The 55,116-nt window shown below is 69.6% G+C and carries 53 protein-coding genes and 3 tRNA genes; 42 read left to right on the forward strand and 14 right to left on the reverse strand.

Features of this window, described 5'->3' with window-relative positions:
* Window positions 1-257: 257 nt before the first annotated feature.
* The 12 genes from WC555_RS06595 to WC555_RS06650 all read left to right on the forward strand — a co-directional run bounded on the left by WC555_RS06595 (window position 258) and on the right by WC555_RS06650 (window position 7,373).
* The gene (locus tag WC555_RS06595) at window positions 258-680 is read left to right on the forward strand and encodes a hypothetical protein (RefSeq protein ID WP_373252312.1); all 423 of its coding nucleotides are present in this window, start codon (window positions 258-260) and stop codon (window positions 678-680) included.
* A gap of 52 nt (window positions 681-732) precedes the next feature.
* A complete protein-coding gene (gene glpX / locus WC555_RS06600) occupies window positions 733-1,689 on the forward strand; it encodes a class II fructose-bisphosphatase (RefSeq protein ID WP_373252313.1) in 957 nt (318 codons plus the stop codon).
* Entirely contained in the window at window positions 1,689-3,503 is a 1,815-nt protein-coding gene (gene recJ, locus WC555_RS06605) for a single-stranded-DNA-specific exonuclease RecJ (protein WP_373252315.1), read from the forward strand. Before glpX ends, recJ begins: the two co-directional genes overlap by 1 nt.
* 74 nt (window positions 3,504-3,577) lie before the next feature.
* Window positions 3,578-3,652, forward strand: a tRNA-Glu gene (locus tag WC555_RS06610).
* 114 nt (window positions 3,653-3,766) lie between these two features.
* Window positions 3,767-4,186 carry a response regulator gene (locus WC555_RS06615; protein ID WP_373252317.1) on the forward strand — a complete coding sequence of 140 codons (420 nt, stop codon included), beginning with the start codon at window positions 3,767-3,769 and terminating at the stop codon, window positions 4,184-4,186.
* Window positions 4,187-4,295: 109 nt separating this feature from the next.
* Window positions 4,296-4,865, forward strand: coding sequence for a cold-shock protein (locus tag WC555_RS06620; RefSeq protein ID WP_373252319.1), 570 nt, complete (start codon window positions 4,296-4,298; stop codon window positions 4,863-4,865).
* 30 nt (window positions 4,866-4,895) lie between these two features.
* Window positions 4,896-5,366: a DUF192 domain-containing protein gene (locus WC555_RS06625; protein ID WP_373252320.1), complete on the forward strand. Its 471-nt coding sequence runs from the start codon at window positions 4,896-4,898 to the stop codon at window positions 5,364-5,366.
* Window positions 5,367-5,416: 50 nt separating this feature from the next.
* A tRNA-Pro gene (locus tag WC555_RS06630) sits at window positions 5,417-5,493 on the forward strand.
* Between the two features lie 91 nt (window positions 5,494-5,584).
* Window positions 5,585-5,890, forward strand: a complete 306-nt coding sequence (locus WC555_RS06635) for an ETC complex I subunit (protein ID WP_373252322.1) — start codon at window positions 5,585-5,587, stop codon at window positions 5,888-5,890.
* A gap of 82 nt (window positions 5,891-5,972) precedes the next feature.
* A tRNA-Arg gene (locus WC555_RS06640) sits at window positions 5,973-6,049 on the forward strand.
* 52 nt (window positions 6,050-6,101) lie between these two features.
* Window positions 6,102-6,875: an exodeoxyribonuclease III gene (locus WC555_RS06645; RefSeq protein ID WP_373252324.1), complete on the forward strand. Its 774-nt coding sequence runs from the start codon at window positions 6,102-6,104 to the stop codon at window positions 6,873-6,875.
* A gap of 30 nt (window positions 6,876-6,905) precedes the next feature.
* Window positions 6,906-7,373, forward strand: coding sequence for a hypothetical protein (locus tag WC555_RS06650; RefSeq protein WP_373252325.1), 468 nt, complete (start codon window positions 6,906-6,908; stop codon window positions 7,371-7,373).
* Here the strand turns inward: WC555_RS06650 and metC are convergent.
* Window positions 7,363-8,535, reverse strand: coding sequence for a cystathionine beta-lyase (gene metC / locus WC555_RS06655; RefSeq protein ID WP_373252327.1), 1,173 nt, complete (start codon window positions 8,533-8,535; stop codon window positions 7,363-7,365). The two genes, WC555_RS06650 and metC, sit on opposite strands and share 11 nt — an antisense overlap.
* An 88-nt stretch (window positions 8,536-8,623) precedes the next feature.
* On the opposite strand from metC, the gene WC555_RS06660 reads away from it, so the two are divergent.
* Window positions 8,624-9,739, forward strand: a complete 1,116-nt coding sequence (locus tag WC555_RS06660; RefSeq protein WP_373252329.1) for an amino acid ABC transporter substrate-binding protein — start codon at window positions 8,624-8,626, stop codon at window positions 9,737-9,739.
* A gap of 28 nt (window positions 9,740-9,767) precedes the next feature.
* Entirely contained in the window at window positions 9,768-11,078 is a 1,311-nt protein-coding gene (locus WC555_RS06665) for a dicarboxylate/amino acid:cation symporter (protein ID WP_373252331.1), read from the forward strand.
* Between the two features lie 9 nt (window positions 11,079-11,087).
* Here WC555_RS06665 and WC555_RS06670 read toward each other — a convergent pair whose 3' ends face one another.
* Genes WC555_RS06670 through WC555_RS06680 form a run of 3 tightly spaced genes read right to left on the reverse strand, consistent with a single transcriptional unit; the run spans window position 11,088 to window position 14,673 of the window.
* On the reverse strand, window positions 11,088-11,936 hold the full coding sequence (locus WC555_RS06670) for a sulfurtransferase (protein ID WP_373252333.1): 849 nt from the start codon (window positions 11,934-11,936) through the stop codon (window positions 11,088-11,090).
* A 19-nt stretch (window positions 11,937-11,955) separates the two neighbouring features.
* The gene (locus WC555_RS06675) at window positions 11,956-13,176 is read right to left on the reverse strand and encodes a class I SAM-dependent methyltransferase (protein ID WP_373252335.1); all 1,221 of its coding nucleotides are present in this window, start codon (window positions 13,174-13,176) and stop codon (window positions 11,956-11,958) included.
* 33 nt (window positions 13,177-13,209) lie between these two features.
* Window positions 13,210-14,673 carry a deoxyribodipyrimidine photo-lyase gene (locus WC555_RS06680; RefSeq protein WP_373252337.1) on the reverse strand — a complete coding sequence of 488 codons (1,464 nt, stop codon included), beginning with the start codon at window positions 14,671-14,673 and terminating at the stop codon, window positions 13,210-13,212.
* A gap of 111 nt (window positions 14,674-14,784) precedes the next feature.
* On the opposite strand from WC555_RS06680, the gene kdsA reads away from it, so the two are divergent.
* From kdsA to WC555_RS06700, 4 genes are read left to right on the forward strand one after another with little or no spacing between them, the layout of a single operon-like run.
* Window positions 14,785-15,648: a 3-deoxy-8-phosphooctulonate synthase gene (kdsA, locus tag WC555_RS06685; RefSeq protein ID WP_373252339.1), complete on the forward strand. Its 864-nt coding sequence runs from the start codon at window positions 14,785-14,787 to the stop codon at window positions 15,646-15,648.
* 18 nt (window positions 15,649-15,666) lie between these two features.
* Entirely contained in the window at window positions 15,667-17,121 is a 1,455-nt protein-coding gene (gene rfaE2 / locus WC555_RS06690) for a D-glycero-beta-D-manno-heptose 1-phosphate adenylyltransferase (protein WP_373252341.1), read from the forward strand.
* Window positions 17,118-18,119 (forward strand): ADP-glyceromanno-heptose 6-epimerase, encoded by a 1,002-nt coding sequence (rfaD, locus tag WC555_RS06695; RefSeq protein WP_373252343.1) that lies wholly within the window; start codon window positions 17,118-17,120, stop codon window positions 18,117-18,119. The genes rfaE2 and rfaD overlap by 4 nt, the downstream gene beginning before the upstream one ends.
* Window positions 18,116-19,222: a DUF3089 domain-containing protein gene (locus WC555_RS06700; protein WP_373252345.1), complete on the forward strand. Its 1,107-nt coding sequence runs from the start codon at window positions 18,116-18,118 to the stop codon at window positions 19,220-19,222. The genes rfaD and WC555_RS06700 overlap by 4 nt, the downstream gene beginning before the upstream one ends.
* Here WC555_RS06700 and recG read toward each other — a convergent pair.
* Window positions 19,219-21,306 (reverse strand): ATP-dependent DNA helicase RecG, encoded by a 2,088-nt coding sequence (gene recG, locus WC555_RS06705; RefSeq protein ID WP_373252346.1) that lies wholly within the window; start codon window positions 21,304-21,306, stop codon window positions 19,219-19,221. The genes WC555_RS06700 and recG overlap by 4 nt on opposite strands.
* Window positions 21,307-21,389: 83 nt before the next feature.
* Here recG and WC555_RS06710 point away from each other — a divergent pair, with 83 nt between their 5' ends.
* Together WC555_RS06710 and mfd are read left to right on the forward strand one after the other, a co-directional pair.
* Window positions 21,390-21,710, forward strand: coding sequence for a succinate dehydrogenase assembly factor 2 (locus WC555_RS06710; protein WP_373252348.1), 321 nt, complete (start codon window positions 21,390-21,392; stop codon window positions 21,708-21,710).
* On the forward strand, window positions 21,710-25,177 hold the full coding sequence (gene mfd / locus WC555_RS06715; RefSeq protein WP_373252350.1) for a transcription-repair coupling factor: 3,468 nt from the start codon (window positions 21,710-21,712) through the stop codon (window positions 25,175-25,177). The genes WC555_RS06710 and mfd overlap by 1 nt, the downstream gene beginning before the upstream one ends.
* On the opposite strand, the gene WC555_RS06720 is transcribed toward mfd, so the two are convergent.
* From WC555_RS06720 to WC555_RS06730, 3 genes are read right to left on the reverse strand one after another with little or no spacing between them, the layout of a single operon-like run.
* Window positions 25,174-25,920 (reverse strand): SRPBCC domain-containing protein, encoded by a 747-nt coding sequence (locus tag WC555_RS06720; RefSeq protein ID WP_373252351.1) that lies wholly within the window; start codon window positions 25,918-25,920, stop codon window positions 25,174-25,176. The genes mfd and WC555_RS06720 overlap by 4 nt on opposite strands.
* Before the next feature lie 5 nt (window positions 25,921-25,925).
* Window positions 25,926-26,522 carry an ArsR/SmtB family transcription factor gene (locus WC555_RS06725; RefSeq protein WP_373252353.1) on the reverse strand — a complete coding sequence of 199 codons (597 nt, stop codon included), beginning with the start codon at window positions 26,520-26,522 and terminating at the stop codon, window positions 25,926-25,928.
* A 42-nt stretch (window positions 26,523-26,564) separates the two neighbouring features.
* On the reverse strand, window positions 26,565-27,878 hold the full coding sequence (locus tag WC555_RS06730; protein ID WP_373252355.1) for a diguanylate cyclase domain-containing protein: 1,314 nt from the start codon (window positions 27,876-27,878) through the stop codon (window positions 26,565-26,567).
* A 217-nt stretch (window positions 27,879-28,095) separates the two neighbouring features.
* On the opposite strand from WC555_RS06730, the gene WC555_RS06735 reads away from it, so the two are divergent.
* Window positions 28,096-29,004 (forward strand): YihY/virulence factor BrkB family protein, encoded by a 909-nt coding sequence (locus WC555_RS06735; RefSeq protein ID WP_373252418.1) that lies wholly within the window; start codon window positions 28,096-28,098, stop codon window positions 29,002-29,004.
* Here the strand turns inward: WC555_RS06735 and WC555_RS06740 are convergent.
* Both WC555_RS06740 and WC555_RS06745 read right to left on the reverse strand, forming a co-directional pair.
* Window positions 28,967-29,197: a sulfurtransferase TusA family protein gene (locus WC555_RS06740; protein WP_373252357.1), complete on the reverse strand. Its 231-nt coding sequence runs from the start codon at window positions 29,195-29,197 to the stop codon at window positions 28,967-28,969. The two genes, WC555_RS06735 and WC555_RS06740, sit on opposite strands and share 38 nt — an antisense overlap.
* Window positions 29,194-29,685 (reverse strand): CinA family protein, encoded by a 492-nt coding sequence (locus WC555_RS06745; protein ID WP_373252359.1) that lies wholly within the window; start codon window positions 29,683-29,685, stop codon window positions 29,194-29,196. The genes WC555_RS06740 and WC555_RS06745 overlap by 4 nt, the downstream gene beginning before the upstream one ends.
* An 83-nt stretch (window positions 29,686-29,768) precedes the next feature.
* Here WC555_RS06745 and WC555_RS06750 point away from each other — a divergent pair, with 83 nt between their 5' ends.
* Window positions 29,769-32,081 carry a fused MFS/spermidine synthase gene (locus WC555_RS06750; RefSeq protein WP_373252361.1) on the forward strand — a complete coding sequence of 771 codons (2,313 nt, stop codon included), beginning with the start codon at window positions 29,769-29,771 and terminating at the stop codon, window positions 32,079-32,081.
* On the opposite strand, the gene WC555_RS06755 is transcribed toward WC555_RS06750, so the two are convergent.
* Window positions 32,078-33,229 carry a bifunctional 2-C-methyl-D-erythritol 4-phosphate cytidylyltransferase/2-C-methyl-D-erythritol 2,4-cyclodiphosphate synthase gene (locus WC555_RS06755; protein ID WP_373252363.1) on the reverse strand — a complete coding sequence of 384 codons (1,152 nt, stop codon included), beginning with the start codon at window positions 33,227-33,229 and terminating at the stop codon, window positions 32,078-32,080. The genes WC555_RS06750 and WC555_RS06755 overlap by 4 nt on opposite strands.
* A 63-nt stretch (window positions 33,230-33,292) precedes the next feature.
* On the opposite strand from WC555_RS06755, the gene dusB reads away from it, so the two are divergent.
* The 7 genes from dusB to WC555_RS06790 all read left to right on the forward strand — a co-directional run bounded on the left by dusB (window position 33,293) and on the right by WC555_RS06790 (window position 41,873).
* Window positions 33,293-34,345 carry a tRNA dihydrouridine synthase DusB gene (gene dusB, locus WC555_RS06760; RefSeq protein WP_373252365.1) on the forward strand — a complete coding sequence of 351 codons (1,053 nt, stop codon included), beginning with the start codon at window positions 33,293-33,295 and terminating at the stop codon, window positions 34,343-34,345.
* A complete protein-coding gene (locus WC555_RS06765; RefSeq protein WP_373252367.1) occupies window positions 34,342-36,639 on the forward strand; it encodes an ATP-binding protein in 2,298 nt (765 codons plus the stop codon). The genes dusB and WC555_RS06765 overlap by 4 nt, the downstream gene beginning before the upstream one ends.
* 9 nt (window positions 36,640-36,648) lie before the next feature.
* Complete coding sequence (locus tag WC555_RS06770) at window positions 36,649-38,064, forward strand: sigma-54-dependent transcriptional regulator (protein ID WP_373252368.1); 1,416 nt, start codon at window positions 36,649-36,651, stop codon at window positions 38,062-38,064.
* The gene (locus tag WC555_RS06775) at window positions 38,061-38,924 is read left to right on the forward strand and encodes a D-amino-acid transaminase (RefSeq protein WP_373252370.1); all 864 of its coding nucleotides are present in this window, start codon (window positions 38,061-38,063) and stop codon (window positions 38,922-38,924) included. Before WC555_RS06770 ends, WC555_RS06775 begins: the two co-directional genes overlap by 4 nt.
* Window positions 38,925-39,032: 108 nt before the next feature.
* On the forward strand, window positions 39,033-39,278 hold the full coding sequence (gene hfq / locus WC555_RS06780; RefSeq protein WP_055830158.1) for an RNA chaperone Hfq: 246 nt from the start codon (window positions 39,033-39,035) through the stop codon (window positions 39,276-39,278).
* A gap of 174 nt (window positions 39,279-39,452) precedes the next feature.
* The gene (gene hflX, locus WC555_RS06785; protein WP_373252419.1) at window positions 39,453-40,775 is read left to right on the forward strand and encodes a GTPase HflX; all 1,323 of its coding nucleotides are present in this window, start codon (window positions 39,453-39,455) and stop codon (window positions 40,773-40,775) included.
* 96 nt (window positions 40,776-40,871) lie between these two features.
* On the forward strand, window positions 40,872-41,873 hold the full coding sequence (locus WC555_RS06790; RefSeq protein WP_373252372.1) for a sensor histidine kinase: 1,002 nt from the start codon (window positions 40,872-40,874) through the stop codon (window positions 41,871-41,873).
* A gap of 74 nt (window positions 41,874-41,947) precedes the next feature.
* Here the strand turns inward: WC555_RS06790 and mazG are convergent, their stop codons facing one another.
* Together mazG and WC555_RS06800 are read right to left on the reverse strand one after the other, a co-directional pair.
* Window positions 41,948-42,733, reverse strand: coding sequence for a nucleoside triphosphate pyrophosphohydrolase (gene mazG / locus WC555_RS06795; protein WP_373252374.1), 786 nt, complete (start codon window positions 42,731-42,733; stop codon window positions 41,948-41,950).
* On the reverse strand, window positions 42,730-44,103 hold the full coding sequence (locus tag WC555_RS06800) for an MFS transporter (protein ID WP_373252376.1): 1,374 nt from the start codon (window positions 44,101-44,103) through the stop codon (window positions 42,730-42,732). The genes mazG and WC555_RS06800 overlap by 4 nt, the downstream gene beginning before the upstream one ends.
* Window positions 44,104-44,320: 217 nt before the next feature.
* On the opposite strand from WC555_RS06800, the gene WC555_RS06805 reads away from it, so the two are divergent.
* From WC555_RS06805 to ygiD, 4 genes are all read left to right on the forward strand, one after another.
* On the forward strand, window positions 44,321-45,202 hold the full coding sequence (locus tag WC555_RS06805; protein ID WP_373252378.1) for a D-alanyl-D-alanine carboxypeptidase family protein: 882 nt from the start codon (window positions 44,321-44,323) through the stop codon (window positions 45,200-45,202).
* Window positions 45,199-45,654 (forward strand): hypothetical protein, encoded by a 456-nt coding sequence (locus tag WC555_RS06810; protein WP_373252380.1) that lies wholly within the window; start codon window positions 45,199-45,201, stop codon window positions 45,652-45,654. The genes WC555_RS06805 and WC555_RS06810 overlap by 4 nt, the downstream gene beginning before the upstream one ends.
* A gap of 119 nt (window positions 45,655-45,773) precedes the next feature.
* Window positions 45,774-46,376, forward strand: a complete 603-nt coding sequence (gene wrbA, locus WC555_RS06815) for an NAD(P)H:quinone oxidoreductase (protein WP_373252382.1) — start codon at window positions 45,774-45,776, stop codon at window positions 46,374-46,376.
* The gene (gene ygiD / locus WC555_RS06820; RefSeq protein WP_373252383.1) at window positions 46,376-47,137 is read left to right on the forward strand and encodes a 4,5-DOPA dioxygenase extradiol; all 762 of its coding nucleotides are present in this window, start codon (window positions 46,376-46,378) and stop codon (window positions 47,135-47,137) included. The genes wrbA and ygiD overlap by 1 nt, the downstream gene beginning before the upstream one ends.
* 37 nt (window positions 47,138-47,174) lie before the next feature.
* On the opposite strand, the gene WC555_RS06825 is transcribed toward ygiD, so the two are convergent.
* The gene (locus tag WC555_RS06825; protein WP_373252385.1) at window positions 47,175-48,734 is read right to left on the reverse strand and encodes an AMP-binding protein; all 1,560 of its coding nucleotides are present in this window, start codon (window positions 48,732-48,734) and stop codon (window positions 47,175-47,177) included.
* Between the two features lie 181 nt (window positions 48,735-48,915).
* Here WC555_RS06825 and lipA point away from each other — a divergent pair, with 181 nt between their 5' ends.
* From lipA to WC555_RS06870, 9 genes are all read left to right on the forward strand, one after another.
* Entirely contained in the window at window positions 48,916-49,878 is a 963-nt protein-coding gene (gene lipA, locus WC555_RS06830; RefSeq protein ID WP_373252387.1) for a lipoyl synthase, read from the forward strand.
* A gap of 115 nt (window positions 49,879-49,993) precedes the next feature.
* Entirely contained in the window at window positions 49,994-50,191 is a 198-nt protein-coding gene (locus tag WC555_RS06835) for a hypothetical protein (protein WP_373252389.1), read from the forward strand.
* On the forward strand, window positions 50,191-50,646 hold the full coding sequence (locus WC555_RS06840; protein WP_373252390.1) for a type II toxin-antitoxin system RatA family toxin: 456 nt from the start codon (window positions 50,191-50,193) through the stop codon (window positions 50,644-50,646). Before WC555_RS06835 ends, WC555_RS06840 begins: the two co-directional genes overlap by 1 nt.
* The gene (locus tag WC555_RS06845) at window positions 50,643-51,755 is read left to right on the forward strand and encodes an NAD(P)/FAD-dependent oxidoreductase (RefSeq protein ID WP_373252391.1); all 1,113 of its coding nucleotides are present in this window, start codon (window positions 50,643-50,645) and stop codon (window positions 51,753-51,755) included. Before WC555_RS06840 ends, WC555_RS06845 begins: the two co-directional genes overlap by 4 nt.
* Window positions 51,748-52,278 carry a GNAT family N-acetyltransferase gene (locus tag WC555_RS06850; RefSeq protein WP_373252393.1) on the forward strand — a complete coding sequence of 177 codons (531 nt, stop codon included), beginning with the start codon at window positions 51,748-51,750 and terminating at the stop codon, window positions 52,276-52,278. The genes WC555_RS06845 and WC555_RS06850 overlap by 8 nt, the downstream gene beginning before the upstream one ends.
* A 132-nt stretch (window positions 52,279-52,410) precedes the next feature.
* Window positions 52,411-52,593 carry a 50S ribosomal protein L32 gene (rpmF, locus tag WC555_RS06855; RefSeq protein ID WP_055830178.1) on the forward strand — a complete coding sequence of 61 codons (183 nt, stop codon included), beginning with the start codon at window positions 52,411-52,413 and terminating at the stop codon, window positions 52,591-52,593.
* 113 nt (window positions 52,594-52,706) lie between these two features.
* The gene (locus WC555_RS06860) at window positions 52,707-53,312 is read left to right on the forward strand and encodes a hypothetical protein (protein WP_373252395.1); all 606 of its coding nucleotides are present in this window, start codon (window positions 52,707-52,709) and stop codon (window positions 53,310-53,312) included.
* A gap of 71 nt (window positions 53,313-53,383) precedes the next feature.
* Window positions 53,384-54,664 carry a phosphopyruvate hydratase gene (gene eno, locus WC555_RS06865; RefSeq protein WP_373252396.1) on the forward strand — a complete coding sequence of 427 codons (1,281 nt, stop codon included), beginning with the start codon at window positions 53,384-53,386 and terminating at the stop codon, window positions 54,662-54,664.
* A 111-nt stretch (window positions 54,665-54,775) separates the two neighbouring features.
* Window positions 54,776-55,093, forward strand: coding sequence for a septum formation initiator family protein (locus tag WC555_RS06870; protein WP_373252421.1), 318 nt, complete (start codon window positions 54,776-54,778; stop codon window positions 55,091-55,093).
* Window positions 55,094-55,116: the final 23 nt, after the last annotated feature.

Genomic DNA, 55,116 nt, shown 5'->3' on the forward strand with positions numbered 1-55,116 from the left:
GGCTGTTCGGGCGGCGCGGCCTTGGCGGCGCGCGGCCGGGGCGGCTTGGCCGAGGTCGGGCGGCCGGACTTGCGCGGCGGACGGGGGGCGGTCGTCTCCGGAGCGGGGGCGGGCGGAGAAGTCGGACGCTTGGCCATGGGGAGGGCTCCGGAGGTCGTCGGGATCGGTCGCAAGGGTCGCGCGCGCCCTTCCGCCTGCCGCGATCATGGCATATGACCGCCCCTGATATGAACGCACCAATCCGGAAAATCGCAGCGATGACGGCGGCGGTCCTGCTGACGGGGGGGCTGACGGCCTGCGCCGGCGCCTTCAACGCCGAGACCGACGCCAGTTCGCCGGTGGCGCCGCGGGTTCAGGCGCTGGTCGATGCGAATCGCGAATACCCGCGCTGGGCCGACTTCCCCAGGGTGACCGAGCCCGTGCCGGAGCCCGTCGCGATCGCGGCCCAGGTCAATACGTTGCGGGTGACGGGCGGCGGTCTGGCGGGCGAGGTCTCGCGCATCGACTGGCAGGAGACGGGCGATCCCGCGGTCTTCGCGGCCGAGGTCCAGGCGCGGCTCAATGCGGTCACGGTCGCACCCGTGACGGCCGAGACCCAGGCCGAGATGGAAGAATTCATCCGGCGCACCCGCGAACGCGGTCGCGCCCCGCCGCCGGTGGATCGCCGCCCCGCCCAATAGAACAGTCGCCCGGACGGCAGAATCCGGGGATCATCGTCCAAGGAGAACGCCCATGGCCGCTTCGGCTCCCTATGCTTCCACGCTTGCCGCCGACGCCGCGCGGGTGACCGAGCTGGCCGCCATCGCCAGCTATGCCCAGATCGGCCGCGGCGACGAGAAGGCGGCGGACCAGCTGGCCGTCGACGCCATGCGCACGGCGCTGAACGCCCTGGATATCGACGGCAAGATCGTCATCGGCGAGGGCGAGCGCGACGAGGCGCCGATGCTGTACATCGGCGAGAAGGTCGGCACCGGGAAGGGCCCGGCCATCGACATCGCCCTCGATCCGCTGGAAGGCACGACCCTGACGGCCAAGGCCATGGCCAATGCGTTGTGCGTGCTGTCGATGTCGCCGGGCGGCGGCATGCTGCATGCGCCCGACACCTATATGGACAAGATCGCCATCGGCCCGGGCTTCGCCCCGGGAACGGTCGATCTGGACATGAAACCCCAGGACAATGTCCGCTCGCTGGCCTCGGCCAAGGGGGTGAGCCCGTCCGACATCACCGTCTGCGTCATGGACCGCCCGCGCCACGCCGAGTTGATCGCGGCCCTGCGCGAGGTCGGGGCCAAGGTGGTGCTGATCACCGACGGCGACGTGGCCGGCGTGATCCACACGGCCGAGCCCGAGACGGGCATCGACCTGTATCTGGGCTCGGGCGGGGCGCCGGAAGGCGTGCTGGCGGCCAGCGCGCTGAAATGCGTCGGCGGCCATTTCCAGGGGCGGCTGATCTTCCGCAACGACGACGAGCGGGAGCGGGCGCGCAAGACGGGCGTCACCGATTTCGACCGCAAATACGACCTGCACGAGCTGGTGTCGAAGGACGCCATCTTCGCCGCCACGGGCGTGACCAAGGGCGCCATGCTGGACGGGGTCAAGGTCGCCGGCGGCTTCGTCTCGACCCATACGCTGGTGATGGATTCCTCGACGCGGACGGTCCAGCGCATCCGCACCATCCGGCCCCTCTGATGGCCGACGGGGGCGCGGTCCCGGACTTCGGGTCCGCGTTCCTGGGCGTGTCCCGCTCGCTGTCCGGCCGGGCGTGGCGGCAGAGGCCCGCCGAGGCCGGGCTGATCCGCAGCCATATGCAGACCCTGGGTCTGGAGGAGCCGCTGGCCCGGGCGCTGGCGGCGCGGGGCGTGCGGGCCGACCAGGGCGCGGACTTCCTGCAGCCGACGCTGAAGGCGCTGTTCCCCGATCCGTCCAGTTTCATGGACATGGACGCGGCGGCCGAGGCGATTCTGGACGCCCTGCAGGCGCAGGTCCCCATCCATGTCTTCGCCGACTATGACGTCGACGGAGCGTCGAGCGCAGCCCTGCTGGTGCGCTGGTTCCGGGCCGTGGGGGCGGAGCTGCCCATCTATGTGCCGGACCGGATGACCGAGGGGTACGGCCCCAGCGCGCGGGCCTTCGACACGCTGAAGGCCTCGGGCGCCGAACTGGTCATCACCGTCGACTGCGGCGCGGCGGCCAATGAGGCGGTGGCCCATGCGGCGGCGATCGGACTGAAGGTCGTGGTCATCGACCATCACATGATGCGCGAGCATCCGCCGGTCTGCGCCGCCGTGGTCAATCCGAACCGGCCGGGCTGCAACTCGGGGCAGGGCAATCTGGCGGCGGCGGGGGTGGTGTTCGTCCTGCTGGCGGCGCTGAACCGCGAGGCGCGGCGGCGCGGCATGTTCGCCGATGTGAAGGAGCCGGACATCCGCCAGTGGCTGGATCTGGCGGCCATGGGGGCGATCTGCGACGTCACCGGCCTGACGGGTTTCAACCGGGCCCTGACCAGCCTCGGGCTGCGGCGGATGTCGGAGTGGAGCAATCCGGGCCTGCGGGCGCTGCTGGCGGCGGCCGGGGTCGAGCCGGGGCCGGCCAAGTCGAACCATGCGGGCTTCATCCTCGGGCCGCGGATCAATGCGGGCGGGCGGATCGGCAGGTCGGACCTCGGCGCGCGCCTGCTGTCGACGGACGATCCCGCCGAGGCGGCGGCGCTGGCGCAGGAGCTGGACGCCCTCAACATCGCCCGCCGCGAGGTCGAGCGGCAGGTGACGGATCAGGCCACGCGGATGGTCGAGGCGACCGGCGCCCATGCCGACGGCTCGGCCGTGGTGGTGATCGAGGGCGATGACTGGCATCCGGGCGTGGTCGGCATCGTGGCCGGGCGGCTGCGCGAGCGCTGGCGCAAGCCGGTGGTGGTGATCGGCGTCGATGCGGTCAACGGCGTGGGCAAGGGCTCGGGCCGGTCGCAGCCGGGCATGAACCTGGGCAAGGCCGTGCAGGCCGCCTGGGAGACCGGCGTGCTGATGGCCGGGGGCGGGCACGCCATGGCGGCCGGGCTGACGGTGCGGGCCGCCGACATCGGCCGGCTGCGGGACTTTCTCAATGAGCGAATGGCGGGCGAGCAGGCGGCGGCGGATGCGCTGGACCTGGTCGAGATCGACGCCCTGATCGATCCGGGCGCGGCGACGCGGGCCCTGTTCGAACAGTTCGAGCAGCTGGCGCCGTTCGGACCGGCCAATCCCGAGCCGTTGTTCGCCCTGGAGCATGTGGCGGTGCGTGACGCCGTGGCCATGAACGGCGGCCATGTCCGCTGCCGCCTGGTCGGGGCCGACGGGGCCTCGGTCAAGGCCATCGCCTGGCGCTGCGCCGACCTGCCGGGGGGGCAGTCGCTGCTGGCCGGGCAGGGCGGGCTGAGCGTGGTCGGGCGGCTGAAGGCCGACGACTGGAACGGCCGCAAGGGCGTGCAATTCGAGATCGAGGACGTGGCCGATCCGCGGATGGTGTGAAGGCGATGCAAATGGGCGGTGAAGGGGTTGCACGCCCCGGAATCGGCGGCTATATCGCCCGCTCTCCGCGCAGCGGTCCCTTCGTCTATCGGTTAGGACGTCAGGTTTTCAACCTGAAAAGAGGGGTTCGACTCCCCTAGGGACTGCCAGCGCGGAGCCTTCCCCTTTTTCGCTGTCGACCCGTCGCGGCGCCGGGCCTTTCATGGTCTGGTGCGTTGGAACGTCGCGTCCGGCGGTCGGGCGAGGGAAGCCGGTTGATCCAGATGTCCGAAAATCCGACCTCGACGCCGCCCCGCGATCCGCCTCCGGGCGGCGGACTCGAGGCCATATTGATGGTTGAGGATAACGCCGAGGTCCGGCTGATGGGCGCGACCCTGCTGGAGGAGGCCGGATTCGCGGTTCATCAGGCCGGCGACGCCGATGAGGCTTTGGCGCTGGTCCGGGAAGGCCTGGCGTTCGACCTGTTGTTCACCGACATCATCATGCCGGGCGAGATGGACGGGGTGGCCCTGGCCGCCGAGGTGCGCCGGCTGCGGCCCGGGACGCCGGTGCTGCTGACAACCGGCTGGGGCGATCGCGCCGAGAACCGGGACGGGCTGGAATTGATCGGCAAACCCTATCGCAGCCTGGACCTGACGCGGAAAATTCGCGCCGTTCTGGACCCGCCGGAAAGCCCGGTCTGACAGGGAAAAGGCAACTCCGGCGGGAAACCGGGGTTTTTTACTTTTCCGGCCTTCACAGAACCGTGTTAAATAAGCGCCGTCCGCAAGGGTCGCGGGCAGGGGGAAGGCTGTGTCTGACTACGAGGGCGTTGGGACGATTGCCGCCGCGGTGCGTATCGCGGGGCGGGTGAAGTGGTTCGATCCCGGCAAGGGATACGGCTTTATCGTGCCTGACGATCCCAGCCTGACCGACATGAAGGATGTGTTGCTGCACATCTCCAGCCTGCGCGACAGCGGGCGGGATACGGCGCCGGAAGGCGCGCCGATTACCTGCGACGCCGCCCGGCGCCCCAAGGGCTGGCAGGTCACCGAGGTGCATGACCTGGGCGAGGGCGATCCCGATCTGGCCCCGGCGCCCCGGCGCAGCGGCTATGAGGGCCTGAGGCAGCAGGAAGCGTCGCGGGTCGCCGAGGGCGCGTCCGGAGGCGCTCCGTTGGAGATGGCCGTCGTAAAATGGTTCAATCGCACCAAGGGCTACGGATTCGTGGTGCGCGAAGGCGCGCCGGGCGATATCTTCGTCCATGTCGAGACGTTGCGCCGCTGCGGCCTGGATGATCTCCTGCCCGGCGAAACGGTCGCGGTGCGGTTCGCCGAAGGCCCCAAGGGGCTGGTGGTCGCGGAAATCAGGCCGGGCGGATGATCCATCCGCCCCGATGAGGGTGGATGCGTGATGCTACGTCGTGGAATACTGGCCGTCCTGTCCACCGCCGTGTTGCTGGCCGCCTGCGCCGGCGCGGGGACGCCCAAGGACGCGAATGGCAATCCGCTGGAAGCCCTGACCATCACCACGGCCAGCGGCGAACACCGCTTCATGGTCGAGATCGCGGACGACGAGGCCGAGCGTCAGCGCGGACTGATGTTCCGCGATCCGCTGGCCGACGACCGCGGCATGCTGTTCCAGTTCCCCGACGTGGCCGAGCGCGGCTTCTGGATGCGCAATACGCCCAGTCCGCTGGACATCATCTATATCGACCCGCGCGGGCGGATCGTCTCGATCGCGAAGAACGCCACACCGCAGTCGGACACGGTCATTCCGTCGAACGGGCCGGCCAGCGGAGTGCTGGAACTGCGGGCCGGGCGGGCCGATGAGATCGGAGCCAGGGCCGGCGACAGGGTGCGCCACCCCTTCTTCGCAGAATAAGCAGACCGGGCGCGTTGCGGCGCGGCGTCGAGTGTGTCAAATCCCGCCGCCGGAGTGTAGCGCAGCCTGGTAGCGCATCTGGTTTGGGACCAGAGGGTCGGAGGTTCGAATCCTCTCACTCCGACCAATATTCTAGAGGCGCTATCGCTCGCGACGCGGTCGCTCGCTGCTTGAGCGCATTGTATGAGGCGTCGTCGCCTCGCCAGATGAGAACCGCCATGCTCGCCCGCATCTACCGCCCCGCCAAGACCGCGATGCAGTCGGGCAAGGCCAAGACGATGGACTGGCGGCTGGAGTTCGAACCGGCGTCGGCGAGGACGATCGATCCGCTGATGGGCTGGACCAGTTCGTCCGACATGAACGGCCAGGTGCGCCTGACCTTCGATACGGCCGAGGAGGCGGTGGCCTATGCCGAGCGGCACGGGATTCCGTTCAGACTGCACGAGCCGCAGGACCCGCCGGTGATCCTCAAGGCCTATGCCGACAATTTCGCCACCTATCGCAAGGTGCCGTGGACGCACTGAACCTTGTTGCGGCTACCGCGCTTCGCGCTACTTGAGCCGCGCTGTTGTTCGGCCACCACGCTTCGCGCTAGTGAGCCGTCGGGCGCCCATAGCTCAACCGGATAGAGCACCCGCCTTCTAAGCGGGATGTTGCAGGTTCGAGTCCTGCTGGGCGCGCCATCCCTGAGTCCGCCGAACCTGAACCGCGCCGTCGCCCGTGCATTGAGGGGCGATGCGGATCGCGACCTTCAACATCAACGGCGTCAATACGCGGCTGCCGAACCTGCTGGCGTGGCTGGATGAAACGCGGCCGGACGTGGCCTGTCTGCAGGAGCTGAAGGCGACCGACGCGCAGTTCCCCGCGGCGGCCATCCGCGACGCCGGCTATCACGCCGTGTGGAAGGGCGAGCCTCGCTGGAACGGGGTGGCGATCCTGTCGCGGGGCGGCGAGCCGATGGTGACGCGACGCGGCCTGCCCGGCGACGATGGCGACGACCAGAGCCGCTATATCGAGGCGGCGGTGGACGGCGTGCTGATCGGCTGCCTGTATCTGCCCAACGGCAATCCGCAGCCGGGACCGAAGTTCGACTACAAGCTGGCCTGGTTCGAGCGGCTGATCGCCCATGCGGAGGGTCTGCTGGCCAGCGGGGCGCCGACGGTGCTGGCGGGGGACTACAATGTCGTGCCGACCGAGGCGGACATCTACAACAGCCGCTCGTGGAAGAAGAACGCCCTGCTTCAGCCGGAGAGCCGCGCGGCCTGGGCGCGGCTGCTGGCGCAGGGCTGGACGGACGCGCTGCGGGAGCGGTTCCCGCACGATCCGCCCCCGTGGACCTTCTGGCAGTATTTTCGCCAGGCGTGGGAGCGGGACGCCGGGCTGCGGATCGACCACCTGCTGCTGAGCCCCTCCGTGGCCGGGCGGCTGAGCGACGCGGGGGTGGACCGGGAGGTGCGGGGGCAGGACCGGGCCAGCGACCATGCGCCGACCTGGATCGTGCTGGACTGAACCGCGGCGCAGCTTGACCGTTGAGAACGCATGGCGCGCGCACTGAAGGTCTTCTCATATTCCGACGGCTTCCATTCGTGGACCGTGGCGGCGACGTCGCGGGCCAGGGCCCTGGAAGCCTGGGGCGTCAAGCGGGACCTGTTCAAGGACGGTTCGGCGGTGGAGGCGGCGGAGGGCCCGGACCGGGAGGCCGCGCTGCAGGCGCCGGGCGAACTGATCGAACGGGGGCTTTCCGTCGACATCGGCAGGGTGGAGAAGACCCGGGTTCCGAAACCGCCGAAGCCGCGCGGGCCGAGCGCGAAGGATCAGGCGCGGGTCGAGGCGCTGGAGGGCGAGCTGGCGGAACTGGACGCGGCCCGGGCGGAGGAGACGCAGGCGCTGGAGGCGCGGCGGACCGGGCTGGAGCAAGAGGCGGCGGCGCTGGCGAAACGGCAGGCGAAGACGGCGGATGCGCTGCGGGCGAAGCTCAGGGCGGCCCGGGCGAAACTCAGCGGTTAGCGATCCGCCAGGCGGCGAGGCCGGCTTCGAGGTCGGCGATGAGATCGGCGGGCGCCTCGAGGCCGATATGGAGGCGCAACAGCTGGCCCGCCAGAACGGGGGGTGTGTCGCGGAAGGCGAGCTGGCCGGTCTCGTGGGTGATCAGGCTTTCGAACCCGCCCCAGGAATAGCCGAGGCCGAACAGTTCGAGCGCCGACATCAGGGCGTGGGCGGCGGCCTCGTCGCCCCCCTGCATGACGACCCCGAACAGGGAGGCGGCGCCGGTGTAGTCGCGGCGCCAGAGGTCGTGACCGACCGAGCCCGGCAGGGCGGGCCAGAGGATGCGCGCGACCTCGGGGCGGGCCTGGAGCCAGGTCGCCACGAGGGCGGCCGACCGGGCCTGTTCCTCGTAGCGCAGGGGCAGGGTGCGGGCGCCGCGCAGGGCCAGCCAGGCCTCGTCGGCGGAGACCCGCCAGCCGAGATCCTCGATCGTTTCGAAAACGGCGCGGCCGACCTGGGCGTCGGCGAGGGCGATGGAGCCCATCAGCAGGTCGGAATGGCCGCCGACGTATTTGGTCACGGCCTGGACGCTGACGTCGACGCCGTGCGCGAGCGGGCGGAAGGCGAGGCCCGCGGCCCAGGTGTTGTCCATGACGGTGCGGATTCCGCGGGCGCGGCAGGCGGCGGCGAGGGCGGGAACGTCCAGCATCTCGAAGGTCAGGGAGGCGGGCGACTCGATCAGCAGGACGCGGGTGCGGTCGCCCAGCCGGGCGAGGATGTCGTCGGTCGAGGCGTCCGGCGTGTGGAACACCGTGGTCACGCCGCGCGCCTTCATGTGCCGGGTCAGGAAGCGGCGACTGGGGCCGTAGAGGGCGTCGCTGGTCACGACCTCGTCGCCGGGGCGGAGCAGGGCGGTCAGGGGCACGGTGACGGCGGCGAGGCCGGAGGGGACGAGGAAGGCGGCCGCCGCATCCTCGAGCTCCGCGAGGGCGGCGCGCAGTTCGCGGGCCGCGCTCAGGTCCTCGATGCCGTAGACGGGGCCGAGCGCGCCATCGCGCATGGCCGCGGGTGTGTCGTTAAGCAGGGTGGAGGCCCGCTCGACCGGCGGGGCGACGCCGCGGCGGCCACGGCCGCGCCGGGTGGCGGAGGCGATCAGTCGGGTGCGGTCGCTGCGGTCGGACATGGGGGCCGTGGCAAGACTTGCGGTTCGGTCTGCAAAAGCCTCTAAAGCGAGGCGGGGCGCAAGGTCTGACAGACTTCGGCGAGGCGGCATGAAGGCAGGTGCGACGGGACGGTGGACGGCGGCCGCGACGATCGCGGCGGCGGCCCTGACGCTGGCCGCCTGCGGACGCGGCGAACGCGAAGCGGGCGGGAGCGCGGGCGATGCCGCCGGCTCGGAGACCGCCACCGCCGCGCCCGCCTTCGCCAGTCCGACCCTGGCCGCCATCAAGCGGCGCGGACGGCTGAACTGCGGCGTGCATGAGGGGCTGGTCGGCTTCGCCTATACGGACAACCGGGGACAGTGGCGGGGCTTCGACGCCGACTTCTGCCGCGCCCTGGCGGCGGCGGTTCTGGGGGATGCGAACGCCGTGCGCTTCGTGCCGCTCGTCAGCAGCCAGAGGTTCGAGGCGCTGCGCAGCGGACGGGTCGACGTGCTGTGGCGCTCGACCTCCTGGACCCTGTCGCGGGAAGCCAGGGAGGGCGTCCGTTTCGCCGGGATCAACTATTACGACGGTCAGGGCTTCCTGGTGCGGCGGTCGCTCGACCTGGCCAGCGCCACCGAGCTGAACGGCGCGCGCATCTGCGTACAGCGAGGCTCGACCTCGGAGCTGAACGTATCCGACTGGTTCCGGTCGCGCGGCCTGGAATATACGCCCGTCGTCACCGCCAATGAGGAGGCCGCCCGCGCGGCCTACGGGCGCGAGGACTGCGACGCCTTCAGCGCGGACATTTCGGCGTTGGCGGCGGCGCGCACCACCCTGTCGAACCCCGAACAGCACGCCATTCTGCCCGACGTCATCTCAAAGGAGCCGCTCGGGCCGGCGGTCAAGCGCGGCGACGAGGCGTGGACCTCCATCGTGCGCTGGACGCTGAACGCGGTGATCATGGCCGAGGAGGTGGGCGTGACGCAGGACAACGTCGATCAGCAGGCCGAGGATTCGCGCGATCCCCAGGTCCGGCGCCTGCTGGGCGTCGAGGGCGATTTCGGATCCATGATCGGTCTGCGCAAGGACTGGGCGAAGTCGGCGATCAAAGCCGAGGGAAACTATGGGGAAATCTTCGCCCGCAATGTCGGGGCGGATTCATCGCTCGACCTGACGCGCGGGCTTAACGCACAATGGAATGCAACGCCGGGCGGCCTGATCTACGCCCTGCCCATCAGATAACGACATCGGCCGCGAGCCGGGGGGACGCATGGAAACGACGAAAAAGGGCGGCGTGCCGCTCTATCTGTGGATGCTGCTTGGCTTTGCGGTCGGCCTGGGCGGCGGGCTGTATGTCAACCAGAACGATCTGGTGGTCTTGCCCTGGGTCATGGAAATCATCCAGGCGGTCGGTCAGATATTCCTTCGTCTGCTGTTCATGCTGGTCCTCCCGCTGCTGTTCGCGGCTCTGGCGGTCGGGGTGGCCGAGATGGGCGACCTGAAGTCCCTGGGCCGCGTCGGATTCAAGACGCTTCTGTTCACCGTCCTGGTGTCGGCGATCGCGGTCGGCATCGGCCTGGGCATGGTCAACTATTTCCGCCCCGGCGACGGGGTCGATCCGGTCCTGGCCCAGCAGCTGCTGGCCCAGGGCGCCGCGGGCGCGTCCGCGATCGTCGGCAATGCGCCGAAGAGCATAGAGGCGGGCCAGTTCTTCCTCGAAATGATCCCGTCCAACGTCTTCACCGCGGCGGCCGAGAACCAGATTCTGCCGGTGATGATCTTCGCCCTGATGTTCGGCATCGGCATGGTCATGGCCAGGAGCCCCGCCACCGACGCGCTCCAGAACGCCCTGCAAGGCCTTCTGGAAGTCATGATGAAGCTGATCAATCTGGTCATCAAACTGGCGCCCATCGCCATCGCGGCCCTGATGTTCAACCTGTCGGCCGTGTTCGGCTGGGAGCTGCTGGAGCGGCTGGGCGCCTATGTCGGCGTCGCCGTCGGGGCGATGGCGATCCACATGTTCATCGTCTATCCGCTGCTGGTCTGGATCTTCGGCGGCATGAACCCGCTGAAATTCGCCAACGGGGTGCGCGAGCCGTTCGTGGTGGCCTTCTCGACCGCCTCGTCCAACGCCACCCTGCCCATCGCCATCAAGGCGGCGGAAGAGAAGCTGAAGCTGCCGCGCCGCATCTCGCGCTTCGTGCTGACCGTCGGGGCCACCGCCAACCAGAACGGCACGGCCCTGTTCGAAGGGGTCACGGTGCTGTTCCTGGCCCAGTTCTTCGGGGTCGACCTGAACCTGCAGCAGCAGCTGGTGGTGATGCTGGTCTGCATCCTCGGCGGCATCGGCACGGCGGGCGTGCCGGCCGGGTCGCTGCCGGTCATCGCCCTGATCCTGACCATGGTCGGGGTGCCGGCCGAGGGCATCGGCCTGATCCTGGGCGTCGACCGCTTCCTCGATATGTGCCGGACCACGCTGAACGTCACCGGCGATCTGGTCGCCGCGACCGTGGTGTCGCGAGGAGAAGAAGACGTGCCCGCCGATGTGGCCGGACCGGAGCCGGTCGCGCCGCCGGCCTGACTGGTTCTTTCAGGGGGCGGTCACCGGGGTGTCGGACCGGCCGCCCCATTCGGCCCAGCTGCCGTCGTAAAGGCGCGACGGTCGGCCCAGAACGGCCAGGCCGAGGCTGAGGATGGCGGCGGTGACGCCAGAGCCGCATGTGGTGATCGCGGGGCGGTCCAGGTCGACGCCCGCGTCCCGGAAGGCCTGTTCCAGCGCCGGACCCTGTTTCATCGTGCCGTCGGCGTTCAGCAGGGCCGGGAAGGGCAGGTTCAGCGCGCCGGGCATATGACCGGACCGCAAGCCGGCGCGGGGTTCAGGCTCGCGGCCCTGGAAGCGGCCGGCGGAGCGGGCGTCGAGGACCTGATCTCCCGCCTCAAGCGCGGCGCGAACCTCGGCGAGGCCGGCGACGACCTGGGCGACGACCCGGGCGTCGAGGCGGGGCGAGAACACGGTCGGGATCGCGGCGGCGGGCGGCCCGCTCTCGACCGGACGGCCCTCGGCCAGCCATTTCGGCAGGCCGCCGTCCAGCACGCGGACATTGTCCGCCCCCATGACGCGGAACATCCACCAGGCGCGGGCGGACGAGCGGATGCCGACCGTGTCGTAGACGACGATGGTGTCCTGATCCGAAATCCCGAGGGCGCCCATGCGCGCGGCGAAGGCGGGCGCCGCGGGCAGCATGTGGGGCAGGGGGCTGTCCGGATCGGAACTGGCGTCGAGGTCGAAGAAAACCGCGCCCGGAAGGCGGGCCGCCTCGAAATCCGGCCGTGCGTCGCGTCCGTCCAGATGCCAGCTGGCGTCAAGGATCCGCAGACCGGGATCGCCCAGACGCGGGGCCAGCTCTGCGGTGGTAATCAGGGGCGAAAGAGCGGTCATGTCAGAGTCCGGCGCGCGATCAGCCGCGCGCGAGGACCAGCTGTATCACGTCGGTCCGGGCCGACCGGAAACCGGCCTCGCAATAGGCCAGATAGAAGCGCCACAGCCGCCGGAACCGCTCGTCGAAGCCGCCCATGCGGCGGATGTCGCCCCAGGCCGTCTGGAACCGTTCGTCCCAGAGTTTGAGGGTGTCGGCATAGTCCTGGCCGAAACGCTCCACGTTTCGCCAGTCCAGCCCGGCGCGGTCGATGACGGGCTTCAGCGCCTCTTCGGAGGGCAGCATGCCGCCCGGGAAGATGTATTTCTGAATGAAGTCGGTGCGCTTGTTGTAGCCGCTGAACAGGGCGTCATCGATGGTGATGATCTGAAGGCCGGCCTTGCCGCCGGGCTCGAGCACGTCGTGGATCTTGCCGAAATAGGCCGGCCAGTATTCCTGGCCCACCGCCTCGAACATCTCGATCGAGGCGACCCGGTCGAACCGGCCCTGGACGTCGCGATAGTCGATCAGCTGGATGTCGACCCGTTCGGTCAGGCCGGCGTTGAACATGCGCTGGCGGGCGAAGTCGAACTGCTCCTGCGAGATGGTGACGCCGGTCACCCGGGCGCCGATATCCTTCGCCGCGAACTCGGCGAAACCGCCCCAGCCGCAACCGATCTCCAGCACCGACTGACCGGACTGAAGGTCCATCAGTCGGGCGAGGGAAGCGTATTTCTCGCGCTGGGCGGCGTCCAGCGCCATGCCCGGCCGGGTGAACCGCGCCGACGAATAGGTCATCGAGGCGTCCAGCCAGGAGCCGTAGAAGGCGTTGCCCAGATCGTAGTGGGCGTGGATGTTCTTCCTCGACCCGGAGCGGCTGTTGCGGCGGCGCTTGTGCGACAGCCAGTTGACCGCGCGCATCAGCGGATTGCCGTCGGCCAGCCGCTGGATGTGGTCATAGTTGTGGGCGAAGGACTCCAGCAGGGCCGCCAGCTGCGGGCTTTCCCATTCGCCGGCCATATAGCCCTCGGCGAACCCGATATCGCCGGAGGCGAGCACGCGGCGGGCGAAGCGGTAATCCTTGATGTCGAAGACCGCGGTCGGGCCGGGGCGGGGGCCGTCCAGCTGATGAATTTCACCGTTGGGCAGAAGGACGGTCAGCCGGCCGAAGGTCCAGTTCGAGGCCAGCAGGCGAAGCAGGAGGGCGAACCCGCGCGGGGTGCGGGCGGCGGTCTGGATGCGCTCGGCGGTGACCGACGTCATGGGCGTGACTGTCCGACGGAGGACGGACGGGCGTCAATCCCCCTCGACGTCCCGGCCGGCGACAACGTGTTTGAGGGCGTCGAGCGCGCGGGCGCGAGCCTCTGCGTGGTCGACGAGGGGGCGGGGATAGTCGCGGCCGAGGCGCAGGCCGGCCGAGGCGAGGACCTCGGGCGGCGCGGTCCAGGGTGCATGGAGCCAGCGATCCGGCAGGCGGCCGAGTTCTGGAACCCAGCGGCGAACGTAACGGCCGTCTGCATCGAATTTCTGCCCCTGTATGACCGGATTGAAGATTCGGAAGTACGGTGAAGCATCGGCTCCGGATCCAGCGACCCACTGCCAATTCTGAACATTGGAGGCGAGGTCGGCGTCCACAAGGGTGTCGTGGAACCAGCGTTCGCCCTCGCGCCAGTCGATCAGCAGGTGTTTGATCAGGAAGGAGGCGACGATCATCCGCACCCGGTTGTGCATGAAACCGGTCGTCCAGAGCTCGCGCATGCCGGCGTCCACGACCGGATAGCCGGTGCGGCCGCGTTTCCAGGCCGAGAGGCCGGCGGGGTCCTCGCGCCAGGGCATGGCGTCATATTCGGGGCGGAAGGCCGCAGCCGTCATCTGCGGGAAGGCGTGCAGCAGGTGGGCGGAGAAGTCGCGCCAGCCGATTTCGGCGACGAACTTTTCCGCCTCTGCGGCGGGAACGCGGCCTTCGGCGACGGCGTCGCGGGCGGCGTGGAGGGCGCGCCAGGGGCTGATCTCGCCGAAATGCAGGTGGGGGGAGAGGCGGCTGGTGGCGGGCTCGGCGGGCCGGTCGCGGCCGACGGAGTAGGACTTCAGGCCCCTGGCGACGAAGGTCGACAGGGCGGCGTCGGCGCCGGCCTCGCCAGGCGTCCAGTCGAAGCCGCCGGACCAATCGGGCCGGGTCGGATGCAGGGCCCAGGCCTCGATGGCGTCGGAGGCCAGGCCGGCCGGCGTCGACAGGGCTTGCGGGCCGGCGGTGGGCGGCGGGGCCTCGGCCGCAGCGAGCAGGGCCTTCAGGAAGGGAGTGAAGACCTTGTAGGGCTGGCCCGCGCCGTTCAGGACGCCGCCGGGCGCGCGCAGCAGGGCGGCGTTCCAGCCCTTGCAGTCGACGCCTTCGGTCTGAAGGCCGTGGGCGATGTCGGCGTCGCGGGCGAAGGCGTCGGGCTCGAACAGCCGGTTCATGAACACGGCGCCGGCGCCGGTGTCCTCGATCAGGCGCCGCAGTTCGGCTTCGCTGTCGCCGCGGCGGAGGATCAGGCGCGAGCCGCGCTCCCGCAGCGACGCGTCGAGGGCGCGCAGCGACTTGTCGAGCCACCACAGGGACGCGGCGCCCATCGGCCGGACCGTGGAGCCCGGGTCGAGGATGTAGACGGGGATGACCGGTCGTCCGGTCGCGGCGGCATGGGTCAGGGCCGGATTGTCGGCCAGCCGCAGGTCCTGGCGGAACCACAGGATGACGGGTCGGTCTTCGGCCTCGGTGGTCATGCGTGCGGGCTCCGTGATAGCTTGCGAACCTCAACGTCCGACGCCACCTGATCGCCGCATGAGTGCGGCATCGACCGCGCGTCGCCAAGCCGCAAATCCGGGAAGCCTGTCTTGTCCAAGCCCAACGCCGTCATCGACATCACGCAAGGCCTGAAGCGCCCCGTCAGCATCGGCGGCGGTCAGCGGATCGTCTTCATCGCCGGGCCGTGCCAGCTGGAGAGCCGCCAGCACGCGCTGGAAATGGCCCATGCGCTGAAGGAGATCGGCGAGCGGCTGAACGTCGGCGTCATCTACAAGACCAGTTTCGACAAGGCGAACCGGACCTCGGCCAGCGCCGCGCGCGGCTTCGGCCTGGAGGGCTCGCTGCCGATCTTCGCCGAGATCCGCGAGGTCACGGGCCTGCCGGTGCTGACCGACGTGCACACGGAAGAGCATTGCCGCATCGCCGCCCAGGCCGTGGACGTGCTGCAGATCCCGGCCTTCCTCTGCCGCCAGACCGACCTGCTGCTGGCCGCCGCGGTGACGGGCAAGGTCATCAATATCAAGAAGGGCCAGTTCCTCGCGCCCTGGGACATGAAGAACGTCATCGCCAAGGTCGTCGGCGCGGGCAATCCCAACGTCATGGCCTGCGAGCGGGGCGCCAGCTTCGGCTACAACACCCTGGTCTCGGACATGAGGTCGCTGCCGATCCTGCGCGAGATCGGCTGTCCGGTGGTGTTCGACGCGACGCACAGCGTGCAGCAGCCGGGCGGGCAGGGGACGTCGTCGGGCGGGCAGCGCGAGTTCGTGCCGGTGCTGGCGCGGGCCGCCGTGGCCGTGGGCGTCGATGCGGTGTTCATGGAGACGCACCAGGACCCCAACAATGCGCCGTCGGACGGGCCCAACATGGTGCCTCTGGACCAGTTCGAGGCCCTCGCCGCCGACCTGATCGCCTATGACGACCTGACCAAGGCGCGGATGGCGAAAGCCGCCTGAATCCGATAGGCCAGACTCATGGCTGGACGGACGCTCGATCTCGGGGAACTGCAGGCGCTGCTCGAGCGGGTGCGCGGGCTGAAGATCGCCTGCGTCGGCGACCTGATGCTGGACCGCTATGTCTATGGCGAGGTCAGCCGGATTTCGCCCGAGGCGCCGATTCCGGTGCTGCGCATGGGCCGGACCGTCGCCATGCCGGGCGGCGTCGGCAATGTGGCCCGTAATGTCGCCGCCCTCGGGGGCGTGGCGCGGCTGGGCGCTGTGGCGGGACAGGACCCGGCCGGCGACGAGCTGGCCGCGCTGATTGCGGCGGAACCCGGCATCGAGGACGCGGTCGAGCGGCGCGCCGGCGTGGCCACCATCGTCAAGACGCGCTTCGTCGCGGCCGGCCAGCAGCTGCTGCGGCTCGACGAGGAGGCTTCGGCCTTGATGGGAGATGAAAGCGACGCCTTTACGGGTGCTTCCGTCTATCTGCTGTCGGATTACTCCAAGGGCGTGATCAGCGATCTGGTGATCGCCCAGGCCCTGTCCGCGGCGCAGAAGAGCGGCGCGCCGGTGGTCGTCGATCCCAAGGGCCGCGACTTCGCCCGCTACGGCGCGGTCGATCTGATCAAGCCGAACGCCAGCGAACTGGCCGCGGCCACGGGCCTGCCGGTCGAGACCGACGCCGAGGTCGAGGCGGCGCTGAAGGCTCTGTTGCACGCCACCACGGCCCGGGCGGTGGTGGTCACCCGGGCCGGCAAGGGCATGAGCCTGATGCGGCGCGGCGAGGCGGCGAAACATTTCCCCGGCCGGGCGCGCGAGGTGTTCGACGTCTCCGGCGCCGGCGACACCGGACTGGCGGCGCTGGGGCTGGCGCTGGGCGCGGGGGCGTCGCTGGAGACGGCGGTGGAGTTCGCCATCCTCGCCTCGGGCGTGGTGGTCGGCAAGGCGGGGACGGCGGTGGTCACCCCGGCCGAGCTGATCGACGCCGAGATGAGCCAGCACGCCGCCGGGGCCCACGCCAAGGTCATGCCGCTGGAGGAGCTGGCGCATGTCGTCGAGGGCTGGAAGCGGCAGGGGCTGAAGGTCGGCTTCACCAACGGCTGTTTCGACATCCTGCATCGCGGCCATGTCGCCTATCTGGCCCAGGCGCGGAGCTGGTGCGACCGGCTGGTGGTGGCGCTGAACACCGACGCTTCCGTGCGGCGGCTGAAGGGCGAGGGGCGGCCGATCAACGATCTGGACAGCCGGGCCGTGGTCATCGGCGGGCTGCAGTCGGTGGACCGGGTGACGGCCTTCGACGAGCCGACGCCGCTGGCCCTGATCGAACGGCTGCGGCCGGACGTGCTGATCAAGGGCGCGGACTACACCCGCGAGGGCGTGGTCGGGGGCGATCTGGTCGAGAGCTGGGGCGGCGAGGTCCGGCTGGCCACGTTCGAGGACGGCTATTCGACGACGAAGACGGTCGAGAAGATGAAGGGCGAACGATGATCCGGCGCATGATCGTGGTGACGGGCGGGGCCGGCTTCATCGGCTCGAACATCGTCGCGCGCCTGTGCGCCGAGGGCCGGCGCGACGTCGTCGTGGTCGACCGGCTGGAGACGGCCGATCTGGGCAAGTGGAAGAACCTGGCCAAACACGCCATCGCCGACTTCTGGTCGCCCGAGGAGATGTTCGACCAGCTGGAGCGGAACGCCGAGCGGATCGAGGCCGTGGTCCATATGGGCGCCATCTCATCGACGACAGAGCCGGACGCGGACCTGATCCTGCACACCAATTTCAGCCTGTCGCGGGATCTGTGGGCCTGGTGCGCCCTGCGCGACGCGCGGCTGATCTACGCCTCGTCGGCGGCGACCTACGGCGACGGCGGTCTGGGGTTCGAGGATCAGGACGATCTTCGCTCCCTGTCTGCGCTGAGGCCGCTAAATGCCTATGGCTATTCGAAATATCTGTTCGATCAATACGCCGCGCGGCAGGCTCAGATGCGGACGGCGCCGACACAGTGGGCGGGGCTGAAATTCTTCAACGTCTATGGGCCGAACGAATACCACAAGGGCGGGATGAAGTCGGTCGTGGCCCAGATCTGGCCCGAGGTTCAGGCCGATCTGCCGGTGGTGTTGTTCCGCTCGCACAATCCCGCCTACGCCGACGGCGGCCAGATGCGCGACTTCGTCTTCGTCGATGATGTGGTCGACATGGTCGAGTGGCTGCTGGAGACGCCCGAGGTTTCGGGCGTGTTCAACGCGGGCTCGGGCCGGGCGCGGTCGTTCCTCGATCTGGCCCACGCGACCTTCGCGGCGGCGGGCAAGACGCCCCGGATCGAATACATCGACACGCCCGAGAGCATTCGCGACAAATACCAGTATTTCACCGAGGCCCGGATGGAACGCGTGCGCGCCGCCGGCTTCGGCGGGCAGGCGACGCCGCTGGAAGAGGGCGTGCGCCGCTATGTGCAGGACTTCCTGGCCACGGTGGACCCGTATCGATGACCCGGCCGCGGCTGACCTTTCGCCAGTGGGTCGGCTGGACCGGCCTGACGATCATCCTGGTGCTGGCCGCCGCGGTGGCGGTCTGGCGCGGGGATATCCTGCGGGCGGGACTGGATCCGCAGGTGCCGTTCCAGACCTATACGCCGCCGCCCGCGCCGGACTACGGCGCGCCGGCGGCCTGGGCGTTGCGCGAGGCGCGGACGCCGGGGGCGGGACCGGCGGCGATCTTCTTCGTTCACTCGACGACCTATGACGGCGGGGCCGAATGGAACGGGCCCATCGGCGACCGTGACGCAGACGCGTATCTGAGCCGGGTGGTCCTGCCCAACTACGCCGGGCCGTTCGCGCGGGCCGGGGCGATCAGCGCGCCGCGCTACCGGCAGAGCAGCCTCTACACCCGCCTGACGCTGCGCGAGGATGCGCGCGAGGCGCGGGCCTTCGCCTGGGGAGACGCCGCGGCGGCGTTCGACATCTGGATCGCCAACCATCCGACCGGGCCGATCGTGCTGGCCGGGGTGGAACAGGGCGGAGACATCGTCGAACGACTGGTGCGCGAGCGCGTGGCCCCGGATCCGGTGCTGCGGCGGCGGCTGGTCGCGGCCTATCTGATCGATGTGGTGGCGGCGGCGGATGGCCTGTCGCCGCAGGTTCCAGCCTGCGGACGGCGCGATCAGGTCGGCTGCGTCGTCGGCTGGTCGCCGGTGGGCGAAGGCAATGACGGGGCCGCGCGGCGGCGGCTGCGGCGGGCGCTGGTCTGGGATGCAAGGGGACGGCTGGTCGATCTGGGCGGGCGGCCGGCCCTGTGCGTCAATCCGGTCACCGGCTCGACCGACACCGGCCCTGTGGCGGCGCGGTTCCACAAGGGGGCGACCAACGCCACCGGGCTGGAATGGGGCGCGCGACCGGCCCTGATGGCGCGCGAGATCGCCACCCGGTGCCGCAATGGACTGCTGCGTCACACGGAGCCGACGACGGAGTCCTTCCGCGAGACAGGCAGCTGGGCGGATCGAAGAAAATCCCGCCCTTACAATCTATTCTACGGCGATATTGAAGCTGATGTTCAGGCGCGGCTGACGGCCTGGCAGGCGCGTTCGCCGGCCTAGTCAATCCCCGGGCGGTCGTTGCGCCAGTCGAACAGGGCCTCCAGAACCTTGACCGCCTCGCCGCGCGGCGAAGTCAGGTCGGGATCGCGGCCCAACACCAGACGGGCGTCGTCGGCGGCGGTCAGCATCAGGGCGCGGTGCCGGATCGGGTCGGCGAAGCGGTAGGCGGGGAAGCCGCTCTGCTTCAGGCCCAGCGGATCGCCGCCGCCGCGCAGGCGGAAATCCTCCTCGGCGATCTCGAAGCCGTCCTCGGTGCGCCGAAGCGTTTCGAGGCGGAGACGCGCCGTTTCGCCGAGCCCGTCGTCGCCCCCGCCGTACAGCAGGATACAGGCGCTGGCCTTGGCGCCGCGACCGACGCGACCGCGCAACTGGTGCAGCTGGGCCAGGCCGAAGCGGTCGGCGTGCTCGATGACCATGATGGTGGCGTTGGGCACGTCGACGCCGACCTCGACCACGGTTGTGGCGACCAGCAGGGGGATGCGTCCGTCGGCGAAGTCGGCCATGACGGTCTCGCGCTCGGCCCCCGGCATCTGGCCGTGGGCGAGGCCGACCTCGACCTTGAGGATCCGCCGCAGGTCGGCGGCCCGGGCCTCGGCGGCGGCGAGGTCGGAGGCCTCGCTCTCGGCCACCAGGGGACAGATCCAGTAGGCCTGTGCGCCGCTGTCGATGGCGGCCTTCAGCCGTTTGGCCACTTCGCCGATGCGGGCCAGGGGCAGGACGGCGGTGGTGACGGGGGTCCGACCCGGCGGCTTCTCCATCAGGCGCGACACCTCCAGTTCGCCGTACTGGGTCAGTTCGAGGGTGCGGGGGATGGGCGTCGCGGACATGGTCAGCAGGTGGACGCCGCCGGTGCGGGGGTCGCCCTTGGCCTGGAGCCGCTGGCGCTCGTTGACGCCGAAGCGGTGCTGTTCGTCGATGACGGCGAGGGCCAGCCGGTCGAAGCGGACGGCGTCCTGGAACAGGGCGTGGGTGCCGATGGCCACCCGGGCCTCGCCGGAGGCCAGGGCGGCGAGGCGGGCGCGGCGCTCGGCGGGGGTGTCGCGGCCCGTGAGGAGGACGGCGCTGACGCCGGCGGCCTCCATCATCGGGGCGATGCGCTGATAGTGCTGGCGAGCGAGGATCTCGGTCGGGGCCATCAGGGCGGACTGGAAGCCGGAGGCGGCCGCGTCGGCCAGGGCGAGGGCGGCGACGGCGGTCTTGCCCGAGCCGACGTCGCCCTGCAGCAGCCGGCCCATCTGTTCGCCCGCGGCGAGGTCGCGGCGGATCTCGGCGATGGCCTGATGCTGGGCGCCGGTCAGCTGGAAGGGCAGGGACTGCAGCAGGCGGGCCGAGGCGTCGCCGGGATGGATCACCGGCGCGGGGGTGATCTGGCGGGCGCGGCGGCGGCGGGCCAGGGCCAGCTGGTGGGCGAACAGTTCGTCATAGGCCAGCCGCTGGCGGGCAGGCGCGTCGGGCTCCAGATCGGGCTCGGCCTCGGGCGCGTGCAGGCGTTCGAGGGCGGCGCGCCAGCCGGGCCAGCGGGTCTTCGCCAGCCAGGCCGGGTCCTGCCATTCGATCAGATCCGGCGCGTGCTGCAGGGCGACCTGGACCAGTTTGCGGATGACACGCGACGACAGGCCCTGGGTCGCCGGATAGACGGGCTCGATGGCGGCGATGTCGCCGGCCTGTTCAGGGGTGAAGATGTCGGGGTGGACGATCTGCACCTCGCTGTTGAACCGCTCGACCTTGCCCGAGACCAGCCGGGTCTGGCCGCGCGGCAGCAGGCGGTCGATGTGCTGGGCCGAGCCGCCGAACCAGATCAGGTGGACGAAGCCCGTGGCGTCGGTCGCCCGGACCTTGATCGGGGCCCCCGGTTTTGGCGGGACGATCAGGCGGTCGATGACGATCTCGAAGACGCCGACCTGACCCTCGACGGCGTCGGCGGCGGTCATGGGGCGGCGGACGATCAGGCCGGACGGAGACAGAAACAGGACGTCGCGCACCAGCGGGCCGGCCAGTTTCTGGACCAGCGGCAGCACCTTGGGCCCCACGCCCTTCAGGGTGGAGACCTCGGCGAACAGGGGAAAGAGAATCTCTGGCCGCATGCGGCGACAGCATAGCTGGCGAAACGGCGGGGGGAACGCTATCTGACCCGTCCTGTTTACTGACCGACCGGGCAAGGAAGCTTGTGGCCGATATTGATGCGCGTCCTGAAGAGGCTTCCGCCCGCGAGCGGCTGGGCCGGATCGTGTTCCGGGCCTGGCGGCGCGGTTTCCGCGAGGCCGATCTGGTGCTGGGTCCATTCGCGGATCGCGTCGGTCCAACCCTGACCGAAGGCGAACTGGACTCCCTGGAGGCTCTGCTGGCCGAAGACGACGATCACCGACTGTACGCCTGGATCATCGGCAGCGAGCCGACCCCGGCGGCGCACGACACCGCCGTGATGGGCAAGATCCGCGACTTCATGCGCGACCACGTCGCCGCCGCCGTGGCCGAGGGCGCCGGTTGATGGATGGCGCCATCCCCACGCGGGGCGATCAGGAGCTGGGCGGCGCGCCCGAGGGACTGGACGCGCTGACCGTCGCCGAACGGCTGAGGGGCGCGGGCGGCGTCGGCGTCTTCGTGGCGCGCGACTACGCCCGCATGGGTGAGTTCGTGCAGGCGTTCGGTTTTTTCGCCCAGGACATTGAGGTCATTGAGTTTCCGGCGTGGGATTGCCTGCCCTATGACCGGCTGAGTCCCTCGTCGTCGGTGTCGGCCGAGCGGATGGCGGCCCTGACCCGGCTGGCCCGGCTCCACCCGACCGAGACCCGTCCGACCCTGGTCGTGACCACCATCGGAGCGGCGATCCAGCGGACGCCGCCGCGCGAGGTGACCAGCGGGGCCGGCTTCCAGACCACGGTCGGCCTTGATCTCGATACGGCGGCGCTGGAGCGGTATTTCGCGGCCAACGGCTATATGCGCGCCTCGACGGTGTCGGAGCGTGGCGAGTTCGCGGTGCGCGGCGGGGTCATCGACGTCTATCCGCCCGGCTTCGAGGAGCCGGTGCGGCTGGACATGTTCGGCTCGGAGCTGGAGTCGATCCGCACCTTCGATCCGGCGACGCAGCGGTCGACCGGACAGAGGCGCGAGGTGTCGCTGGCGCCCGTATCCGAGGCGCTGCTCGACGCCGAGAGCATTTCGCGATTCCGCACGGGCTATCTGAGCCTGTTCGGCGCGGCGGGCGACGATCCGCTGTACGCGGCCATCAGCGAGGGCGCGCGGCGGCAGGGCATGGAGCACTGGCTGCCGTTGCTCTATGAGCGGCTGGAGACGCTGTTCGACTATCTGCCCGACGACGCGAAGGTGTTTCTGGACAACCAGGTCGAGGCCGCGCGGGCGGAGCGCTGGACCCTGACGCGCGACGCGTATGAGGCGCGTCGGGACGCGGCGATGAGCCGGAAGGCGGGGAGCGGCGGGTCGGCCTACCGCGCCCTGCCGCCCGAGCGGCTGTATCTGGACGAGACGGAGTGGAACACCGCCCTCGCCGGGCGCTGGGTGCGGCGGCTGTCACCCTTTCACGGACCGGGTGAAGACGCGGGCGGACGGCTGGGGCGCAGCTTCGCGGCCGAACGGGCGCAGGACAGCGTCAATCTGTTCGAGGCGGTGGCGCGCCACGCAGAGGCGGTCAAGGCGGCGGGCAAGCGGGTGCTGTTCGCCTCCTGGACCGAGGGCTCGTCCGAACGGCTGGCGGGCATGCTGGCCGATCACGGGCTGGAGCATGTCGTCCCCGTGCGCGACTGGACCGACGTCCAGAAGGCGCCGAAGGACCTCTATCTGCGCGGGGTTCTGCCGGTCGAGCACGGGTTCGAGACGGCGGACATCGCGGTCATATCCGAGACCGACATCCTCGGCGACCGGCTGGCGCGGCCGCGCAAGAAGCGGCGGGCGTCGAACTTCCTTGCCGAGGCCTCGGCCCTGACGACCGGCGATCTGGTGGTCCACCTGGATCACGGCATCGGCCGCTATGAGGGGCTGAAGACGCTGGAGATCCAGCAGGCGCCGCATGACTGTCTGGAGCTGGTCTACGCCGGCGACAGCAAGCTGTATCTGCCGGTCGAGAACATCGATCTGTTGACCCGCTATGGGTCGGACGCCGACGGGGCGCAACTGGACCGGCTGGGCGGGGCGGGCTGGCAGGCGCGCAAGGCCAAGGCCAAGGCCCGCCTGCGCGACATGGCCGAGGGGCTGATCGCCCTGGCCGCCAAGCGGTCGCTGCGCACCTCGGATCCCATCACGCCCCCGCACGGCCTGTTCGACGAGTTCTGCGCCCGCTTCCCCTATGAGGAGACGGACGACCAGCTGAACGCCATCGGCGACGTGCTGGAGGACCTCGGCAAGGGCACGCCGATGGATCGGTTGATCTGCGGCGACGTCGGCTTCGGCAAGACCGAGGTGGCCCTGCGGGCGGCCTTCGTGGTGGCGATGACGGGGCAGCAGGTGGCCATCGTCTGCCCCACCACCCTGCTGGCGCGGCAGCATTTCAAGACCTTCAGCGAGCGGTTCGCCGGCTGGCCGGTCACGGTGCGGCACCTGTCGCGGATGGTGACGGCCAAGGACGCCGCCGAGACGCGCGCGGGGCTGAAGGACGGATCGTTCGAGATCGTCGTCGGCACCCATGCGGTCTTGAGCGAACAGGTCGGATTCAAGGACCTGGGCCTTGTTATCGTTGATGAAGAGCAGCATTTCGGGGTCAAGCACAAGGAGAAGCTGAAGTCCCTGCGGGCCGATGTTCACCTGCTGACCCTGACGGCGACGCCGATCCCGCGCACCCTGCAGATGGCGCTGTCCGGCATCCGCGAGATGTCGATCATCGCCACCCCGCCGGTCGATCGCCTCGCGGTGCGGACCTATGTCACGCCGTGGGATGCGGTGCTGGTGCGCGAGGCCCTGCTGCGCGAGAAATACCGCGGCGGTCAGGCCTATTATGTCGTGCCGCGCCTGAGCGACCTGCCGGAGATCGAGAAATTCCTGCGCGAGCAGGTCCCCGAGATCAAATTCGTGGTCGGCCACGGCCAGATGTCGCCGACCCAGCTGGAAGACGTGATGAGCGCCTTCTACGACGGCAGCTACGACCTGCTGCTGTCGACGACGATCGTCGAGAGCGGGCTGGACGTGCCGACGGCCAACACCCTGATCGTGCACAAGGCCGACATGTTCGGCCTGGCCCAGCTGCACCAGATCCGCGGCCGGATCGGCCGGGCCAAGGCGCGGGCCTTCGCCTATCTGACCACCCCGCCGAACAAGCCGATGAGTCTGTCGTCAGAGCGGCGGCTGCAGGTGCTGCAGTCGCTGGACAATCTCGGCGCCGGCTTCCAGCTGGCCAGCCACGATCTCGACCAGCGCGGCGGCGGCAATCTGCTGGGCGACGAGCAGTCGGGCCACATCCGCGAGGTCGGGGTCGAGCTGTACCAGCAGATGCTGGAGGACGCCGTGTCGGAGCTGCGTCTGTCGGGCGAGGGCGGCGGGACGGTCGACCGCGGCTGGTCGCCGGCCATCAATGTCGGCGCGGCCGTGTTGATTCCAGAGGAATACGTCCCGGACCTGAACGTTCGTCTGAGCCTGTATCGCCGCCTGTCCGACGCCGAGAATTCGGAGACGCGCGAGGCGCTGGCCGCCGAACTGATCGACCGGTTCGGGCCTCTGCCGGACGAGGCGAAACAGTTGCTGCGGATCGTCGGCATCAAGGCCAACTGCAAGACGGCCTGTATCGAACGCATCGACATCGGGCCCAAGGGCGCGGTGCTGACGCTGCGCAACAACGCCTTCCCCAATCCGATGGGGCTGGTCGGGCTGATCCAGAAGAACCACGCCTTCTGGAAGCTGCGGCCCGACCAGAAGATCGTGGTCAAGGGCGAGTGGGACACGGCGGCCGAGCGGCTGAAGGTGGCCGAGCGCATCACCACCGATCTGGCGAGGGTGGCGGGCGCGGCCTAGCTCTCGTGCGGGGCGGCGTTCTCGAACCGCTCGTCCCACCACGCCTTCCAGCGGCCCTCCAGATCGGCGAAGGCGGCGTCGGACAGGCCGTAGGTGGTCAGGGTCAGCATGGTCGAGCCGCGGGGGCGCTTGTCCTCCTTCGGCGGACTGTCCAGCACCACCAGCAGGCCGTCGCCCCAGCCATCGACGGTGACGCCGATCTGGTGGCGGGCGACGAACCAGACCTGACCCGCCGCGTCCGCGTCGGGACCCAGCGGCATCGCATAGGGCTCTCCGGGCGCCGGGGCGGCGTCCAGGCCGAGCACGGACCGGCCCAAACCATCCGCGCGCGGCGGGCCCGAGAAGAAGAGGGTGCGGCGCGTCTGGCCAGGGTGGCGGGCGAAGGCGAAGGCCAGCTGCTGTGTGAAGGAAATCCAGCCCTCGATCATGCCGTCGAAGACGTCCGACCAGTCGCCGGCCGGGGCGGAGCGGACCACCCGGACGAGGCTTGTCCCGTCGCCCGTGGCCTCGACCTCGTAGCGGTCGTTGACGCCGACGAAGGTCACGGTCCGGCGCGCCTCATCCGCCTCGGCGTGGGTGACGAAGATGAAGTCGATCTCGTCCTTGAGGGTGTCGGCGTCCCAGCCGAACCAGTTCTTGATCTGCTGCGGATCGCGCAGGGCGGCCCAGACCGCGTCGGCGGGGGCGGGCACGGTGACCTCGACGAGGACATGGTCTTCCATGGGCTGAGACGCTTCGGTCATGGCGGTCAGTTCCTTGCTGCAGGGGGTTTGGGCGTCGCCGGCCAGGCGGCGGCGGTGAGGCGGTAGCGGCGGCCGGAAGGGGCCGCGTATTTGCGGGCCAGGGCCACGACGGCGGCGCTGACCTCTTCGGTGAAGGCGTCGAAATCGGCGGGGGCGGCGAAGGTGACGTCGGTCTCGACCGTCAGGGTCAGCAGGCGCGATCCTTCGGCGGCCGCGTCCTGACGCATGCGGGCGACGTCGCGGACGATGGTCGAGGCGGTCGAGATCAGATGGTCGGCGGCGTGGCGATCCTGGGCGTCGACCGCATCGGGGTCTGGCGGCGCCTGCATCAGGGCCGGGTCGAAGACATAGTTCTGCGCGGCGACGAACAGGCGTTCGGTGAAGCCGCGCTTTCGCCGTTCCTCAGCCAGCTGGATCAGGCCCGCGGCCTCAAGGGCGCGCAGGTGGTGGCCGATGTTCTGGCGCGGCAACCCCAGTTGCTCCGACAGGCCGGCGGCGGAGGCGGGCTCGGTCAGGGCGGCGAGGATGCGCCGGCGGATGGGCGCCAAGGCCAGAAGCGCGGTGTCGAGGTCGTCGAGCAGGGCTGATGGACGCGATGTCATGGCGCGAACCTGCATTAGACAAATCAGATTGTCAAATGAGCGTCAGGCGTGCGACCGCACATCCTTTGAGGCCCGTTCGAGGACGGCTGCGGGGGATTCCCCCGGCGCGATCTCGGCCACGCCGACCTCGAACTCGACCACGAAGGGCGAGCGGTCGGGGCCGGCGTCGAAGGCGGTGCAGCCGATCACGGCGGCGATCCGGTCGGCGGCGATCCGTCCGGAAGGGCCGCGGGTCGCGGGCAGGGCGAGGGCGAAGACGTCGGGCGACAGGCGGGCCGCCGTATCCTCGGTGCGGATCAGGCGCGAGACCATGGCGCCGATCTGGGGCAGGGCGCGGTCCAGCCAGCCGCCCTTGCGAGCCTCGGCGACCGCCTCGGTCTCCGACACGCGCAACACGGCGACCGAGAGAGGGCGGCGGCGCAGTCGGGCGCCCTCGGCCACGCGGGCCAGATGGCTGGCGAACAGCGGGGGGGTGAACAGGCCGGTGGCGGGATCTGTCAGACCCGAGCCGCGCGCGCTTTCCAGCGCCCTGCGGATGGCGACGTGGCGGCGGTGGGCGCGGGCGAGGGCGGCGATCCGCTCGGCGGTTTCGTCCTCCGGCGTGTCGGCGGCGGCGACATCGGCGAAGCCGCGATTGTAGAGTTCGGCCAGATTGATCTCGCCGGCGCCGCGCAGATAGAGCACCGCGGGGATGTGGTACAGGCGGGTGTTCCGCTTCATGCCCGAGGCGATCGAAAGCGCGGGCGCGTGATCCTCGGCCCCCCACAGCACGGCGGCGTCGAACGGCTTTTCGTGCAGGTAGTCGAAGGCGGTGTAGGGCGTCGGCGCGGCCACGACCTCGCAGCCGCGCTCGGTCAGGGCGTTGGACAGGGCGAGGAAATGCCGGTCGGGCTTGCCGGCCGCCAGCACCCGCAGCGGGGTGGCGTCGGTGTCTGTCAGGGGCAGGGGCTGGCCGCGCGCGGCGAAGGTGGCCTCGCGCAGGCTGACCTCTTCCTCGGCGATGGCGGAGCGGATGAGATTTTCCAGACGCAGGGCGGCCTGTGCGGCATGCGGCGGGTTGGACATGGCGATGTCGGCCACACCCGGCGGCCAGGCCGCGGTTTCGGCGCCGATGGCGAGGACGGGCAGGCGGCGGGGGAACACGGTCTGGCGCAGGGCTCCGACGCCCTCGGCCGAGTCGGGCAGGCGGGCGTCGAGGATCACGGCTTCCAGCGGCCAGTCGATCAGGGTTTGTATGGCGCCGGCCAGCGACCGGGCCGTGACCGTGCGCCAGCCGAGGGCGTCCAGCCCCTGACACAGCGGGCCGATCAGGTCGTCGTCAGGAGCGACGACCAGAATGCGTGGATCGGAACCCAAGGTCGATGTCTCCAGCCGCGCCAGCCCCCTGACGCGGTTTCAATGGCGGCGGACCATAGCGACGGTCGGCGGCTGTAGGCAACGGGTCGGGGGCCGCTATCCGCAGCGGCGCTTTCCCCCGGGCCGAATTGCGGTAGAAGTGCGGGCTTCAACGGTTGTGGGGACCGGCTTGCAAGCCAGATCGGATATTGAAGACGCCGCGCGCTGGGCCACGCCCATGCTGTGGGGGCGGCTGGCGGTCAAGGCGTTCACGCGCAGCTGGGGCCGCGACGTGATGCTGTACACGGGCGGGGTGTCGTTCTTCGCCCTGCTGGCGGTGTTTCCGGCCATCGCCATCCTGATCGGCTTCTACAAGGCGGTGCTGTCCATCGCCCAGGTCAGCGAACAGGCGGCGGCCCTGGCCGACGTCATGCCGACGGCGGCGCGGGCCATTTTCATGGCCGAGATCGAACGGCTGGCCAATGCGTCGGCCCGGACGGTGTCGGCCCAGAGCTTCTTCGCCGTGGTCATCGGCGGCTACGCCGCGCATCGCGGCTTCAAGGCCCTGCTGGCCGGCCTGAACCTGATCCACGACGAGACGGAGCCGCACGGCTTCTTCAAATTCAACCTGCTGGCCTTCTTCGTCGCCCTTGCGGCCTTCCTGCTCTTCACGGTGGTGTCGGGCGCGGTGGTGACCTCGCGATTGCTGGAGCACGCCGGTCCGGTCGCGGACGGGGCGCCGTCATCCGGCATCGCGCTGGACGGGCTGTGGCCGGCCCTGGGGCTCGCGATCGGCCTGACCATGCTCTACCGCTACGCCATGTCGCACCGGACCCCGGTGGCCTGGGCGCCGTCCATCGCCGGGGGACTGGTGGCGACGGTGATGTCGACCGTCTCGTCCTGGCTGTGCGCCATCTATGTCGAGCAGATCGCACCGTTGGGCGCCACCTACGGCTCGGTCGGCGCGGTGGTGGTGCTGCTGATCTGGCTGTCGTGGAACGTCAACGCCATCTTCTACGGCGGCGCCTTCGCCACGGAGATGGAGATCGCGGCGCGGTCGCTCGGCGCGCCCGAAATCGAACCGGACGAGGCCCTGCCCGAGAGCGTGGTCAATCTGTCGGAGCGGCGGGCGTCTCGACCACGATAGTCAGGACGCCGTCCGCCTCATCGACCGAAACGACGCGGCCGCCCAGACCGGTCATCAGATGCGGCACGTCGATGCGGGCCATGGGGTCCGTGGCCAGCAGGGTCAGGCGCGCCCCGGCGGGAGCCGCGCGCATCGCCTTCTGAAGCTTCAGGCTGGGGGTCGGGCAGCGATGGCCGCGGGCGTCGACGATCATGCGCCGATCCGGTCCAGCAGCAGGCGCAGGGCGACGCGGACGCTTTCCAGACGGATCCCCTCGCGGCCGAGGTCGCCGAAGCGATGTTCGGCATGGATCACCCCGGACGGGCCCGAGGCGGCGAAATGGACGAGGCCGACGGGCTTGGCGGCCGAGCCTCCGCCCGGGCCGGCGACGCCCGTGACCGCGACAGAGACCCGGGCCTCCGACCGGCGGACGGCGCCCTCGGCCATGGCGCGGGCGACGGGTTCCGAGACGGCTCCCTGGTCCTCGATCAGGTCGGCGGGAACCCCCAGCATCTCGCTCTTGGCGGCGTTGCTGTAGGTCACGAAGCCCCGGTCCAGCACGGCGGAGGAGCCCGCGATCGCCGTCAGGGCTCCCGCGACCAGGCCGCCGGTGCAGCTTTCGGCCGTCGCCACCCTGAGGCCGCGCGCGACGGCCGCGTCGACGACCTGCCGGGCCAGTATGACAATATCGTCGGGGAACATCGGGCGGGGCCTTCCGAAGGGACTGCGAGTCGGTCCAGGGTGGGCCAAAGCGCCCGGCTGCGGCGCCAGCATACGGGGCGGGCATGAGCGACACCACCGGGGGCCGGGACGTTGATGTGGGCGCGCCGGGAACGCCCGCCGACCGGCTGACGCCGCTGCTGTTCGCCCTGGCGATCTTCACCTCGGCCTCGCTGGTGTTCGTGGTCCAGCCGATGGTGACCAAGCTGGTCCTGCCCATGCTGGGCGGATCGCCGGCGGTTTGGAACACGGCGATGGTCTTCTTCCAGACCGCGCTGCTGGCCGGCTACGCCTACGCCCACGTGTTGCAGAAGGTCGGGTCGATCAAGACCCAGGTGGCGATCCATCTGGCCCTGCTGCTCGCCGCCGCCCTGTTCCTGCCGCTGCGCGTCAACGGCTGGCTGGGCGATCCCGATCCGTCGGCGCCGGTCCTCTGGCTGCTGGCGACCCTGGCCCTGTCGGTCGGCGCGCCGTTCGCGGTGCTGTCGGCCACGGCGCCGTTGTTGCAGGCCTGGTATGCGCGGGTCCGGGCCGGCCACGCCGACGGCAGGAATCCCTATGTGCTGTACGCCGCCTCGAACCTCGGCAGCTTCCTGGCCCTGCTGTCCTATCCGGTCCTGATCGAGCCGCTGGCGACCCTGTCGGGCCAACGGTGGGGCTGGAGCGGCGGCTATGTCGCCTTCATGCTGATGATCGTCGCCCTGGCCTTCGTGGTCTGGAGCCGACGGCTGGACCGCAGCGCGGAGCCGGCCCGGCTGGCGCCCAGCCCGCCGATGACGCTGCGCGAGAAGGTCATCCTGGTGCTGCTGGCGGCCGCGCCGTCCAGCCTGATGCTGGGGGTGACCTCGCACCTGTCGACGGACGTGGCGTCCGCGCCCTTCCTGTGGGTGGCCCCTCTGGCCCTGTATCTGCTGACCTTCGTCATCGCCTTCCAGAACAGGCCGTGGATTCCGCTGGGCGCCACCCTGCCGATACAGGCCGCCATCGGGGCGGTCTGCGTCCTGACGGTGGCCTTCCGCTCGTCCAACTGGAGCATGGCCTTCGCCATTCACCTGACCGCCTTCTTCTTCGCGGCCCTGATGTGCCACCAGCTGCTGGCGGCGCGGCGGCCGGCGCCGGACCGGCTGACGGAATTCTATCTGCTGATGTCGCTGGGCGGCGTGGTCGGCGGCGCCTTCACCGCCCTGGTCGCCCCGGTCATCTTCAACATGGTCTGGGAGTATCCGCTGGTTCTGGTGCTGGTCGGGCTGGCGCGACCGTGGGGCAAGGGTCCGCTCAACCCGACCCAGACGGGCCTGCTGGTGGCCGCCGCCCTGATCGCCGCCTCTCCGGTGCTGCTGTCGCTGTGGCTGAACAGCAATGATGGAGCGCGGGCCGCCTTCTATGCGACCTCGCCGTTCCAGATGGGCCAGCTGGCCATGATCATCCTGCTGCCGGCCGCCATCTGCGCCTTCCTCGTGCGGGGCCGGGCGCTGGCCTTCACCGCCATCCTGCTGATGATCACCCTGTCGTCGCAGTGGATCGCGCGCGGCTATGACTGGAGCTATTCGGGCCGCAGCTTCTTCGGCGTCATGCGGGTGGCCAATGCGCCGGACCCGCGACTGGGCGGCGACGTCCATGTGATGATGCACGGCACGACCCTGCACGGCGCCCAGGCGCGTGACCCGCGCTTCGACTGCGTGCCGACCCTGTACTACGCGGCCGCGACGCCGATCGGTCAGGCCGCCGAGATGGTCGAGGCGCGGGGCCCGGCCCGGATCGGCGTGGTCGGCCAGGGCTCGGGCGCCATGGCGACCTACAAGCGGGCCGAGGATTCGATGACCTTCTTCGAGATCGATCCGATGGTCGACCGGCTGTCGCGCGATCCCGAGTGGTTCACCTATATCTCGAACTGCGCCGTGGGGCCGATCGACACGGTGCTGGGAGACGCGCGGCTGACGCTGGCGAAACAGCCGGCGGGGTCGTTCGACCTGCTGATCATCGACGCCTTCTCGTCGGACGCCGTGCCGACCCACCTGCTGACGGCCGAGGCCATCGCCGGCTATCTGAAGCTGCTGAAGCCGAACGGCGTGGTGTTGCTGCACCTGTCGAACCGCAACCTCGACATCACCCTGCCGGCCGTCGCGGCGGCGCAGGCGCTGGGCAAGGCCAGCCTGCACCAGATCTACTACGAGGGGGATTCGACGCCCGAGATGGCCGAGGCCTCGACCGAGGCCCTGATCCTGTCGCCGACGCCCGAGGGGCTGGCGGACTTCCGCGCCGATACGCGCTGGAAACAGCCGCTGCCGACGACCGTGCGGCCGTGGACCGACGACTACGTCAATCTGTTCGGCTCGCTGTGGCGCAGCATGTTCCCGCCGGCGGAGCGGCCGCTCTAGGCCGGCAGTTCGATCGTCGCCAGGGCCTGGGCGGCGAGGCCCTCGCCGCGGCCGGTGAAGCCCATGGCCTCGGTGGTCGTGGCCTTGACGCTGACGGCGTCGAGCGGAAGCGACAGGATGTCGGCGAGGCGCTCGCGCATGGCCTGACGATGCGGCTTCACCTTGGGCCGCTCGCAGATCAGGGTCACGTCGACATTGACCAGCCGGCCGCCGCGCGCCGTCAGCCGTTCGACGGCGTGGATCAGGAACAGGTCGGATGACGCGCCCTTCCACCGCGGATCGGTGGGCGGGAAGTGGTCGCCGATGTCGCCGTCGCCCATGGCGCCGAGAATGGCGTCGGTCAGGGCGTGCAGGCCCGCATCGGCGTCGGAATGGCCGATCAGGGTCTGGTCGTGGGGAATCTCGACGCCGCACAGCCACACGGATGTTCCCGGCCCCCAACGGTGGGCGTCGAAGCCCTGACCGACGCGGATCTGGCGGGGAATGAGCGCTTCGGCCATGGCGAAATCCTCGGGGAAGGTCAGTTTCATCAGGCGCGCGTCGCCCTCGACGATGCGGACGCGGCCGCCGGCGCGCTCCAGCACCGCGGCCTCGTCGGTGGCGGGTTCGGCGTCCGGCCAGGCGGCGTAGGCCTCGACGATGGCCTGATAGCGGAAGGCCTGCGGGGTCTGGGCGCGCCACAGGCCGTCGCGATCCACACCGCCCGCGACAAGTTCGTCCGCCGCCCGGCGCAGGCTGTCGGCCACAGGCAGGGCGGGCAGGGCGCCGTCGGCCTCATCGAGCGCCGCGATCAGGCGGCGGATGACGGGGGCGTCGAGGAAGGGGCGGGCGGCGTCATGGATCAGCACGGGGCGCTCCCCGGGACCGCCGAGCGCCTGCAGGCCGCTGCGGACCGAGGCGGCGCGCGTATCTCCGCCCGTCGCGAGACGCCAGCCGGAGAGGCCGGCCAGCGCCGTTCGGGCCTCGGCTTCGGAACCGGCGGAGACCACGACCACGACGTCCCTGGCCCCGGCCTTCAGCAGGGCCTCGACCGACCAGCGCACGACCGGCTTGCCGCCGAGGGCCCGCCATTGCTTGGTCCCTCCGGCGCGGGAGCCGGAGCCGGCGGCGACCACGATGGCGGCGAAGAGGAGCGAGGGCGTGGTCATCCCGGCCTTCTAATCGCCGCGGTTGCGCTTGACGAGGGGCCGCGACGGCGCGGAAAGGGTCCGATGGCTGCAGGCATACAGATCGGCGACGTGTGGGTGCCCGGACGGGTGCTGACCGCGCCCATGACCGGGATCACCGACCTGCCGTTCCGGCGGCTGGCTTCGCGGCTGGGCGCGGCCTATGTCGCCACCGAGATGGTGGCCGCCGCCGAGCTGGCGCGGGCCCGGCCCGACGTGGTGCGCCGCGCGGCCGTCGGCGAGGGGCTGCCGCTGACCGTGATCCAGCTGGTCGGCCGCGATCCGGGCGCCATGGCCGAGGGCGCGCGCATGGCCGAACAGGCCGGCGCCGACATCATCGATCTGAATTTCGGCTGTCCGGCCAAGGAGGTCACGGGCTCGGCCTGCGGCTCGGCCCTGATGCGGACGCCCGAGCTGGCCTGCCGGCTGATGCAGGCGGCGGTCGAGGCGACGTCGCGGCCCGTCACCGTCAAGATGCGGCTGGGCTGGGACGACGCGCATCGCAATGCGCCCCTGCTGGCGAAGCGGGCCGAGGAGATCGGCGTGCGGGCTGTCACCGTGCATGGCCGGACGCGGGCGCAGTTCTACACCGGGCAGGCGGACTGGACGGCGGTCGGCGAGGTCAAGGCGGCTGTGGGCATTCCGGTCATCGTCAACGGCGACATCCTGACCGCCGACGACGCCCGCGAGGCGCTGCGCCAGTCGGGCGCCGACGCCCTGATGCTGGGCCGCGGCGTCTATGGGCGGCCGTGGCTGGCGGCGCATATGGAGCGGGCCCTGGCCGACGGGACGGTGCTGCTGGAGCCGGGGCGGGACGAGCGGCTGCACATCGTCATCGAACATCTGCGGGCCTCGGTCGCCTTCTACGGCCTGCCGCTGGGCCTGAAGATGTTCCGCAAACATCTGGGCTGGTACATCGAACAGGCGCCGTGGCCCCGGGATCCGCTGGAGCGGCGGACGGCGAAATCCCGGTTGTGCCGCCTTGAAAGCCCCGAGGATGTCGAGCGCGAACTGGCGCTGCTGTGGCGGCCAGTGACGCATTCTGGCAACCACCCTGTTGATATTCCGCCACAGCTGGCGGAAGCTGCCGCTGTATGACGGACACACCTCCCGCCGATGCAGAAACCGGACCCGCCGCGGATCGACGCGGCGTGGGTCGCTGGTTCGCCGGCTGGTCGGAGGAGCGGCGCCGAAACACCTTCCTTGTCGTCTACACCCTCGCCTTTCTGATCACTGTCGCCGCCATCTGGCTGGTGGCCGTGGCTCCGGGCAGCAGCGGCGAAGGCGCGCGGGCGACCGCCAGCCAGGCGGTGCTGGTCATCCTCGGCGCCAATCTGTTGCTGATCGGAGGGCTGGCGATCGTCGTGGGACAGCGGGCCCTGTCCCTGTTCCGCCGCCGCACGGATGCAGGCGCGCGCCTGCACCTGAGGTTCGTGACCCTGTTCTCGCTGGTGGCCCTGGTGCCGGCGGTGCTGGTCGCCCTGGTGTTCGGGGTGCTGGTCAATCGCGGCGTGGACCAGTGGTTCAGCGACAATGTCCAGTCGGCGGTCAAGAACGGCGCCCTGATCGGCGACGCCTATCTGGAAGATGTCTCCGAGGAGATGGACGGCGATCTGCGGGTCATTTCCGACCAGTTGGTGGGGGTCCGGCCCCTGTTCGAGAACCGCATCCAGTTCTCCGACGCCCTGACCCAGATCGCCGACCTGTTCGGCTATCCGGCCATCTACATCCTGGGGCCCGAGGGCGAGGTTCTGGCCAGCGGCGAAGCGCCGGGCGCGCCGGCCTTTGTCGCGCCGCCGCGCGTCGTGCTGGAGGCGGCTGCCGAGGGCGGAGAGCCGCCGCAGGAGGTCACCGAGCATCCGGACGCCGTGCGGTCGCTGATCGCCCTGCCGACCTACGGCGACGCCTATCTGTACCTCGTCCGGCCGCTCCAGGACGGACTGATCGCCCAGATGCGCAACGGCGAGGAATCGATCATCGCCTATCGCGAAGCCGAGCAGAGCCGGCGGCGCATACAGGCGGCCTTCGCTCTCAGCTATTTCGAGACCGCCCTGCTGGTGCTGGTCGGCGCCATCTGGCTGGGCATGGGCGCGGCCAGCGCCATCTCCGGCCCGATCGGCCGGCTGGCCGAGGCGGCCGACCGGGTGGCCGGCGGCGACCTGACCGCGCGCGTGGACGCCGCCGATGGTCCCGGCGAGATCAAGACCCTGTCGGCCGCCTTCAACCGCATGACCGGCGATCTGGAGGCGCAGCAGGCCGCCCTGCGCGCCGCCAGCGAGGAGGCCACCGGCCGGAGCCGGTTCATCGAGACCGTCCTGTCAGGCGTGTCGGCGGGCGTCATCGGCCTCGACAGGATGCGCCGCGTCTCGGTCATCAACGACAGCGCGGTCGAGCTTCTGGCCATCCGCGACGCGGACATCATCGGCCGGCCGCTGGGCGAGGTGTCGCCCGAACTCAGCGAACTGGCGGGCCGGGCCGAGGCCCACATCGAGGAAGAGATCGACGTCAGCCTGGAAGGTGAAACCCGGCGGCTGCGCGTCCGCATCGAGGGCGGCGTGGGCGGCGAGATGGTGCTGACCTTCGACGACATCACCCGCCTGGTCACGGCCCAGCGCAACGCCGCCTGGCGCGACGTGGCGCGGCGGATCGCGCACGAGATCAAGAACCCCCTGACGCCGATCCAGCTGTCGGCCGAGCGTCTGCGGCGGCGCTATCGCAGCCAGGTCGTGGATGACGTCGAGGTGTTCGACCGCTGCACCGAGACCATCATCCGCCAGGTCGGCGACATCGGCCGGATGGTGGACGAATTCTCGTCCTTCGCCCGCATGCCGGCGCCGCGCTTCGCCGCCGTCGATCCGGCCGAGCTGCTGCGCGAGGCGGTCTTCGCCCAGCGCGTGGCGGCGTCCGACATCGGCGTGGAGCTGCTGGAGCCCCTGCCCAGGGCGGTGCTGCACGCCGACCGGCCCATGATCGGCCAGGCCCTGGCCAACATCCTCAAGAACGCCGGGGAGGCCGTGGCCGCGCGCCGGGCGATCGCTCCTCGTGAGGGCGACGGCGACCGTCCGGGCATTTCGGCGCGGTTGTCCGTCGAAGATGAGACGGCGACCTTCGTTATCGAGGACGACGGCATGGGCCTGCCGCCGAAGGATCGCGACCGCCTGACCGAACCCTATGTGACGACGCGCGAGAAGGGCACCGGCCTGGGTCTCGCGATCGTCAAACGCATCTGCGAGGAACACGGCGGCGAGCTGAAGCTGGCCGATGCGGAAGCCCTGTCGGGGGCGCGCGTGTGCCTGATCTTCCCCCTGAAATCCCAACCCAAATCGACCGGCGCCGCCGGGGCGAAGGATGCGAAAGCGTCCCGGTCCCCGACTGTTCCGGCCGCCGAATAGCGAGGCGATATGCGATCCACGGGAGCCGATATTCTGGTCGTCGACGACGAGGCCGACATCCGCGAGCTGGTTTCGGGCCTGCTCGAGGACGAGGGCCACGCCGTGCGCGTGGCCTCCAACTCGGACGAGGCCTTGGCCGCGATCCGGGCGAGGAAGCCGTCGCTGGCGCTGCTGGACATCTGGATGCAGGGCGGCGGTCTGGACGGGCTGGAACTGCTGGACGTGATCAAGGAGCTGGATCCGGACCTGCCGGTGGTGATGATCTCGGGCCACGGCAACATCGAAACGGCGGTCACGGCCCTGCAGCGCGGGGCCTATGACTTCATCGAGAAGCCGTTCAAGTCCGACCGTCTGGTGGTGGTGGTGCAGCGGGCGCTGGAGGCGACCTCGCTGAAGCGCGAAAACCGCCGGCTGCGGGCTCAGGTGGCGGCCCCGACCGGCTTCATCGGCCGGTCCGCGGCGGCCCAGGCGCTGCGCACGACCATCGCCAAGGTGGCCCCGGCCAACAGCCGCGTGCTGATCTCGGGCCCGCCGGGATCGGGCAAGGAACTGGTCGCGCGCCAGATCCACGAGGCCAGCGCCCGGTCCAGGGGGGAGTTCGTCGCCATCGCCGCCGCCGGCATGACGCCGGAACGTCTGGACCTCGAACTGTTCGGGGAAGAGGGCGTCGACGGCCGTCCGCGCAAGATCGGCGTGTTCGAACGCGCCCACAACGGCACCCTCTATCTGGACGACGTCGGCGACATGCCGCGCGAGAGTCAGAGCCGGGTGCTGCGCGTTCTGGTCGAGCAGCGCTTCCGTCGCGTCGGCGGCGAGCAGGACGTGCAGGTCGACATTCGCGTGGTCACCTCGACCTCGCGAGACCTGAAGCAGGAGATCGCCGAGGGCCGGTTCCGCGAGGACCTGTTCCACCGGCTCAATGTGGTGCCCATCCGGGTGCCGGCCCTGTCCGAGCGGCGCGAGGACATCCAGGAGCTGATCGACTATTTCATCGACACCCTGTCCTCGTCCCAGGGCCTGCCCAGGCGGCGGATGGGCGACGACGCCATCGCCGTGCTGCAGGTGCATCCGTGGCCGGGCAACGTCCGCCAGCTGCGCAACAACGTCGAACGGCTGCTGATCCTGGCCACCGGCGACGTCAATGAGCCGATCAGCGCCGACATGCTGCCGCAGGAGGCGACCAACGCCAATTCCACCGGCACCCTCGGCGGCGAACGCATCATCGCCCTGCCGCTGAGAGAGGCGCGCGAGGTGTTCGAGCGGGAATATCTGGCGGCGCAGATCATGCGCTTCGGCGGCAATATCTCGCGCACCGCGGCCTTCATCGGCATGGAGCGGTCGGCCCTGCACCGGAAGCTCAAATCACTGGGCGTGTCGCCGTCGCGCGGCGGCGAAGAGGATATCGAAGAGGTCATCGAGGCATGAGCCGCGTCGCCTATGTCAACGGCCAGTACCAGCCGCACGGTCAGGCCGTGATCCATGTCGAGGATCGCGGCTTCCAGTTCGCCGACGGCGTCTACGAGGTCTGGTCGGTCTTCGACGGCCGCATGGCCGATTTCGAGGGCCATATGACGCGGCTGCACCGCAGCCTGAACGAACTGCGCATCGACATTCCGATGACCCGCGAGTCCCTGACCCGGGTGCTGCAGGAAACCATCCGACGCAACCGGGTCCGCAACGGCATCGTCTATCTGCAGATCACGCGGGGCACGGCCCGCCGGGACCATCCGTTCCCGGCCGAGGGCACGCCGCCCAGCGTCGTCGTGACGGCGAAGTCGATCAGCGCCGACCGAAGCGAAGCCACGGCCAAAAAGGGCGTCGCCGTCGTCACCGTGCCCGACATCCGCTGGGGCCGTTGCGACATCAAGACCGTCGGCCTTCTGGCCAACGTCCTGGCCAAGCAGCAGGCGCGCGAGCGCGGCGCCTATGAGGCCTGGATGGTGGACGAAATGGGCCTGGTCACCGAGGGCTCATCGACCAACGCCTGGATCGTCGACGAACACGGCAAGCTGCGCACGCGCGACACCCAGGCCAACATCCTTAAGGGGATCACGCGTACGGCGATCATGGCGCTGATCGAGGAAGAGGGCGTCGAACTGGACGAACGGCCGTTCAGCGTCGATGAGGCCAAGCGGGCGAAGGAGGCCTTCTTCACGGCCGCCGGGGCCTTCGTCATGCCGGCGGTGTCGATCGACGGGGTGAAGATCGGAAACGGCAAGCCGGGTCCGATCACCACCCGTCTGCGCACCCTGTATCTGGATCAGGCGCGCCGCGACGCCATCTAGGCGTTGCGGCCCCGCGCGGGCGGCGTCTAAGGTGAGGGGCCGGACATCCGATCCAGCCCCGCGCCGCTCCCTCGGCCGGAGAACAAGCAAGAACAGGCTGAACCTGCCATGTCGCAAGACAAGTCCAAGAACCTTCAGGACACCTTCCTCAACAGCGTCCGCAAGACCAAGACGCCGCTGACCATCTTCCTGGTCAACGGGGTCAAGCTGCAGGGCATCGTGACCTGGTTCGACAACTTCTGTGTGCTGCTGCGCCGCGACGGCCAGTCGCAGCTGGTCTACAAACACGCCATCTCGACCATCATGCCGTCCGCGCCCGTGCAGCTGTACGAGCCGGAGGCCGACGAGGACTGACCGGCCTTCCGTCCTTTCGACCGTCACCCTCGGGCTTGACCCGAGGGTCAGACGTGGTGCGGCTGTGCGTGAGGGATGGCCCAACGGCCATCGACTTCCTATCTGTCGATGAGCACCACAACATCCCATCCTCGCGTCAAGCCCGAGGATGACGGCGTAGAGAAAGCCCGAGACCTGACCGCCAAACATATCGACCACGCCGTCCCCCTGATCCGGGCCGTCGTCATCCATCCCGAACGCTCCGATTCCGGCGCCAGCGAGAGCTCGCGCCAGTCGGTCGAGCGGCTTGAAGAGGCCGTCGGCCTGGCCCGGGCGCTCGACCTCGACGTGCGGGCGGAAGAGATCGTGCGCATCCGCAAGGTTACGCCCGCCACCCTGTTCGGCTCGGGCAAGGTCGAGGAGCTGGCCGCCCTGGTCCTCGCCGCCGAGGCCGAGGCCGTCGTCGTCGACGACGACCTGTCTCCCGTGCAGCAGCGCAATCTGGAAAAGGCCTGGGACTGCAAGGTCATCGACCGCACCGGCCTGATCCTCGAGATCTTCGGCCGCCGCGCCCGGACCAAGGAAGGCCGGCTGCAGGTCGAACTGGCGCGGCTCGACTATGAGAAGTCGCGCCTCGTCCGGACCTGGACCCACCTTGAGCGGCAACGCGGCGGCACCGGCTCGACCGGCGGTCCCGGCGAGACCCAGATCGAACTCGACCGCCGCCTGATCGCCGACCGCATCGTCAAGCTGAAGGTCGAACTGGACGAGGTGCGCCGCACCCGCGGCCTGCACCGCAAACAGCGCCAGAAGGTCCCGTTCCCGACCATCGCCCTGGTCGGCTACACCAACGCCGGCAAGTCGACCCTGTTCAACCGGCTGACCGGCTCGGACGTGGTGGCCAAGGATCTGCTGTTCGCCACCCTCGACACCACCCAGCGCACCATCCGCCTGCCGCAGGGCCGGCCGGCGATCGTGGCCGACACCGTCGGCTTCATCTCCGACCTGCCGCACGAACTGGTCGAGAGCTTCCGCGCCACGCTGGAGGAGGTGGGCGAGGCCGACCTGATCCTGCATGTCCGCGACATCGCCTCGGCCGACAGCGAGGCCCAGTCGAAGGACGTCGAGGCGGTGCTGAAACAGATCGAGACGCCGGAGGGCAAGACCCGCCGGGTGCTGGAGGTCTGGAACAAGATCGATCTGCTCGACGAGGACGTCCGCGAGGCGGTGCTGGGCCAGGCCGAACGCCTGTCCCGCGACGGCAAGGCGGTCGCGGTCTCGGCCTGGACCGGGGAGGGGATTGAACCCCTGCGCGAGACCATCGCCGGCCTGATCGACGACGACCCGGAGACGGAACTGGTGCTGGCTCCGTCACAGGGCGAGGCCCTGGCCTGGCTGTATGAGAACGGTCGGGTCACCGGCCGCGAGACGGACGATCAGGGCCGCACCCATGTGACCGTGCGGCTCCACCCGGCGGCGCTGGGGCGGTTCGAGCGGCAGTTCTCCGCGACCGGCTAAGGCGCGCGTGCGCCGCGGCCCCGGCCTGTGCTAGAACGGCGCGCTCACCGGGGTTTACGCGGTTTCGCGTGACACGGTTGAGCCTGGACCCCCCGAATGTCGAAGTCGAAAGCCGCGACGTCCAACTGGGACGTCGCCGACCTGCAACGGGGCCTTGAGGCCGCCGGGGTGGCCCTGTGGTCGTGGAACGTCGACGACGACACCTTCGCCATGGACGAGGCGGCGTTCGGGCTCTGGGGCATGACGGTCCGGCCCCACGTCACCTTCGAGGATCTCTCGTCCCACATCCATCCCGCGGACCGGGACCGGGTGCGGGCCGCCTTCGCCGCCACCCGCGCGGTGGTGGGGCCCTATGAGATCGATTTCCGCATCCTGGTCGACGGCGATGTCCGCTGGGTCTCCGCGCGGGGACAGGGCGACGACCTGGGCATGGTCAGCCGCAAGATGTTCGGCATCTTCATCGACGTGACCGGCCGCAAACAGGCCGAGGAAGGCCATGAACTCCTCGCCGGCGAGATGAGCCACCGGGTCAAGAATCTGCTGGCCATCGCCTCGGGCCTGACGGCCATCACCTCCCGCTCGGTGGATACGACGACCGATATGGCGCGGGAGTTGACTCAGCGCCTGACCGCCCTCGGCCGCGCCCATGACCTCGTTCGCCCGCTGCCCGGCGAGGAGGGCAAGGCGGCGCTGCTCGGCGACCTCCTGTCGGTCCTGCTGGCCCCCTATGACGACCTCGGCGCCTTCAGCGGCCGCATCCGGGTGTCGGTGCCGCGCATGGGGGTGGGCGAGCAGGCGGCCAACGCCCTGGCCCTGATCGTCCATGAACTGGCGACCAATTCGCTCAAATACGGCGCCCTGTCCGCCGAGACGGGGACCCTGGACGTCTCCTGCTCGGCCCACGACACCGAGCTGGTGATCGCCTGGACGGAACAGGGCGGCCCGCCGGTGCAGCCGCCCGAGGGGCCGGGCGGCTACGGCAGCCAGATGGTCGCGCGCGCCATGGCCCGCCAGCTGGACGGCGCCATCGAGAAGGACTGGGCGGAGCAGGGGCTGGTGGTTCGCTTGCGGATGAACAAGGACCGGGTCGCCCTGTAGCGGGCGTCAGGCCGCCGTCCCCCTCCCCGCTCCGCGGGGAGGGGGACGGCGAAGCGGTGGAGGGGCGCTGCCGGTTACCGTCGCTCCGCCGCCTTGGCCGCATCCCACAGCTCGTCCATCTCGGCCAGGTCGGACTGCTCCGGCGACCGCCCGTCCTTCGCCAGTTCCGCCTCGATGAAGCCGAACCGCCGGACGAATTTCGCGTTCGCCCCGCGCAGGGCGTCCTCCGGCTCGACCCCCAGTTTGCGCGCCAGATTGGCGACCACGAACAGCAGGTCGCCGACCTCGTGGCGGGCCTTGTCCAGGTCCCCGGCGGCGATCTCGACGCGCAGTTCGGCGACCTCCTCATGCAGCTTGTCGAACACCTCGTCGGTCGAGGGCCAGTCGAAGCCCACGCGGGCGGCGCGCTTCGTCAATTTCGCCGCCCGCGCCAGCGCCGGCAGGCCGACGGGCACGTCGTCCAGCGCGCCGTGCTGGGCCTTCGCCTTGCGCTCTCCGGCCTTGATATCCTCCCAGCGCGCCTTCTGGGCCGCGCCGTCCGCCTTGGCGGCCTCGTCGCCGAAGACATGCGGATGGCGGCGCTCCAGCTTGTCGGCGATGGCGTTCGCCACGTCGTCGAAGGCGAACAGCCCCTGTTCCTCGGCCATGCGGGCGTGGAAGACGGTCTGGAACAACAGGTCGCCGAGCTCGGACTTCAGCTCGTCCATGTCGCCGCGCTCGATGGCGTCGGCGACCTCATAGGCCTCCTCGATCGTATAGGGGGCGATGGTGGCGAAGGTCTGCTCCACGTCCCACGGGCAGCCGCCGTCCGGGTCGCGCAGCTTCGCCATGATGCCGGTCAGACGGTCGATGGGCGTCATGCGGGCTCCATCGCCGCGCCGTCGCGGGCTTCCAGCGCCTTGCGGATTTCGTCATGGCGGGCCGGCGTCAGCGGATAGCCCTTCAGCACCAGGGCGGCGGCGGCGAGCAACAGGCCCGGCACGAGGATGAAGAGGATCTGCAACGTCAGCAGCGCGCTCTCGCTGTTGCCCCCGGCCGCCGGAATGGCGCGGAAGCCGACCCACTGCAGGATCAGATAGGGGATCAGGGCCACGACGTGCCCGATCTTGGTGGTGGCCGACAGGATGGAGAACATCAGGCCGGTGCGGTCCACGCCCGTGTCCAGCCGCACCTCGTCGCCCGCGTCGGCCATCATGGCCCGCAGCAGGAACAGGCCGGCGGCGTAGGGCAGGCCGGCGATGAACATGGCCGTGGCCGTCAGGGCGAAATTGCCGCCCGGGACCAGGGTGGCGCCGACATAGAAGACCGCGAAGATCAGGCTGGCCGTGGCCAGGGCCTTGTCCTTGCCGATCTTCGTGGCCAGCCAGGCCCAGACCGGCGCGCCCACCAGTCCGGCGACGAAATAGAACAGCATGAACAGCGAGGCCTGGGTGTGGTCGTAGCCCTTGATCTGGCCGAAGAAGAAGAACAGCAGCGAGCCGGTGATGCCGGGCGCCACGCCCAGCAGCAGGTCTGCGAACAGCAGCTTGCGCACCGTCTTGCGGCCGAACAGGGCCAGATAGGCCCTCGGCCCGCCGTGCGGAGCCGCCCCGGCGTTGACCGGCTCGGGCACGACGAACATGGCCAGGCCGATGGTCACCGGCAGGGCGATCATGATGGCCCAGCCCATGATGCGCACGCCGGCGGCGTAGTCGCCGAGGCCGGTCTTCACCACCACCGTCGGCAGGATCAGGATCAGGATCACGCCGATGATGTTGAACACCTGCCACCAGCCATAGACGCGGCTGCGCTGGTCGTATTGCGGCGCCAGCACCGAGGCCCAGCCCAGCTGGCCCAGGGTGCCGATCGAGAAGCCGAGGTAGAGCACCAGCAGCCAGCCGAACAGATAGGCCGCGCCCGCCCCGGGCTGGACCAGGACGAACATCATCAGGGCCGACAGCATCAGGATCGGCGTCGAGATCGCCATCCACGGGCGGTAGCGGCCCCATCGGGTCTTCGTTTTGTCCATGCCCCAGCCGATGAAGGGGTCGAAGACGATGTCGATCAGCCGCACGGCCATGAAGACGGCGGCGACCACGCCCAGCTCCAGCCCGACCCAGGTGGCGTAGAATTCGGGCAGGGTCACGGGCAGGGCGACGCCGAAGGCCGCCAGCGGCAGGCAGGGGCCCGAGAAGGCCGCCAGAATGGCGTTGGAACGGCGGGCCGGAGCGGCCTGGGCGACGTCGGTCATGACGGATCCGTGGGCGACGGCCCTGAGTCGGCCGGCCGCTCACCATGCCGGTTTTTCCGCCGCTGCGCATGGCCCGGAATCAGGTCCCGGATATCGCGCCTGTCGACGATATCGAGGCGCCCGATGTCGCGGTTATCGACGGTGAATTGTCTCGGTCGCCGACCGTCATTCCGACATGCCCCTTGCCGTCAACCGCCAGGTCAGGCTTCCTTGGCGGATGGGCGCGTTCCGCATCATTCTGAGCCTGCTCTTTCTGTCCGTCGCGACCGCGCTGGCGCCCGCCCGCGCCATGGCCCAGTCAGGCCAGGCCCAGGTCTGCGACGCCGATCCCATCGAATGGGCCGGGCCGGCCCTCGCCAACAGCCTGTCCTGGCAACGCATGGAGTGGACGCCGTTCGGTCCGACCGAACACGGCTGGGAGACCTATCTGCCGCTGATCCAGCAGGAGCTGGGCATCGACTGCGCGCCGAACTCGCCGGTGTTCGCCCGGCGGCTGGCCGAGTTCCAGATCGCCCACGGCCTGGCGCCCACCGGCTGGTTTGACGCGGCGACCTTCCAGACCTTCCGCGGCCTGTGGCAGGAGCGGCGGCCCTTCATCATGGCGCGGGTGCGCGAGGAGCCGTGCCCGGAGCCGCCGCCGTTGTACCAGCTGGGCTATCTGGTCGAATCGGAAGAGCACGCGGACCGGCTGACCCGGCTGCTGCGCCGCGACGTGCTGGACGCCTATCGCCGGCTGGTTCAGGCGGCGCGCGCCGAGGTTCCCGAGGTCGCCCGCAATCCCGAGTTGCTGCAGATTTTCTCCGGCTTCCGCGATCCGGAAGCGGACGCGGCCCGCTGCGCCGCCTCGGGCAATTGCGACGGGCTGAGGCGGGCGGTGTGCTCGCCGCACCGGACCGGCACGGCCGTGGATCTCTATGTCGGTCAACTGCCGGGTCTGGGGGTCGATGACACCTCGGAGGCCAGCCGGCTGCATATGAGCCGGACGCCGACCTATCGCTGGATGGTCAGGAACGCCGGGCGGTTCGGTTTCACCCCCTATGTCTATGAGCCCTGGCACTGGGAGTGGGTCAGTCCGACCGGCAGCTACGCAGGGCCATGATCCGTGGACTGACGATCGCCGAAAAGGCGCTGGCCGAACAGGCGTTCGGCGCTGCCCTGGGCCTCGCTGCGGTCCGCTTCCTGCGATCCCCCTGGCCGTTCGACCGGGCCTTCGTCGCCGGACGCTGGTTCGGCCGGGACTGGATCGTCTGGCCGGGCCGGAGCCTGCCCCCGGATATCGCCCGCGCGCCGTTGCGGCTGCAGGCGACCTTCATTCACGAGCTGACCCATGTCTGGCAGGCGCAGCAGGGCGTGAACCTGCTGACGGGCAAGCTGAAGGCCGGCGACCGGCCGTCATCATACCAGTATCCCGTCGGCATGGACTGCGCGTGGGGCGATCTGAATATCGAACAGCAGGCCATGGTGGTCGAGGACCGGTTTCGCCTGACGCGGGGTCAGCGCACCCCCGCCGACCACGCCTTCTACGACCGGATCTGTCCAATCGGCCGATAGGTCGGAACGGGGGCGCCCCCCGCCGGTTTCCTTGAGGCGGCCTTGCGGCGGCGCGCCAACCCCCTATATCAGCTACAGACACTGTTGCGGAACGGTGTCGCATACTCATGGGAGGCTTCATGCCCCGGATTCTGGTTCTTTATCATTCCACCTACGGCCACATCGAAGCGATGGCCGAAGCGGTCGCCGAGGGCGCGCGCTCGGTCGATGGCGCGGTGGTGGACATCAAACGCGTGCCCGAGCTGGTGCCCGAGGAACTGGCCCGGGCCAGCGGCTACAAGCTGGATCAGGCGGCGCCGATCGCGACCGTGGGCGATCTTGAAAACTATGACGCCGTGATCGTCGGCGCGGGCACCCGGTATGGAACCGCCGCGTCGCAGATGCGGAATTTCTGGGACCAGACCGGCGGCGTGTGGATGAAGGGGGCGCTGGTCGGAAAGGTCGGCTCGGCCTTCACCTCGACCGCCACCCAGCACGGCGGGCAGGAGACTACCCTGATCGGCCTGATCCAGACGCTCCTGCACCACGGCATGCTGGTCGCCGGCCTTCCCTATGCCTGGGCCGGCCAGTCGCGCATCGACGAGATGACCGGCGGCTCGCCCTATGGCGCCACCACCATCACCGGCGGCGACGGCGCGCGAATGCCCAGCGAGAACGAACTGGAGGGCGCGCGCTTCCAGGGCCGCTACGTCGCCGAGACGGCGAAAAAGCTGGTCGGCTGATGCGCCAGCCGGCCGTCTTCTTCGGTCACGGTTCGCCGATGAACGCGCTGGGCGGCCCCTATGCGGACGTCTGGCGCGCGGTCGGCGAAGCGATCGGCAAGCCGGAAGGCGTGGTCATGGTCTCGGCCCATTGGGAGACGGAGGGGCTCGGCGTGACCGCGCAGCCCCATCCCGCGACCATCCATGACTTCGGCGGCTTTCCCGACGCACTGCGGGCGATGCAGTACCCGGCGCCGGGTTCGCCCGGGCTGGCGGCGCGCGTGTCGGAACTGACCGGGGCGACGCCGACGACGCAATGGGGTCTGGATCACGGGACCTGGTCGGTGCTGGCCCACGTCTGGCCCGAGGCCGACGTACCGGTGGTGCAGCTGTCGCTGGACCGCCGGCTGGACGCCCAGGGGCATTTCGATCTCGGGCGCAAGCTGTCGGCCCTGCGCGACGAGGGCGTGGTGATCGCCGGCTCGGGCGACTTCGTCCACAATCTGCGGACCTGGAAGCGGGCGGGCGGCGAGGCCTATGGCTGGGCCTCGGGGTTCAACGAGGCGGTCAAGGCGGCGCTGGTCCGCGGCGACGACGCCGCCCTGATCAACTGGGTGGATCTGGCCGGGGACGCGCAGATGAGCGTGCCGACCGACGAGCATTTCCTGCCGCTGCTGTACGTCGCCGCCCAGCGGCTGCCGGGCGACGACGTCAGCTTCTTCAACGACGTCATCGAGGGTGGATCCATCTCGATGACCGGGGTGCGGATCGGTCAGGCCTAGGGCGGTCCGCAAGCCGTCTCCGCCGGCCCGGTGACGATCACGCGGCCTTGTCGATCTCCGCCATCTGCTGGATGCGGACATAGTCCGTCTTGCCGGTGCCCAGGACGGGCACCTCGACCACGCGCAGGATCTTCTTGGGCACGGCCAGTTCCGGGGCGCCGTGACTGCGGGCCCATTCCGCCAGACGCGCGACGTCGGCGTCCTTGCGGTCGGTGACCAGCACCAGCTTCTCGCCCTTGCGGCTGTCCGGGATGGAGACCACCGCGTGGCGGGCGTCGGGCCAGACCGCGCTGGCCAGCCCCTCCACGGCCGTCAGGGACACCATCTCCCCCCCGATCTTCGCGAACCGCTTCACCCGGCCCAGGATCGAGACATAGCCGTCCTTGTCGATGTCGACGATGTCCCCCGTGTCGTGCCAGCCGCCCGCCAGCGGGTCGATGGACATCGGATCGTCGGTCGACAGATAGCCCCGCATGACATTGGGACCGCGCAGATAGAGCCGGCCGCCGTCGAGAATGCCGTCGACGGGATCGATGCGCCATTCCAGGCCCGGCATCATCTGGCCGACGGTGCCGGGACGGTTGCGGTCGGGATGGTTCACGGCCACGACCGGGGCGGCTTCGGTGGCTCCATAGCCTTCCAGCAGCTTCAGACCATGGAAGCGGGTGTTGAACAGGTGATGGGTCTCGTCGCGCACCCGTTCGGCCCCGGCGACGACGAACTTCAGGGTGGCGAAGTCGTCGGCGGCGGCGACGCGGGCGTACTGGTTCAGGAAGGTGTCGGTGGCGAACAGGACCGAGGCGTTCACCTGCGGCAGCAGTTCGACGATCTGCTTGGCGTGAAGCGGCGAGGGGTACTGGAAGGCTTTCAGCCCCTGAAGGATCGGCAGCAGCACGCCCCCGGTCAGTCCGAAACAGTGGAAGGTCGGCAGCGGGTTGAACATGACCCAGTCGGGGTTCAGGTCGATGTGCTGGGCCACCTGACGGCAGTTGGCGACGAGGTTCCACTGGCTCAGAACCACGCCCTTCGGCGCGCCAAAGCTGCCGGAAGTGAACAGCACCACGCCCGGAGAGGACGGCTCGGTCTTCACGCGGAAGCGTTTGGGCATCATCCCGGCCATCAGGCCGTACAGCTTGTCCTGCAGGCCGATGGTTTCGCGCACGTCATCCAGCCAGACGATCTCGGCGACCGTGCCCAGGTCCTCGACCAGGTCGTCAAGCTTGGCCTGGGTGATGAAGCGCTTGGCGGTCAGGATCTTCTTCACGCCTGCGGCCTTGATCGCCGCCTTGATATTGGCCTCGCCCGAGGTGAAATTCAGCATCACCGGCACCCGGCCGTGGGCGTGAAGGCCGTAATAGGTGACGACCACGCCCATGCTGGACGGCAACAGGATGCCGACCCGCTCGGAAAGCTCGGTCATGGCGGCGATCTTGCGGCCCAGGACGAAGGCGGCGCGGATCAGACCGGTGTAGGTGAGGGGCTTGCGGTCCTGGTCTTCCAGGATTTCCTTGTCGCCGTACGTCTCGCGGGCTGCGATCAGGGCGTCGAAAATAGTCTGCTCGCCGGCCTTCATGTCCAGGGGTACGCGCAAAACCATCCTCCGTCGGGCGCGGTTGGTCCCGGCCCGTTATGTTGAGCGCGCAAACTAGGGCGGCGAAGGCTTGTTGAAAAGATACGTTACCTTGCGTGAGGCCCGGGCGTGAGATTTTGGCCTGCCTTGCCTTCGCCGCGTGGAAGGACGACATAGCGGCTTCGCACAGCCCGGAGCCCGCGTCGCCTTGGTCACGCTGATCGACACCCTGAGGAAGACGCCGGCCGAGTTGCGTCACCCGGAAAAGCAGAACCGCCCGGAAACCGCCGTGCTGAAGAAGCCCGACTGGCTGCGCGTCAAGGCGCCCGGCTCGGGCCAGTACAATGCGACAAAGGCCATCGTGAAGGACAAGGGTCTGGTCACGGTCTGCGAGGAGGCGGCCTGTCCGAACATCGGCGAGTGCTGGAGTCAGAAGCACGCCACCCTGATGATCATGGGCGACACCTGCACGCGGGCCTGCGCCTTCTGCAACGTCAAGACCGGCCTGCCGCAGCCGCTCGATCCGGAAGAACCCGCGAAGGTTGGGATGGCCGTGGCGGAGATGGGTCTGAACCACGTCGTGATCACCTCGGTCGATCGGGATGACGTCTCCGACGGCGGCGCCGCTCACTTCGCCGAAGTGGTGCGCCAGATCCGCCTGCAGGCCCCGAACACCACCATCGAGATCCTGACCCCCGACTTCCTGCGCAAGGACGGGGCGGCCGAGGTGATGATCGACGCTGCGCCGGACGTGTTCAACCACAACCTCGAGACCGTGCCGCGGCTCTATCTGAAGATCCGGCCGGGCGCCCGCTACTTCCACAGCCTGCGCCTGCTGCAGATGGTCAAGGAGCGCGACCCCAACCAGTTCACCAAGTCCGGCATCATGGTGGGCCTGGGCGAGACCCGCGAAGAGGTCATGCAGGTGATGGACGACATGCGTTCCGCCGGCGTCGACTTCATCACCATCGGCCAGTACCTGCAGCCGACCCGCAAACACGCCGCCATCGACCGCTTCGTCACCCCGGACGAGTTCAAGGCCTATGAGGCCATCGCCCGGGCCAAGGGGTTCCTGATGGTGTCCTCCTCGCCCCTGACCCGCAGCTCGCACCACGCCGGCGACGACTTCGCCCGGCTGAGGGCGGCGCGGCTGGCGCAGACCGGACGGTGAGGGCGACGTGCCGCTGTCTCACCCTCGGTCCGAGCCGTCTAATCCAAGTCTCGGGAACCGCCCCTTCTTCATTCTTGGGCTCGCATTCGCGGGTGTGAACGTGATTTTGGTCACCATGCTGGCCATCAGCGTTTTGAGACTGCTCGACAATCCCCTTTACGTACGTTCGACTGCAATCATCAGCGGGATTGCGGTCTTGGCGGTCGTGCTGCGGCTAGCGCGACGTACGGCGCTCGCCAACATCGTGATCGGCCTTCAATTCGTGATCTCCATCGTGCTTCTGACGGACGGTTTGGACGGCGTCGCGTATTAATGGCGACCCACCGCGTCACGAAAATCCTGCCCTATACGCCCGCCCAGCTGGCCGCGCTGGTCGCCGACGTGCGCGCCTATCCCGAGTTCGTGCCCTGGGTCACCGCCATGCGGACCTGGAGCCCGCGCGAGGAGGCGCCTGGCGTGTCGCTGCTCGACGCCGAGGCGGCGGTCGGCTTCTCCTTCCTCAAGGAGCGGTTCTCGACCTGGGTGCGGCATGACCGGAACCGCGACGTGGTCGAGGTGGGCCTTATCCGCGGCCCGTTCAAACACCTGAACAACCGTTGGGAGTTCTTCCCCGACCCCAAGGGCGCGCGGGTCGAGTTCTTCATCGACTTCGCCTTCAAGTCACGACTGCTGGACGGCGTGCTGCACGCCAATTTCGATCGCGCGGTCGGCAAGCTGATGCACTGTTTCGAGGCCCGCGCGGCCAGCCTCTATGGTCCGAAGGCGTGAGCTTCGACTTCGACGCGACGGTGGTCGGCGCCGGCGCGGTCGGCCTGGCCTGCGGCCGGGCGCTGGCCAGGCGCGGCCTGTCGGTGCTGGTGCTGGAGAAGGAGCCCCACATCGGCCAAGGTGTGTCGTCGCGCAATTCCGAGGTCATCCACGGCGGCCTCTACTATCCGACCGGCTCGCTGAAGGCGCGGTACTGCGTCGCGGGCCGACGGCTGCTCTACGCCTTCCTCGAGAGCCACAAGGTCGACTTCCGCAAATGCGGCAAGCTGGTCGTCGCCACCGAAGAGACCGAGGTGGCGCGCATCGAAGCCATCTTCGAACAGGGCGTGACCAATGAGGTCGAGGGGCTGGATCACCTGACCGGGCCCCAGGCCCGGGCGCTGGAGCCCGGCCTGAACGCCCACGCGGCCATCCTGTCCCCCGAAAGCGGCGTCTTCGACAGCCACGGCTACATGCTGGCCTTGCAGGGCGAGATCGAGGACGCCGGCGGGTCGGTGGTCGTCTCCACCCCGTTCGAACGCGCCGAGCCTCTGCCCGGCGGCGGCTTCACCCTCACCGCGGGCGGGGAGGGCGGGGCGACCCTGACCACCCGGCTGCTGGTTGCGGCCCCCGGCCTCGGGGCCCAGGACGTGGCGGGTCGAATCGCGGGCTATCCCGTCGTCCGCATCCCCGCGGGCCATTTCGGCAAGGGCGTCTATTTCCGCCTGACCGGCAAGGCCCCGTTCGAGCGGCTGATCTATCCGCCGCCCATTCCCGGCGCCCTGGGCACCCACTACCGCAAGGATCTCGGCGGTCAGGCCGTGTTCGGGCCCGACCTCGTCTATGTCGAGACCGAGGACTATTCGGTCGATCCGGCCAAGGCGGGCGAGTTCGAGCGCTATATCCGTCGCTTCTGGCCCGGCCTGCCCGACGGGGCTCTGTCGACCGACTACGCCGGCATCCGGCCCAAGCTGCACGGACCGGGCGAGCCGCAGCCGGACTTCCAGCTGCGCGGTCGCGATGATCACGGGATCGCGGGTCTGGTCGCCCTGTTCGGCATCGAGAGCCCGGGCCTGACCAGCTCCCTTGCGATCGGCGAGGCGGTCGGCGACATGCTGGGCCATGACTGAGATCGACATCCGCGACGCCGTCCCGGCCGACATTCCCGCCCTGCACCGCCTGATCGAGAGCGCCTATCGCGGGAAGGCCTCGCGCGCCGGCTGGACCACGGAGGCGGATCTGCTGGACGGCCAGCGCACCGATCCCGAAGACCTGGCCGGGATCCTCGCCGATCCGAAACAGGCCCTGCTGTCGGCGTGGCGCGGCGAAGAACCCGTCGGCTGCGTCCTGATCGCCGACCGGGGCGAGGGGACGGGCTATTTCGGCATGCTGTCGGTCAGCCCGACCTTGCAGGGCGGCGGTCTCGGGCGCCGGCTCGTCGAGGCGGCCCATGCGGCCGTGGCGGATCGATTCGGCGCCCGACGGGTGCGAATCTCGGTGTTTCCGCAGCGCGAAACCTTGATCGCCTGGTATCAGCGACTGGGCTATCGCCTGACCGGAGACACCCTGCCGTTCCCCTATGGCGAACCCCGGTTCGGCCTGCCGCGGCGCGACGATCTGTACTTCCTGGTCATGGAACGCGCCCTCGATTGAGCCGCGCCGCGACATGCCTTGAAATCGCCCGCGGCTTCATGCATAAGCCCGCCCTCGCTGGCGGCTCTTTCTCGGGCCGCCGCTGTTGTTTTCGCGCCCCTGCTGGCGTCGACTTGGAAGATTGAGACGGACATGGCCGTTCCGAAGCGCAAAGTATCGCCCTCGCGTCGCAACATGCGCCGCGCCCACGACTCGCTGGGGACCAATCCCTATACCGAGGACAAGGACACGGGCGAGCTGCGCCGCTCGCACCACATTGACCTGAAGACCGGCACCTATCGCGGCCGTCAGGTCCTGACGCCCAAGGAAGACTAGGTCTTTCCAGGGTCTCGGCTGAAAAGCCATGCCTTGCTGAAAAGATTGACGGCGCGCGGTTATCCGCGCGCCGTTTTCATGCGTTGATGCTCCGAACCCCCAGGAGCCGCTCCATGATCCGCCCCCTTTTGCTGACCTCCGCCGTCCTGATGCTGGCCGCCTGTGGCGCGCCCGACCCGGAACCCGCGAAGCCCGCGGCGCCGGTGGAACCCGCCGCTCCCGCTGCGACGCCCGCCACGACCAATGCCGTCACGGCCGAAGGCTGGGGCCCGCTGCGCATCGGCATGACCCGCGCCGAGGTCGAGACGGCGCTGGGCCCCGACGCCAATCCCGGGGCCGTCGGCGGTCCGGATCCGGCGTCGTGCGACACCTTCCATCCGGAGCGCGCTCCGGAAGGCCTGACGGTGATGGTCGAGAACGGCGTCCTGACCAGCATCTGGCTCGCCCGCGCCGCCACGCTCAAGACCGACCGCGGCTTCGGCGTGGGTGACGAAGCCGCCGCCATCAAGACCGCCTACGGTTCGGCCGCGACGGCGTCGCCGCACAAATACAGCGAGCCCCCGGCCGAATACATCACCGCCTGGAGCAGCGGCGGCGGGACCGGCTATGTCCAGAACCCGGCGGCGCGCGGGATCAACTATCACATCGGAAACGACGGCCGCGTCCAGCAGGTCGCAGCCGGCGGTCCCAGCATTCAGTATGTGGAAGGCTGCGCCTGAAGCGTTGAGGTTGGCGATTCGGCGGGGCCTGCGCTAAACCCCGCCGACTTCCCTGACAGCAGAGCGCTCCCATGACCGACATCGCCGACATCGTCGCCCGCCAGATCCTCGACAGCCGCGGCAATCCGACGGTCGAGGTGGATGTGATCCTCGATGACGGCAGCTTCGGCCGCGCCGCCGTGCCCTCGGGCGCCTCGACGGGCGCGCATGAGGCGGTGGAGCTGCGCGACGGCGACAAGGACGTGTGGGGCGGCAAGGGCGTCGGCAAGGCCGTCGACAACGTCAACGGCGAGATCTTCGACGCCCTGTCCGGCATGGACGCCGAGGACCAGCGCCGCATCGACGAAGCCCTGATCGCTCTCGACGGCACCGAGAACAAGAGCCGGCTGGGCGCCAACGCCATCCTCGGCGTCAGCCTGGCCTGCGCCAAGGCCAGCGCCATCAGCTCGGGCCTGCCGCTGCACCGCTACCTCGGCGGCGTCTCGGCCCGCATCCTGCCGACGCCGATGATGAACATCATCAACGGCGGGGCCCACGCCGACAATCCGATCGACATCCAGGAGTTCATGATCCTGCCCACCGGCGCCGAGAGCTTTTCGGAAGCCCTGCGCATGGGTTCGGAAATCTTCCACGCCCTGCGCCAGCAGCTGAAGGACGCCGGTCACAACACCAATGTCGGCGACGAGGGCGGCTTCGCCCCCAATCTGGCCTCGGCCGAGGAGGCGCTGAGCTTCATCACCCGCGCCGGTCAGGCCGCGGGCTATCTGGCCGGCGAGGACTTCCACCTCGGCCTCGACGTCGCCGCGACCGAATTCTTCAAGGACGGCAAATACGTCATGGCCGGGGAGGGCAAGACGCTCGAGGCCGACGCCATGGTCAACTACCTTGCAGACCTGTGCGAGCGCTTCCCGATCGTCTCGATCGAGGACGGCTGCGCCGAGGATGATTTCGACGGCTGGCGGATGCTGACCGAGCGTCTGGGCGACCGCTGCCAGATCGTCGGCGACGACCTGTTCGTCACCAACCCGGCCCGCCTGGCCGCCGGCATCGGCGAGGGCCTGGCCAATTCGATCCTCGTGAAGGTCAATCAGATCGGCACCTTGTCCGAAACTCTTGACGCCGTGGATATGGCGCATCGCGCCGGCTACACCGCCGTGATGAGCCATCGCTCGGGCGAGACCGAGGATTCGACCATCGCCGACCTGGCCGTGGCCACCAACTGCGGACAGATCAAGACCGGCTCGCTGGCCCGGTCCGACCGCACGGCCAAGTACAACCAGTTGCTCCGCATCGAGGAGATGCTGGGCGATCAGGGCGCCTATTTCGGCGACGGCATGCTGCTGAATCGCTAGGCGCCGCTTCGCAGATTCTACGGCCAAGCTACGGTTCGTTAGGCATTTTCGGTCAGACTCTTTCAATCTTGAGTCCGCGCTCAGAAGGAGCGTCCAAAAGTGCCCGACCGGATGAAGCCCTATTTCCCGTCAGCGATCCTGCTGCTGCTGATCGTCTATCTGGGCGTCCAGGCCCTGACCGGTCAGCGCGGTCTGCTGAGCGGTCATGAGCGCGACGCCATGCTGGTGCGCCGCGAGACCCAGCTTGCGGGAATCATGGAGCAGCGGCGGGACCTCGAGGTCCGCGTCCGCTATCTGCGCACCGACAGTCTCTCGCGAGACCTGCTCGAGGAGCGCGCGCGCGCCGTGCTGGGCTTCAGCGACCCGCGCGACTATGTGATCCGGGTCTCCGCGCCGGCGACGCCGAGGGCTTCCGCACCGCGGGCGTGAACTTTCGTTACAGCTTGACCGGA

The sequence above is a fragment of the Brevundimonas sp. genome (assembly GCF_041648615.1).
Taxonomy (GTDB): Bacteria; Pseudomonadota; Alphaproteobacteria; order Caulobacterales; family Caulobacteraceae; genus Brevundimonas.

Excerpts from the sequence above, each read along its gene's own strand:
- wrbA (WP_373252382.1), top strand. The coding sequence starts at position 45,774 with ATGCCCCGGATTCTGGTTCTTTATCATTCCACCTACGGCCACATCGAA.
- WC555_RS06645 (WP_373252324.1), top strand. The coding sequence starts at position 6,102 with ATGCGGATCGCGACCTTCAACATCAACGGCGTCAATACGCGGCTGCCG.
- WC555_RS06720 (WP_373252351.1), bottom strand. The coding sequence starts at position 25,920 with ATGACCGAAGCGTCTCAGCCCATGGAAGACCATGTCCTCGTCGAGGTC.
- WC555_RS06625 (WP_373252320.1), top strand. The coding sequence starts at position 4,896 with ATGCTACGTCGTGGAATACTGGCCGTCCTGTCCACCGCCGTGTTGCTG.
- WC555_RS06825 (WP_373252385.1), bottom strand. The coding sequence starts at position 48,734 with ATGGTTTTGCGCGTACCCCTGGACATGAAGGCCGGCGAGCAGACTATT.
- ygiD (WP_373252383.1), top strand. The coding sequence starts at position 46,376 with ATGCGCCAGCCGGCCGTCTTCTTCGGTCACGGTTCGCCGATGAACGCG.
- recG (WP_373252346.1), bottom strand. The coding sequence starts at position 21,306 with ATGCGGCCAGAGATTCTCTTTCCCCTGTTCGCCGAGGTCTCCACCCTG.
- WC555_RS06755 (WP_373252363.1), bottom strand. The coding sequence starts at position 33,229 with ATGACCACGCCCTCGCTCCTCTTCGCCGCCATCGTGGTCGCCGCCGGC.
- WC555_RS06800 (WP_373252376.1), bottom strand. The coding sequence starts at position 44,103 with ATGACCGACGTCGCCCAGGCCGCTCCGGCCCGCCGTTCCAACGCCATT.
- WC555_RS06725 (WP_373252353.1), bottom strand. The coding sequence starts at position 26,522 with ATGACATCGCGTCCATCAGCCCTGCTCGACGACCTCGACACCGCGCTT.
- WC555_RS06615 (WP_373252317.1), top strand. The coding sequence starts at position 3,767 with ATGTCCGAAAATCCGACCTCGACGCCGCCCCGCGATCCGCCTCCGGGC.
- WC555_RS06750 (WP_373252361.1), top strand. The coding sequence starts at position 29,769 with ATGAGCGACACCACCGGGGGCCGGGACGTTGATGTGGGCGCGCCGGGA.
- rfaD (WP_373252343.1), top strand. The coding sequence starts at position 17,118 with ATGATCCGGCGCATGATCGTGGTGACGGGCGGGGCCGGCTTCATCGGC.
- eno (WP_373252396.1), top strand. The coding sequence starts at position 53,384 with ATGACCGACATCGCCGACATCGTCGCCCGCCAGATCCTCGACAGCCGC.
- WC555_RS06790 (WP_373252372.1), top strand. The coding sequence starts at position 40,872 with ATGTCGAAGTCGAAAGCCGCGACGTCCAACTGGGACGTCGCCGACCTG.
- WC555_RS06840 (WP_373252390.1), top strand. The coding sequence starts at position 50,191 with ATGGCGACCCACCGCGTCACGAAAATCCTGCCCTATACGCCCGCCCAG.
- WC555_RS06745 (WP_373252359.1), bottom strand. The coding sequence starts at position 29,685 with ATGTTCCCCGACGATATTGTCATACTGGCCCGGCAGGTCGTCGACGCG.
- metC (WP_373252327.1), bottom strand. The coding sequence starts at position 8,535 with ATGTCCGACCGCAGCGACCGCACCCGACTGATCGCCTCCGCCACCCGG.
- WC555_RS06860 (WP_373252395.1), top strand. The coding sequence starts at position 52,707 with ATGATCCGCCCCCTTTTGCTGACCTCCGCCGTCCTGATGCTGGCCGCC.
- hfq (WP_055830158.1), top strand. The coding sequence starts at position 39,033 with ATGTCGCAAGACAAGTCCAAGAACCTTCAGGACACCTTCCTCAACAGC.
- mfd (WP_373252350.1), top strand. The coding sequence starts at position 21,710 with ATGGATGGCGCCATCCCCACGCGGGGCGATCAGGAGCTGGGCGGCGCG.
- WC555_RS06850 (WP_373252393.1), top strand. The coding sequence starts at position 51,748 with ATGACTGAGATCGACATCCGCGACGCCGTCCCGGCCGACATTCCCGCC.
- WC555_RS06765 (WP_373252367.1), top strand. The coding sequence starts at position 34,342 with ATGACGGACACACCTCCCGCCGATGCAGAAACCGGACCCGCCGCGGAT.
- WC555_RS06595 (WP_373252312.1), top strand. The coding sequence starts at position 258 with ATGACGGCGGCGGTCCTGCTGACGGGGGGGCTGACGGCCTGCGCCGGC.
- WC555_RS06660 (WP_373252329.1), top strand. The coding sequence starts at position 8,624 with ATGAAGGCAGGTGCGACGGGACGGTGGACGGCGGCCGCGACGATCGCG.
- WC555_RS06665 (WP_373252331.1), top strand. The coding sequence starts at position 9,768 with ATGGAAACGACGAAAAAGGGCGGCGTGCCGCTCTATCTGTGGATGCTG.
- WC555_RS06635 (WP_373252322.1), top strand. The coding sequence starts at position 5,585 with ATGCTCGCCCGCATCTACCGCCCCGCCAAGACCGCGATGCAGTCGGGC.
- WC555_RS06700 (WP_373252345.1), top strand. The coding sequence starts at position 18,116 with ATGACCCGGCCGCGGCTGACCTTTCGCCAGTGGGTCGGCTGGACCGGC.
- WC555_RS06775 (WP_373252370.1), top strand. The coding sequence starts at position 38,061 with ATGAGCCGCGTCGCCTATGTCAACGGCCAGTACCAGCCGCACGGTCAG.
- mazG (WP_373252374.1), bottom strand. The coding sequence starts at position 42,733 with ATGACGCCCATCGACCGTCTGACCGGCATCATGGCGAAGCTGCGCGAC.
- WC555_RS06670 (WP_373252333.1), bottom strand. The coding sequence starts at position 11,936 with ATGACCGCTCTTTCGCCCCTGATTACCACCGCAGAGCTGGCCCCGCGT.
- WC555_RS06810 (WP_373252380.1), top strand. The coding sequence starts at position 45,199 with ATGATCCGTGGACTGACGATCGCCGAAAAGGCGCTGGCCGAACAGGCG.
- WC555_RS06770 (WP_373252368.1), top strand. The coding sequence starts at position 36,649 with ATGCGATCCACGGGAGCCGATATTCTGGTCGTCGACGACGAGGCCGAC.
- dusB (WP_373252365.1), top strand. The coding sequence starts at position 33,293 with ATGGCTGCAGGCATACAGATCGGCGACGTGTGGGTGCCCGGACGGGTG.
- rfaE2 (WP_373252341.1), top strand. The coding sequence starts at position 15,667 with ATGGCTGGACGGACGCTCGATCTCGGGGAACTGCAGGCGCTGCTCGAG.
- WC555_RS06650 (WP_373252325.1), top strand. The coding sequence starts at position 6,906 with ATGGCGCGCGCACTGAAGGTCTTCTCATATTCCGACGGCTTCCATTCG.
- WC555_RS06675 (WP_373252335.1), bottom strand. The coding sequence starts at position 13,176 with ATGACGTCGGTCACCGCCGAGCGCATCCAGACCGCCGCCCGCACCCCG.
- WC555_RS06740 (WP_373252357.1), bottom strand. The coding sequence starts at position 29,197 with ATGATCGTCGACGCCCGCGGCCATCGCTGCCCGACCCCCAGCCTGAAG.
- WC555_RS06835 (WP_373252389.1), top strand. The coding sequence starts at position 49,994 with ATGCTGGCCATCAGCGTTTTGAGACTGCTCGACAATCCCCTTTACGTA.
- WC555_RS06805 (WP_373252378.1), top strand. The coding sequence starts at position 44,321 with ATGGGCGCGTTCCGCATCATTCTGAGCCTGCTCTTTCTGTCCGTCGCG.
- WC555_RS06680 (WP_373252337.1), bottom strand. The coding sequence starts at position 14,673 with ATGACCACCGAGGCCGAAGACCGACCCGTCATCCTGTGGTTCCGCCAG.
- WC555_RS06870 (WP_373252421.1), top strand. The coding sequence starts at position 54,776 with ATGAAGCCCTATTTCCCGTCAGCGATCCTGCTGCTGCTGATCGTCTAT.
- glpX (WP_373252313.1), top strand. The coding sequence starts at position 733 with ATGGCCGCTTCGGCTCCCTATGCTTCCACGCTTGCCGCCGACGCCGCG.
- WC555_RS06735 (WP_373252418.1), top strand. The coding sequence starts at position 28,096 with ATGCTGTGGGGGCGGCTGGCGGTCAAGGCGTTCACGCGCAGCTGGGGC.
- rpmF (WP_055830178.1), top strand. The coding sequence starts at position 52,411 with ATGGCCGTTCCGAAGCGCAAAGTATCGCCCTCGCGTCGCAACATGCGC.
- recJ (WP_373252315.1), top strand. The coding sequence starts at position 1,689 with ATGGCCGACGGGGGCGCGGTCCCGGACTTCGGGTCCGCGTTCCTGGGC.